41 protein-coding genes (1 of these 41 cut by a window edge) are annotated in these 44,664 nt (G+C 59.7%); 14 read left to right on the plus strand and 27 right to left on the minus strand.

Going from position 1 to position 44,664, the window contains the following annotated elements:
• Positions 1–500 carry the 5' portion of a YebC/PmpR family DNA-binding transcriptional regulator gene (locus ACP7E4_RS18985; protein WP_426116934.1) on the minus strand. Its footprint begins 205 nt before the window's first position, so 500 of the gene's 705 nt are visible here — the first part of the coding sequence; the start codon lies at positions 498–500; the stop codon falls past the left edge of the window.
• 345 nt (positions 501–845) lie between these two features.
• On the opposite strand from ACP7E4_RS18985, the gene ACP7E4_RS18990 reads away from it, so the two are divergent.
• A complete protein-coding gene (locus ACP7E4_RS18990) occupies positions 846–2,891 on the plus strand; it encodes a type VI secretion system Vgr family protein (RefSeq protein WP_426224898.1) in 2,046 nt (681 codons plus the stop codon).
• 17 nt (positions 2,892–2,908) lie between these two features.
• On the opposite strand, the gene ACP7E4_RS18995 is transcribed toward ACP7E4_RS18990, so the two are convergent.
• The 4 genes from ACP7E4_RS18995 to ACP7E4_RS19010 all read right to left on the minus strand — a co-directional run bounded on the left by ACP7E4_RS18995 (position 2,909) and on the right by ACP7E4_RS19010 (position 6,930).
• On the minus strand, positions 2,909–3,682 hold the full coding sequence (locus ACP7E4_RS18995) for an enoyl-CoA hydratase (protein WP_426116938.1): 774 nt from the start codon (positions 3,680–3,682) through the stop codon (positions 2,909–2,911).
• Positions 3,683–3,765: 83 nt separating this feature from the next.
• Positions 3,766–4,968, minus strand: coding sequence for an acetyl-CoA C-acyltransferase (locus ACP7E4_RS19000; protein WP_426116940.1), 1,203 nt, complete (start codon positions 4,966–4,968; stop codon positions 3,766–3,768).
• Between the two features lie 24 nt (positions 4,969–4,992).
• The gene (locus ACP7E4_RS19005) at positions 4,993–5,760 is read right to left on the minus strand and encodes a 3-hydroxyacyl-CoA dehydrogenase (RefSeq protein ID WP_426116942.1); all 768 of its coding nucleotides are present in this window, start codon (positions 5,758–5,760) and stop codon (positions 4,993–4,995) included.
• Positions 5,761–5,841: 81 nt separating this feature from the next.
• Positions 5,842–6,930, minus strand: a complete 1,089-nt coding sequence (locus tag ACP7E4_RS19010) for an AraC family transcriptional regulator ligand-binding domain-containing protein (protein ID WP_426116944.1) — start codon at positions 6,928–6,930, stop codon at positions 5,842–5,844.
• A gap of 128 nt (positions 6,931–7,058) precedes the next feature.
• Between ACP7E4_RS19010 and ACP7E4_RS19015 the strand changes: the two genes are divergently transcribed.
• Positions 7,059–7,538 (plus strand): LEA type 2 family protein, encoded by a 480-nt coding sequence (locus tag ACP7E4_RS19015; RefSeq protein WP_426116946.1) that lies wholly within the window; start codon positions 7,059–7,061, stop codon positions 7,536–7,538.
• A 27-nt stretch (positions 7,539–7,565) separates the two neighbouring features.
• Here ACP7E4_RS19015 and ACP7E4_RS19020 read toward each other — a convergent pair whose 3' ends face one another.
• Positions 7,566–7,820 carry a hypothetical protein gene (locus tag ACP7E4_RS19020; RefSeq protein ID WP_426116948.1) on the minus strand — a complete coding sequence of 85 codons (255 nt, stop codon included), beginning with the start codon at positions 7,818–7,820 and terminating at the stop codon, positions 7,566–7,568.
• A gap of 165 nt (positions 7,821–7,985) precedes the next feature.
• On the opposite strand from ACP7E4_RS19020, the gene ACP7E4_RS19025 reads away from it, so the two are divergent.
• The gene (locus ACP7E4_RS19025; RefSeq protein ID WP_426116950.1) at positions 7,986–8,306 is read left to right on the plus strand and encodes a DUF883 family protein; all 321 of its coding nucleotides are present in this window, start codon (positions 7,986–7,988) and stop codon (positions 8,304–8,306) included.
• A gap of 175 nt (positions 8,307–8,481) precedes the next feature.
• On the opposite strand, the gene ACP7E4_RS19030 is transcribed toward ACP7E4_RS19025, so the two are convergent.
• The 3 genes from ACP7E4_RS19030 to ACP7E4_RS19040 all read right to left on the minus strand — a co-directional run bounded on the left by ACP7E4_RS19030 (position 8,482) and on the right by ACP7E4_RS19040 (position 9,769).
• Entirely contained in the window at positions 8,482–8,979 is a 498-nt protein-coding gene (locus tag ACP7E4_RS19030) for a hypothetical protein (protein WP_426116952.1), read from the minus strand.
• Positions 8,980–9,089: 110 nt separating this feature from the next.
• Positions 9,090–9,443 (minus strand): hypothetical protein, encoded by a 354-nt coding sequence (locus ACP7E4_RS19035; protein WP_426116954.1) that lies wholly within the window; start codon positions 9,441–9,443, stop codon positions 9,090–9,092.
• Positions 9,444–9,529: 86 nt separating this feature from the next.
• Entirely contained in the window at positions 9,530–9,769 is a 240-nt protein-coding gene (locus ACP7E4_RS19040) for a hypothetical protein (protein WP_020289981.1), read from the minus strand.
• Positions 9,770–9,917: 148 nt separating this feature from the next.
• On the opposite strand from ACP7E4_RS19040, the gene ACP7E4_RS19045 reads away from it, so the two are divergent.
• Together ACP7E4_RS19045 and ACP7E4_RS19050 are read left to right on the plus strand one after the other, a co-directional pair.
• Complete coding sequence (locus ACP7E4_RS19045; RefSeq protein ID WP_426116956.1) at positions 9,918–10,985, plus strand: M4 family metallopeptidase; 1,068 nt, start codon at positions 9,918–9,920, stop codon at positions 10,983–10,985.
• Between the two features lie 43 nt (positions 10,986–11,028).
• A complete protein-coding gene (locus tag ACP7E4_RS19050) occupies positions 11,029–11,328 on the plus strand; it encodes a protealysin inhibitor emfourin (protein WP_426116958.1) in 300 nt (99 codons plus the stop codon).
• 162 nt (positions 11,329–11,490) lie between these two features.
• On the opposite strand, the gene pqqA is transcribed toward ACP7E4_RS19050, so the two are convergent.
• Complete coding sequence (pqqA, locus tag ACP7E4_RS19055; protein WP_010209364.1) at positions 11,491–11,562, minus strand: pyrroloquinoline quinone precursor peptide PqqA; 72 nt, start codon at positions 11,560–11,562, stop codon at positions 11,491–11,493.
• Between the two features lie 414 nt (positions 11,563–11,976).
• Between pqqA and ACP7E4_RS19060 the strand changes: the two genes are divergently transcribed.
• The gene (locus tag ACP7E4_RS19060) at positions 11,977–13,932 is read left to right on the plus strand and encodes a sigma-54-dependent Fis family transcriptional regulator (RefSeq protein WP_426116960.1); all 1,956 of its coding nucleotides are present in this window, start codon (positions 11,977–11,979) and stop codon (positions 13,930–13,932) included.
• 99 nt (positions 13,933–14,031) lie between these two features.
• On the opposite strand, the gene aldA is transcribed toward ACP7E4_RS19060, so the two are convergent.
• Both aldA and ACP7E4_RS19070 read right to left on the minus strand, forming a co-directional pair.
• Positions 14,032–15,474, minus strand: a complete 1,443-nt coding sequence (gene aldA, locus ACP7E4_RS19065; protein ID WP_426116962.1) for an aldehyde dehydrogenase — start codon at positions 15,472–15,474, stop codon at positions 14,032–14,034.
• Between the two features lie 145 nt (positions 15,475–15,619).
• Positions 15,620–17,782, minus strand: coding sequence for a PQQ-dependent dehydrogenase, methanol/ethanol family (locus ACP7E4_RS19070; protein WP_426116964.1), 2,163 nt, complete (start codon positions 17,780–17,782; stop codon positions 15,620–15,622).
• A gap of 381 nt (positions 17,783–18,163) precedes the next feature.
• Between ACP7E4_RS19070 and ACP7E4_RS19075 the strand changes: the two genes are divergently transcribed.
• The 6 genes from ACP7E4_RS19075 to ACP7E4_RS19100 all read left to right on the plus strand — a co-directional run bounded on the left by ACP7E4_RS19075 (position 18,164) and on the right by ACP7E4_RS19100 (position 23,492).
• On the plus strand, positions 18,164–18,784 hold the full coding sequence (locus tag ACP7E4_RS19075) for a paraquat-inducible protein A (RefSeq protein WP_341523825.1): 621 nt from the start codon (positions 18,164–18,166) through the stop codon (positions 18,782–18,784).
• On the plus strand, positions 18,781–19,395 hold the full coding sequence (locus ACP7E4_RS19080; protein ID WP_426116967.1) for a paraquat-inducible protein A: 615 nt from the start codon (positions 18,781–18,783) through the stop codon (positions 19,393–19,395). Before ACP7E4_RS19075 ends, ACP7E4_RS19080 begins: the two co-directional genes overlap by 4 nt.
• Positions 19,388–21,070: an intermembrane transport protein PqiB gene (locus ACP7E4_RS19085; protein ID WP_426116969.1), complete on the plus strand. Its 1,683-nt coding sequence runs from the start codon at positions 19,388–19,390 to the stop codon at positions 21,068–21,070. Before ACP7E4_RS19080 ends, ACP7E4_RS19085 begins: the two co-directional genes overlap by 8 nt.
• Positions 21,067–21,678, plus strand: coding sequence for a PqiC family protein (locus tag ACP7E4_RS19090; protein WP_426116971.1), 612 nt, complete (start codon positions 21,067–21,069; stop codon positions 21,676–21,678). Before ACP7E4_RS19085 ends, ACP7E4_RS19090 begins: the two co-directional genes overlap by 4 nt.
• A gap of 266 nt (positions 21,679–21,944) precedes the next feature.
• On the plus strand, positions 21,945–22,430 hold the full coding sequence (locus tag ACP7E4_RS19095; protein ID WP_426116973.1) for a helix-turn-helix domain-containing protein: 486 nt from the start codon (positions 21,945–21,947) through the stop codon (positions 22,428–22,430).
• 249 nt (positions 22,431–22,679) lie between these two features.
• The gene (locus ACP7E4_RS19100) at positions 22,680–23,492 is read left to right on the plus strand and encodes a class I SAM-dependent methyltransferase (protein ID WP_426116975.1); all 813 of its coding nucleotides are present in this window, start codon (positions 22,680–22,682) and stop codon (positions 23,490–23,492) included.
• A gap of 123 nt (positions 23,493–23,615) precedes the next feature.
• Here the strand turns inward: ACP7E4_RS19100 and ACP7E4_RS19105 are convergent, their stop codons facing one another.
• The 7 genes from ACP7E4_RS19105 to ACP7E4_RS19135 form a co-directional block, all read right to left on the minus strand.
• Entirely contained in the window at positions 23,616–24,878 is a 1,263-nt protein-coding gene (locus ACP7E4_RS19105; RefSeq protein WP_426116977.1) for a Zn-dependent hydrolase, read from the minus strand.
• A gap of 30 nt (positions 24,879–24,908) precedes the next feature.
• Positions 24,909–26,090 (minus strand): amidase, encoded by a 1,182-nt coding sequence (locus tag ACP7E4_RS19110; RefSeq protein WP_426116979.1) that lies wholly within the window; start codon positions 26,088–26,090, stop codon positions 24,909–24,911.
• Positions 26,087–27,094 (minus strand): ABC transporter ATP-binding protein, encoded by a 1,008-nt coding sequence (locus tag ACP7E4_RS19115; RefSeq protein ID WP_426116981.1) that lies wholly within the window; start codon positions 27,092–27,094, stop codon positions 26,087–26,089. The genes ACP7E4_RS19110 and ACP7E4_RS19115 overlap by 4 nt, the downstream gene beginning before the upstream one ends.
• Positions 27,091–28,134 (minus strand): ABC transporter ATP-binding protein, encoded by a 1,044-nt coding sequence (locus ACP7E4_RS19120; RefSeq protein WP_426116983.1) that lies wholly within the window; start codon positions 28,132–28,134, stop codon positions 27,091–27,093. Before ACP7E4_RS19120 ends, ACP7E4_RS19115 begins: the two co-directional genes overlap by 4 nt.
• Before the next feature lie 2 nt (positions 28,135–28,136).
• Positions 28,137–29,030, minus strand: coding sequence for an ABC transporter permease (locus tag ACP7E4_RS19125; RefSeq protein ID WP_426116985.1), 894 nt, complete (start codon positions 29,028–29,030; stop codon positions 28,137–28,139).
• Between the two features lie 2 nt (positions 29,031–29,032).
• A complete protein-coding gene (locus ACP7E4_RS19130; RefSeq protein WP_426116987.1) occupies positions 29,033–29,986 on the minus strand; it encodes an ABC transporter permease in 954 nt (317 codons plus the stop codon).
• 152 nt (positions 29,987–30,138) lie between these two features.
• Positions 30,139–31,812 carry an ABC transporter substrate-binding protein gene (locus ACP7E4_RS19135; RefSeq protein WP_426116989.1) on the minus strand — a complete coding sequence of 558 codons (1,674 nt, stop codon included), beginning with the start codon at positions 31,810–31,812 and terminating at the stop codon, positions 30,139–30,141.
• A 326-nt stretch (positions 31,813–32,138) separates the two neighbouring features.
• On the opposite strand from ACP7E4_RS19135, the gene ACP7E4_RS19140 reads away from it, so the two are divergent.
• A complete protein-coding gene (locus tag ACP7E4_RS19140) occupies positions 32,139–33,155 on the plus strand; it encodes a LacI family DNA-binding transcriptional regulator (protein ID WP_426116991.1) in 1,017 nt (338 codons plus the stop codon).
• A gap of 5 nt (positions 33,156–33,160) precedes the next feature.
• Here the strand turns inward: ACP7E4_RS19140 and ACP7E4_RS19145 are convergent, their stop codons facing one another.
• The 8 genes from ACP7E4_RS19145 to ACP7E4_RS19180 form a co-directional block, all read right to left on the minus strand.
• The gene (locus ACP7E4_RS19145; RefSeq protein ID WP_426116993.1) at positions 33,161–35,596 is read right to left on the minus strand and encodes a TonB-dependent siderophore receptor; all 2,436 of its coding nucleotides are present in this window, start codon (positions 35,594–35,596) and stop codon (positions 33,161–33,163) included.
• Between the two features lie 66 nt (positions 35,597–35,662).
• Positions 35,663–36,607, minus strand: coding sequence for a FecR domain-containing protein (locus ACP7E4_RS19150; RefSeq protein WP_426116995.1), 945 nt, complete (start codon positions 36,605–36,607; stop codon positions 35,663–35,665).
• The gene (locus ACP7E4_RS19155) at positions 36,604–37,119 is read right to left on the minus strand and encodes a sigma-70 family RNA polymerase sigma factor (protein WP_426116997.1); all 516 of its coding nucleotides are present in this window, start codon (positions 37,117–37,119) and stop codon (positions 36,604–36,606) included. The genes ACP7E4_RS19150 and ACP7E4_RS19155 overlap by 4 nt, the downstream gene beginning before the upstream one ends.
• A 508-nt stretch (positions 37,120–37,627) precedes the next feature.
• Positions 37,628–38,593 (minus strand): L-arabinose ABC transporter permease AraH, encoded by a 966-nt coding sequence (gene araH, locus ACP7E4_RS19160; RefSeq protein ID WP_426116999.1) that lies wholly within the window; start codon positions 38,591–38,593, stop codon positions 37,628–37,630.
• Between the two features lie 40 nt (positions 38,594–38,633).
• The gene (araG, locus tag ACP7E4_RS19165) at positions 38,634–40,160 is read right to left on the minus strand and encodes an L-arabinose ABC transporter ATP-binding protein AraG (RefSeq protein ID WP_426117001.1); all 1,527 of its coding nucleotides are present in this window, start codon (positions 40,158–40,160) and stop codon (positions 38,634–38,636) included.
• An 88-nt stretch (positions 40,161–40,248) separates the two neighbouring features.
• Positions 40,249–41,250, minus strand: coding sequence for a substrate-binding domain-containing protein (locus ACP7E4_RS19170; RefSeq protein WP_426117003.1), 1,002 nt, complete (start codon positions 41,248–41,250; stop codon positions 40,249–40,251).
• 151 nt (positions 41,251–41,401) lie between these two features.
• A complete protein-coding gene (locus ACP7E4_RS19175) occupies positions 41,402–42,280 on the minus strand; it encodes an SMP-30/gluconolactonase/LRE family protein (protein WP_426117005.1) in 879 nt (292 codons plus the stop codon).
• Positions 42,281–42,325: 45 nt separating this feature from the next.
• The gene (locus ACP7E4_RS19180; protein ID WP_426117007.1) at positions 42,326–43,042 is read right to left on the minus strand and encodes a FadR/GntR family transcriptional regulator; all 717 of its coding nucleotides are present in this window, start codon (positions 43,040–43,042) and stop codon (positions 42,326–42,328) included.
• A gap of 305 nt (positions 43,043–43,347) precedes the next feature.
• On the opposite strand from ACP7E4_RS19180, the gene ACP7E4_RS19185 reads away from it, so the two are divergent.
• Positions 43,348–44,496 carry an aldose epimerase family protein gene (locus tag ACP7E4_RS19185; RefSeq protein WP_426117009.1) on the plus strand — a complete coding sequence of 383 codons (1,149 nt, stop codon included), beginning with the start codon at positions 43,348–43,350 and terminating at the stop codon, positions 44,494–44,496.
• Positions 44,497–44,664 lie beyond the last annotated feature (168 nt).

Consider the following 44,664-nt stretch of genomic DNA (forward strand, 5'->3'; position numbering starts at 1 on the left):
AACAGCGTCGCGCCCTCTTCACCCGGCTCGCAATCCTGCGCGCCCGCTTCAATGGCGGCTTCATCAGCATCGGCATCCGGGGTGACAGGGACGGCTTCAATCATGCCTTGATAGTTGAAATCCCACGACACCGAACCCGCTGCGCCAAGCTGGCCCTTGCGGAACAACACGCGAATTTCCGAGACCGTGCGGTTGATGTTGTCGGTCAGGCACTCGACGATCACCGGGACGCGGTGCGGCGCGAAGCCTTCGTAGGTCAGGCGTTCGAACGTCACGTTTTCGCCCAACAGGCCCGCGCCTTTCTTGATTGCGCGCTCCAGGGTTTCCCGGGGCATCGAGGCTTTTTTCGCCTGCTCGACCACCAGACGCAGACGCGGGTTCATGTCCGGATCAGCGCCGGCGCGTGCAGCAATCATGATTTCCTTGGACAGCTTGCCAAAGATACGACCCTTGGCATTGGATGCTGCTTCTTTATGCTTGACCTTCCACTGTGCGCCCATGCTTGCTCTCTTGATCCGATTGCGCCCTGCCCATCAAGCCGCTGTCGCTACAAAACACCGACGATGGCTGGGGCAAAACGCTGAAAAATTGGCTAACCGAATGAAATGCGTCGTGACTGATGAACGACGCCCGGCGCATTTTATACGCGATGGCGCCAGATGAAACCCCTGCTGTCGCGTCATTGATCGCAGTCCAACCGCTGATGCCGCTGAAACACCTTGAAGCTAATCACCGATATTACCCTTTAGCTTGTAGTCCCTTTCCGAAAAAAGCCTAAGCGATGCCCATTGACCTTGGCATTTCGTACCCTCTGCACCCTGAATTTCAAGTTGGGAGCGCTGTGGATGTTCGAAGACAAGCAAATGCCGATAACGCTGAAACTCACTGGCAGCCTGATGGATCTGCGCGTCCTCGGGTTCACCGGCCACGACGCCCTGAACGAGCTTTATCGCTTTGACGTCGATCTGATCAGCAGCAACCCGCATCTGGATATCGACAGTCTTACCGGCAACGCCGCCTGGCTGGCCTTTGGTGTCGAGCATGCGGGAGTTCACGGCCTGGTCGACAGCGCCAGGCAACTCTATGCCGGAACCTGCCTGAGCCTGTATCGAATTACCCTGACGCCAAGCCTGCTGAAGCTGGAGCAAAGCCGTCAGCGCCGCGTATTCACCGATTTAAGCGTCCCGCAGTTGATCACTCAGTTGCTGGACAATCATGGCCTGGACCAGAATTGCTACCGCTTCGCGCAACCAGTCGGCATGTATCCGCCCCGCGACTGGTGCGTGCAGTACGACGAAACCGATTTGCATCTGCTGCAAAGGCTCTGCGAAGAGGAAGGCATTCATTTTCGGTTTGAGCACAGCCCGACCGGGCACCAGCTGATATTTGCCGATGACCCGGCCAGCTTTCCGGAGCGCCAGGGCGCGCTACGCTTGCAGCGCGATGAAAACCTACACTGCCAGCCGACCCTTGGTTACCTGAGCGAACGCCTGACCATTCACGCCGGGACTGGCGCCCATGACCCGCTATGGCGCCACTGCAAAACCAGCAGCGCCAGATCGACAACCACTGCGCAATCAGATGCGCCAAGTGCACATAACCAGCCTTTCGACACCGGAACCGACACGTCAAGACCCGGGGACGAGGAAGCCCACCATCGACAGATAAGCGCTCGGACGCTGGAGCGCCTGCGTTGCGAGCGACGTCATATCCAGGGTTGGAGCAGCTATTGCGCACTGACCAGTGGCCAGATCATTCAGGTTCTGGATCACCCCGTCACCTTGTTCAATGACCAATGGCTGCTGGTCAAGGTGCACCATTGGGGAAAACAGCCGGAGGTTCTGGAGGGCTGCGACCCGCATGACATGGCAGGAATTCTGGACGCGGCTGTTGGCGCAGCGGACGAGGAACAGGCGCCATGGATGGTTCAACTGTCGAGATTGCCAGAGCTTGAACCATTCGATCATGGCTATCGCACCGGCTTTGGCGTGCTGCCCTGGGCACTGACCTTTCGCCCCTCCTGCACCCACCATAAACCCGGCATACGTGGCGATCAGCAGGTGACGCTGATGGCTGATGCGGCCGGGTTCGTCAGAACCGGCAATACCTGGCAAGTCCCGGTACGTTACGACTGGCAGACTGCGCAGTCCTCATCAGATGAACACGCCTGCTGGCCACTGGCAGACCTCCCGGATCTGGCGGAGGTGTCGGTCAGCAAGCTGGTCGCTGGTGATCGACTGCTGGTGCGGCATTTCGACAACGATCCAGACAAACCGGTCATCTGTGGCGTCCAGCTACACAGCAATGCATCGCAAGTTGCCGAACGCCCGGAAACATCAATCCTGCTGAACGGGGTAAATCTCGAAAAAGCGCCGGTCAGTATTCATTTGAATGCGAGGGACAACCTCTTGTTCGAAGCGCGGGAAGACCTGCGTGTAAGCACTGCCAAGGCGACGTTCGAGTTGAGCAACGCAGGAATCACCATCACTGGCCCGCGCACGCTCACCCTGCAACCCTGTACTTCGCCCGGAGTGCCGCCCGCCGGACCGCCAGGCACGCTGCGCTGGGAGGACGACTTACGTTTGACCGAACATCCCGGCCTCAAAGGAGCGCCGCTGGCCAATCGAATCTGGTACATCGTGTTCATGTCGATCCCGGGCATGGCTCATTTGCCGCGACTTGAGCCTCAGCATTTTCTCTACGAGGGCAGAACCGACGAGCGAGGCTATCTCGGCCTGACCTGCGCCCAGATGCGCGAGCTTGCGGCCCGGTACTGCAGAAGCCCGACGCACCTTTGCCTGGTGCATCCCGACTGCTGCATCACGCTGCAAGACTACTTTGCGCAGAACTGGAGCGAGCAACGGCTACGCGCTTTCGTGGAACAGGACTGATCGTCAGCCTCTTCGCGCTAGCGTCCGTTGAAACGCGGCTCACGCTTCTCGATAAAGGCGGCCATGCCTTCCTTCTGATCTTCAGTAGCGAATGCCGCGTGGAACACACGACGCTCGAAACGGATGCCCTCGGCGAGGCTCACTTCGAAGGCCCGATTGACGCTTTCCTTGACCATCATCGCCATCGGCAAGGATTTTTCGGCGATTGAGCTCGCCACCTTGAGGGCCTCGTCCAATAACTGCTCGGCCGGTACGATGCGCGCCACAAGCCCGGCTCGCTCGGCCTCCTGGGCATCGATCAGGCGTCCGGTCAGGCACATTTCCATGGCCTTGGCCTTGCCGACCGCGCGAGTCAGGCGCTGGGTGCCGCCCATGCCTGGCAATACGCCCAGTTTGATTTCCGGCTGTCCGAAACGCGCGTTATCAGCGGCGAGAATGAAATCGCACATCAATGCCAGCTCGCAGCCGCCGCCCAAGGCAAAGCCTGCCACTGCGGCAATCATCGGCGTGCGCCGGTTCGCCACCCGGTCGCTGTGGGCGAACAAATCGTCGAGGTAGATTTGCGGATAAACCAGATCAGCCATTTCCTTGATATCTGCGCCCGCAGCAAACGCTTTGGCGGAGCCGGTCAGCACGATGCAACCGATGTTGCGGTCACTGTCGAGCGCATCCAGCGCATGGTTCAACTCATTGATCAGCTGCGCATTGAGGGCATTCAGCGCATGCGGCCGGTTCAAGGTAATCAAACCAACCCTATCTCGAATATTTATCAGAATAGTTTCATAAGTCATTGAAATATATCCACTTGCATTCAAATTAATTGGTTATACAAACAACTTTAAATTAGTTACGTAAGACACTGATTTTAAATACTTTATACGACTTCAATCGCCATGGCTGTCGCCTCACCGCCGCCGATGCAGATCGCCGCCACGCCGCGCTTCAAGCCTTTCTGTTTCAGGGCGTTGATCAGGGTGACCAGGATGCGCGCACCGGACGCGCCGATGGGGTGGCCCAGCGCACAAGCGCCGCCGTGTACGTTGACCTTCTCATGAGGCAACTCCAGCTGGCTCATGGCAACCAGCGTGACCACCGCGAAGGCTTCGTTGATCTCGAAAAGATCGACGTTGTCCAACGACCAGCCAGTACGGCTGAGCAATGCCTTGATGGCACCAATCGGCGCAGTGGTGAACAGCCCCGGTTCGTCGGCGAACGCCGCGTGGCCATGGATCACGGCCAACGGCTGCAAGCCACGACGCTGCGCTTCGGAGCGGCGCATCAGCAGCAACGCCGCTGCACCGTCGGAGATCGAACTGGAGTTGGCGGCCGTTACGCTGCCACCTGGGCGAAACGCCGGTTTAAGCGTCGGAATCTTGTCGGGACGAGCTTTGGGCGGCTGTTCGTCCTGGGTGATTTCCCGTTGTTCCTTGCCTGTCGTCACGTGCAGCGGGACGATTTCCGCCTTGAAATAGCCGTTGTCGGCAGCCGCATGGGCACGAGTCAGGGAAGCGATGGCAAAGGAGTCCTGGGCTTCACGGCTGATGCCATTGGCCTCGGCGCAGTCTTCGGCAAATGTACCCATCAGCCGACCGCGCTCATAAGCATCTTCCAGCCCATCGTAGAACATATGATCAAGCACCTGACCATGGCCCATGCGATAACCGCTACGGGCGCGATCCAGCAAATAAGGCGCGTTGGACATGCTCTCCATGCCGCCGGCAACGATGACCTCGGCGCTGCCGGCCAGCAGCATGTCGTGGCCGAGAATCGCGGCCTGCATGCCGGAGCCGCACATCTTGTTCAAGGTGGTGCACAGGGTCGAAGTCGGCAGGCCGGCGCCCAATGCGGCTTGTCGCGCCGGCGCCTGGCCGATCCCGGCTGACAGCACACAACCAAACAGCACTTGCTGGACATCGGCCGAGGCCAGCCCGGCGCGTTCGACAACCGCGCGAATGGCCACAGCACCCAGTTGCGGAGCCGTCATGCTTTGCAGATCACCCTGAAAGCCGCCCATTGGCGTGCGGACCGCGCTGACGATCACCACCGGATCATCACGAGTTGCGGGATTATTAGACATGATCAAGCTCCTGAGTCTGATTGCTCATTTGGCGGCCATGCGCAGGGCGCCATCCAGACGGATGACCTCGCCGTTGAGCATGGGATTTTCGATGATGTGCTGCACCAGCGCTGCGTATTCGTCCGGCTTGCCCAGCCGTGGCGGAAATGGCACGCCGGCAGCGAGGGAGTCGCGCACTTGCGCGGTCATGCCGGCCATCATCGGCGTTTCGAAAATGCCGGGGGCAATCGTCATGACCCGAATGCCGAAGCGCGCCAGTTCCCGGGCCGCCGGAAGCGTCATGCTGACGATTGCGCCCTTGGACGCCGCGTAGGCCGCCTGACCGATCTGGCCGTCATAGGCTGCCACCGATGCAGTATTGATGATCACGCCGCGCTCACCGCCTTCATTCGCCGTGCTTTCGGCTATGACTGCCGAAGCCAGACGCAGCAGATTGAAACTGCCGATCAGGTTGACGTCGATGACCCTTCGGAAGCTCTCCAGGTCATGCACGCCTTCCTTGCCGAGGATTTTTTGCGCACCGACAATTCCGGCGCAGTTGACCAGCCCGTGCAGCTCACCGAACGCCGCTACTGCTGCAGCCACGGCAGCCTGGACCGAATCTTCCCGACTGACATCAGTCACTACCGCATGGGCGCGCGCGCCGAGTTTTTCACGTTGCGCAGCCAGCGCCTCGGCATTGAGGTCCACCAGCATCACCCGCGCGCCCGCCTCGATCAGCATCTGTGCGGTTGCGGCGCCCAGCCCTGATGCGCCGCCACTGACGATGAAGGCCTTGTCTTGAATGTCCATGAAACCTCGCTATCTCGATTTTATTCTTGGAATAACCGAGATAGTCGCGCTGTCAGCAGGCGCAGGCAATGGTCAAAGCGTTCAGTCTGGATGACCGGTTTGGTCAATGCCGGCAATGGCTTCAGATCCCAGCATGACGCTGCGGTAGTGACCGGGATTGGACCCGGTCCATTTGCGAAAGGCCTTGTAGAACGAACTGGTGTCGGCAAACCCCAAGCGCGCGGCGATGGAGGCAAAGCTTAATGTTGCTTCGGCGAGCCAGTGCATGGCCAACTCTTTACGCACGCTGTCCTTGAGACCTTGATAGCTGTGGCCTTCGTCAGCGAGACGACGCCGCAGGGTCGATGCCGACATGCTCAAGTGTTTCGCCAGCGCTTCAGTGTCCGGCCATTGCTCGGCGGGCAGCTCGTGCAAGTCATGACGAATCCGCATAGCCAGACTTTGCGGGTTGCGGTACTTGACCAGAATATTGGCCGGCGCCCCGGCGAGGAACCGCTGCAGCTCGGCGGGCGAGCGCTTGATCGGCAAATCCAGGCAATCGGCGGCAAAGATCATTCGCGAACAAGGCCGCTCGAACCGCAGGTTCTCTCCGAACATCACCTTGTAGTCGTCGATGAAGGCAGGCGCCGCACAGCGCAATTCGATGGCGAGGATAGGGATACGCCGCCCGCTCAGCCAGCAGGCAACACCGTGCACGATCATCCAGTAGGTGAAGTAGCTGAATGCCCTGCCCTGCGCGGCGTCGCCTTCATCAAGGACGATTTCTGCCACGCTGTGCTGGCGGATCAAACGCGCGCCGAACCGCTCCAGCATCAGCGACAGAAAACTCAAGCCCGACTCAAGTCCGGCGGCGACGGTGGACTGGGTCATGGACGAACGACACAGAAATTCCAGGCTGCCCTGGCGCAGACGTCTTGCGTCCATGCCGAAAAACTCATCGTCACAAGCCTGCGCCAGTGCGCGCCATAACGCTGCATAGGCGGCGGCCGGGACTCGCGAACCGGCGCTGGCCAACAGGTCCGAAACGATACCGACAGTGTCCAGCAAGCGCGACCGAGCCTGGGCGTTCAGGCCGCATTCCAGCAATGCCTCGCGCACCAACTCAATGGCAATAGTGTCTTTTTCAACCCCGTCAGGCTGGGCTGTACGAGCAGTTTTGAGGTTATCCATCCAGGGATCGCCAGGCTACGATTTGCGCAGCATAAGGCCCACGCCCGAGGAAAACGAATCTCCAGGGTCAATTGCGGTCTGACGGGATAACGCAACGTCGCTTGTTTTTCACCCTTGGAGCCATCCGGATGCCCTTACGCCCCTTTCGTACCTTGCTGATCAGCCTTTTACTGCTGGGTGTCTCGGCATGCGCGCTGTTTCCCAATCGTGACCCGCTCAATATCAACGTGGTGGGTATCGAGCCCCTGCCTGGTCAAGGCCTTGAAGTGCGCATGGCGGTCAAGCTGCGCCTGCAGAACCCCAACGAGACGCCTATCGAGTACAACGGCGTCGCGCTGGACCTGGACGTCAACGGCAAGCTGCTGGCGTCGGGAGTCAGCGATCAACAGGGAACCATCGGGCGTTTTTCCGAAGCGGTGCTGGTGGTTCCGGTCAGTGTTTCCGCCTTCGCCGCGTTGCGCCAGGCGGTGGGCCTGACGCAAACCCAGAGCCTGGATAACCTGCCGTATACGCTGCGGGGCAAACTGGCTGGCGGCGTGTTTGGCACCATGCGTTTCAGCGACAGCGGCACGCTCAGCCTGCCGCATGCGGATGACGGCAGCTGGTAACCCGCGAGATAACGCAGAAGTTCGGACTTATTTGCTGGTGGCCACCAGACGATTCACTTCACTGCGAACCATGTTGGCGTATTCCGGCGGGCTCATGAGGTCCAGCTCCGAACGTACCCATTCAGACCATTTGCCCTTGCGCTTGGAGCGTTCGCCGAACAGACGAGCGGCGTCGCTTTTGGCCTTGCCCAGGTTGCTTTGCCACAAATCGAACAGACGCGATTTTTCATCTTCGAGTGCAGCGCGCTCAGGCAGAGGCCGGTTGGCCAGATTGAAACTCATAACGGTCACCTGTGACTAAAAACCGGCTGCATCTTACACCCGTCATGGATAAGTTCCGGGCAAATTCTACGAGCGAATTGCGATACGTCATACAAACCGCTGCAACTTTTCCGTAGGCTCGAGACTCCATTGCTCACTGTTGTCATCAATTGGAAGGAAATCATCATGGCTCGTAAAACTGCTGCCCAAAACACTGCAGAGCAAATCAAGGATCAGGCCTTCAGCGAACTTCAGGCGCTGATTGAAGAATCCGATAAATTGCTCAAGGACAGCGCAGCGCTGGTTGGCGAAGACGCAGAAACCCTGCGCGCGCAGCTGAGCCTGAAGCTCAAGCAAGCACTAGAGTCGGTGTCCAACGTGCGTGAACGCACCAAGCCAGTGGTTGAAGCGACCGAAACTTATATCGGTGGCCACCCATGGCAGACCGTCGCGATCTCCGCAGGTTTCGGCCTGGTGGTAGGTCTGTTGCTGGGTCGTCGCGACTGATCGACCGGAAACAGCTGCAATGTTCAGTTAAACCTGTGGGAGCGAATTTATTCGCGAAGGCATCATTCCTGGCACCGAGTTGTTTCAGGTAAACATCTGGTGCCCAGACTGGCCATTTCCCGGATAAATCCGGTCCCACGGGTATTCGCAAAACCCGCACATCACCAACAATCGATCAGGAATGCAGCGGCACCAGCGCCTGCAACTGCTTGGCGAAGTAATCTGCGGTGAACGGCTGAGCATCTGACTCTTTCACGCCTATCCGTTTTTTCTCAAGCCACTGACTACCCAGCGCAGGGTCCTGACAACTCAGTGTCACCACTTCCTGGGCATGCACGCTCAAGCCCGTAGCAGCGACCGACACCGAACCTTTGGCGCCCATGGCATCCGGAATGAACGCAACCTGACGTCCCGCGATGGTCAGCGTCATGCGCTGCGTCCGGAACGGGGAGTTTTCGTCGGGATAACCTTTGCTCTGCGCCAGATGTGGCTCGTATTCGACAGTGATTTGGCCGCTGTCGATCAAAGGTTTCAGCCACGCTTCGATCTGCTGGTACAGCGCCTCGATACTGGCCTCCCATTGTGCGAGACCGGTATGAAACTGCTGATGCTTTTGCTCTTCATTGCGTTGATTGGCGCTCAATAACTCGCCCAACCGTTGAATTTCGTCCATAAAAGCGTTTCCCGGATTCACGCGTCGATTGATTCGAGCGCGTAAACCGAGGGTGGCACAGCAAAGGTTGAGTGTCGCGGTTCATTTGTCGCAGAGCGGACGGGAACCGATCACTGGACGCGTTCGATCACCACCGGAGCGGCGAACCGGTGCGACTTGGTAATCTTGGCTTGCAACAGAGCCAGCTGTTCCTGCGCTTCCTGCTCGGTTTTGTAGGGGCCGAGCAGCATTTGTTGCTTACCGTCGATGGTCGCCAGAAACGGCGCGTAGCTGCGCTCAAGCAGCCAGGCACTGGTATCGCTCACGGCCTCCCGTGTGTTCATCTGGATGTTCCACTGCACGGAAGTGCCTGGGGCGGTTTGCTCGGTCTGAGCCGCCTGAACCTTGGGCGGCGTTGGCGGGGTTTTGCCGACATCACAGCCGCTCAGGGCCAGAGCTGCGATCATTATTGCCATCTTGCGCACGTCTGCTTGCTCCTCGTCTGAAGTGCCGGGAGTTTATCACCCTGTCACCGGCAGCGAGGCGTCAAAACGCCAGAATGGCCGTGGAGTCAACAGATGAGTGTATCAATAAGATTCTGTCCGACGACGACACCCGCATGGCGGGCCTCATCGACGGACTCGTAGCCCAGCCGACAGATAACGGTGGGCATGGCTGTCTGACACGCCATCGTGACCGTGACGTGGATAATGAATTCAGCGACTTCCTTGACGCCCAACGGGCAAACAACCAGAACTTCGATCACCTGCCCACGATAAACGTTAGAAAACGTCTTGTGAGGCATATCCATTCGAATTGCTCTTTTAATGATGCGAACTCGTTTGACATGCAGAATACTCGTTCGTTGTTTAAATCTCACCGAACCGGCCAACGGTCGGAACATCAGCGGACCTGACGTTGCCAAACTGGTTTATCCGATCCGGGCAAGGGGTTCGCGCATGTGCACTCGACATTCCATCCATTGCTTCATTCCGCCGTACATCCTGGAACACATGGCTCAGTCACCTCTGGAGCGTGTCAGAGCCCTGGCAATCACCAATCTGGCCAGCGGCGCAGCGTTCGTCGCGTTCCGTATGTCAGCGCAAGCGATGCCGACCCTGCTTGCGCAGAAATCCCCTGACGGCACGAAAAACCGGCTGATCTACGACGCCAAGGGCACCAATTCCCTGCCTGGCACCCTCGCCCGCGCCGAAAACCAGAAGGCAACCGGCGACGCCGCGGTTGACGAAGCCTACGATGGCTCCGGCGACGTCTACGATTTCTATGAGCAACTGTTTCAGCGCAACTCTCTGGACGACAACGGCATGACGCTGGTTTCCACCGCCCACGTTGCGGAGGTGGATTTCCAGGGCGAATTCGTGCCGATGAATAACGCCTTCTGGAACGGTCAGCAAATGGCCTATGGCGACGGCGACGGCATCGTTTTCAAACGCTTCACCGGCAGCCTCGAAGTCATCGGCCACGAGCTGACCCACGGAGTGCAATCGTTCACCAGCAACCTGACGTACCAAGGGCAATCAGGCGCGCTGAACGAGCATTTCGCCGATGTGTTCGGCATCCTGATCCGGCAGTGGAAAGAAGGTACGGCCGTCGAAGATGCAAGCTGGGTCGTCGGCAAGGAGTTACTGGTGCCTGCGCCCACTCGCCGAGGCATTCGCGACATGGAGTTCCCCGGCACGGCCTATGCCAACGATCCGGAACTGGGCGATGACCCGCAGCCAGCAACCATGGCCGGGCTGTACACCGGGCCGAAGGATAACGGCGGCGTGCACATCAACTCGGGGATTCCCAATCGGGCCTTTGTGTTAACGGCCAAGGCGCTGGGGGGCAATGCGTGGGAAGTGGCGGGCAGTATCTGGTACGAAACCATGCTGCAACTGCACAGCTCAAGCCAGTTTGACGATTGCGCGAGGATTACGGTGCAAGTCGCCGGCAACAAACGCTACGGAGCTGCCGCGAAAAAGGCGGTCAAGGCGGCGTGGAAGAAGGTCGGGATTACCGTGTGATCTGTCCTGCCCGATCCATCCGAACATGTATGGGAGCGCGATGATGAAAGTCTGTTTCGTCCAGTCTGGTGGCATTGTCGGAGCCATCAAAAGTTGCGAGGTGAACACCTCCAGCCTCGAACAACCCGAGGCCGATCAACTCCGGCAGCTGGTCCGGGACAGCGGCTTGAACCAGTCCTGTAGCTTCGTTTCGGATCAAGCCAGGGATCTGAAGCAGTACGAAATCACCATCGAAGACGAGACCACCCCCATTTGCATCATCTTCGACGACCAGAACGTCCCGGCTTCAGCCCGCACCTTGCTCAGTTTCCTGATGCAGCGGGCCAGACCGGGCGGGCTCTGAATCGCGGGACATCCCGGTGCAGATTCGCCTGTTTCGTCCCGTCGCCCGCTTGAGTTGTCTTCGCCGAGGAGTGTTGGGGGAAGCTGTAAGGCTTTGGGTCTTTAAATGAAAAAAGGCCTCGCCAGCACAAGTCTGACGAAGCCTTACGACGCAATTTGCCGATCAGCGGCTGGCAAAGTACATGGTGACTTCGAAGCCGATGCGCAGATCGGTGAATGCAGGTTTGGTCCACATAGACGAATCTCCAGAGTTGCGCCGGAATAGCCCGGCAAGCCAGTTATACACGTCGTGCGGCAGGCTGCAAGTTGGCTTTCAGAGGCTCTGGCCCGGCCTTCGCGACACCCGTTTCGCACTTCTCGCTACATCTGTTGCAGCCTTGGGTCACACGTTGCAGGGCCGTTTTTTTGCCAACCGCGCGTCAGGCGCGGAGCAGACGCTTTCTTCCTCCGGCCCGTGCGACGGTACAACTATTGCTCTGTTTTCAAGTCCATGACAAAGACAAAAATATTTTTTGTAACCAGCGGTATTTATTACAAAAGACTAGAGTCTGAATGACTGAAAAATCAGCCGCTGCCTGTTCTGCTCCAGAACGACAACAATAAACATGCGTTTCGCGCAACCTCTGGCGGAGCCGCATTCGGAGTCTTCATGTCCTTGCAACCGAGCCTGCCCCGTCCCGCCGACCTGAACGCGTTCATCGGTGATTATTTTCCGGATCGCAACCTGCCCGCCGACGGCTTGATCGTCCAGTCGTGGTATCGCAGCGTCATCGAGCATGGCTTGCAACCTGCGGGACGTGCAACCAAGGTCATGCTCAGCGCCGCGGAAATCCATCGGCATCAGGCCTTCAATCAGGATTACCTGTCCATCGCGGGCCAAGGCGTCAGCGGGCTGGCCGAACGGGTCGGCAAGGCTGGTTTCGCCGTGCTGCTCAGCGACGAACACGGGATTACCCTCGACTCGCGAGTCCCGCCGGGAGCCAGCGCCTACGCGGAATCCGGCCTGGTGATCGGCGCACGCTGGGATGAAGCGCTGGTGGGCACCAATGGGATCGGTACCGGCATCGCCGCGCGCACGCCATTGATCATTCACCGCGATGAGCACTTCCTGCGTGCCAACGACCGCTTGAGCTGCTCGGTGTCACCGATCTTCGATTCGCTGGGCAAGCTGCGTGGCTGTCTCAATGCTTCGTGCCTGAACAGCGGCGGCCCCAAGCAGGCGCAATACCTGACCCTGCAACTGGTCATCATGTACGCCCGGCTGATCGAGAACGCGTATTTCAGGCACAGTCATCGCAACACCTTGAGCCTGATGATCAAGCCCTGCGAAGCATTCAGCGATCTGGCCAATGAACAATTGCTGGCGCTTGACGAGCAAGGTCAGGTGATCGGAGCCAATCGCGCCGCGTTTGTCGAATACGAGTCCACTCACAGCGGGCCGCTGTTGGGCCGATCCCTCAAGGATCTGCTGCCGGTGCACAGCGTCGAAGAACTGCTGCGCCTGTGCAACGGCGGCGCCAACGGGGTGCGGCTCAATACCGGCAAGGGCCAGCTGGAGGTCGGGCTGCGCATGCCAGCCCAGGTGCGCGCCCCGGCCAAACGCGAAACCCCGGTCAGCACGCGCGTCGTGCAGCATCCGCCGACGCTGGAGCGCCTGAGTGGCGATGATCCAGGTTTGCAGCAAAGCGTCACCCGGCTGTACAAGCTGCTGGATAAAGACCTGCCGATTTTGATCAACGGTGAAACCGGCACTGGCAAGGAAGCCTTCGCCAGGGCGATCCACCACGCCAGCTCGCGCCGCTGCGGACCTTTCGTTGCACTGAACTGCGCCGCGATCCCGGAAACCCTCATCGAAAGCGAACTGTTCGGCTATCGCAGCGGCAGCTTTACCGGTGCCAGCAAGAAAGGCATGAAGGGCAAGCTGGAACTGGCCAATAGCGGCACGCTGTTTCTTGACGAGATCGGCGACATGCCCGCGCACCTGCAAACCCGTTTGCTGCGGGTTCTGGCCGAGCGCGAGATTTCACCGCTGGGTGCCGACACGCCGATTGCGCTGGATATTCAAGTTGTCTCGGCAACCCACCAGGATTTGTCGGCAATGATCGACAACAAAGTGTTCAGGGAAGACCTGTTTTATCGCCTCAGTGGCATGACCTTGCGCCTGCCGGCCCTGCGCGAGCGGCGTGACATCGACAGCCTGATTGACGGCGTGCTGACTGACCTCGCGGGCGGCGAAGCCTGCAGAATCGATGCGCAGGCGAGAAACCTGCTGCGCCAGTTCCCATGGCCCGGCAACATCCGCCAGCTTATCAACGTGTTGCGTTACGCCCTGGCATTGTCGGACGACGGAAATATCGACAGCACTTGCCTGCCAGTGGAAGTGTTGCAGCCACGCAGCCCTGAAGCCACGGCCAATCCAGCGCTGCCGCTGAGCCAGGGTCTGGCGGGTCAGGTCGCCGCTGATGAGGGCCAGCGCCTGATGGAAGCCTTCAAACGGCACCAATGGAACATCACAGCCGTCGCTGAAGAACTCGCCGTGGCCCGCTCGACGCTATACCGCAAGATGAAGAAACACGGGATTGTGCAGCCGAATCTGGTGATGTAACACCTGTGGGAGCGGGCTTGCTCGCGAAGAAGCCGGCAAACCCGCCACCGGTTCGGGGTCCAGAACACCGCCTTCGCGAGCAAGCTCGCTCCCACCAGATCAAATCTGCAAATAAACCACATGCGTATGAGTGAATTCATAAACGCCGTGCTTGCCGTCCGCACCGCCGATGCCGGATTTGCGCACTCCGGCGTGGAAGCCTTGCATCGCTTCAAAATTCTCCCGATTGATGTAGGTTTCGCCGAAGTCCAGCTCGTTGCAGGCGCGCATCGCCGAGCTGAGGTCTTTGGTGTAGATCGATGAGGTCAGGCCGAATTCGCAGTCATTGGCCAGGGCGATGCCTTCGTCCAGATCGTCGATGATCTGGATCGGCAGCACCGGTCCGAAGATCTCGTGGCGCATGATCTCCATCGCTTGTTGGCAACCGGCCAGCACCGTTGGCTGATAGTGGAAGCCCTGACCATTGCGATCAGCAACGGAACCGCCAGTGATGACCTGTGCACCATCGCCCACCGCTGTCCTGACCATTTGCGCAACCTTATCCAGCCCAGCCTGATTGATCAGCGGCCCCATGTCCAGATTGTCTTCTGCCAACGGATCACCATAGCGCGTCGCCGCCATCGCCGCGCTGACCTGATCGATAAACTGGTCGGCGACTTTGCGCTGGACGTAAACCCGCTCGGCGCAGTTGCAGACTTGCCCGGTGTTGATCACCCGGGATGCGGTAATTGCTTTCACCGCCAGGCCCAGGTCCGCGTCAGCCAGGACAATGGCTGGCGCCTTGCCGCCGAGTTCCAGATTGAGCTTGGTGATATTCCCGGCCGCAGCCGCCATAATCCGCGAGCCCGTGGCAACACTGCCGGTGAAATTGACCATGTCCACCCCGGCGTGGCTGCTCAGGGCGCTGCCAACCGTGGCGCCTTTGCCGGACACGATGTTTACCACGCCCTTGGGCAGATCTGTTTCAGCGAGCAAGCGGGCAAATTCAAAGCAGTTGATCGGCGTTTCTTCGCTGGGCTTGATGACGATGGTATTACCGGTTATCAGCGCCGGGGCCAGTTTGCGAGCGATGAGGAAGAACGGGAAGTTCCACGGCAAGATCCCGGCAATCACGCCCAACGGTTTGCGAAACACGAAAATGTTCTCGCCCGGACGGTCGCTGGTGAGGATTTCCCCTTCGAGGCGACGGCCCCATTCGGCCATGTAATCCAGATAGTCAGCGGTGAAATTGACTTCCACCAACGCCAGCCCGAGCACCTTGCCCTGCTCGGCCGTGATAATCCGCGCCAGGCGCTCGGCATTGTCGCGGACCTTGGTTGCAATGCGATGCAAATAGCCCGCGCGTTCATTGGCCGGCTTGCGCGCCCAGCCTTTCTGCGCAGCACGCGCAGCGGCGATGGCGCGCTCAACTTCCGACAGGCTGGTCTCGGGCACCGAACCCAGCAACTGGCCGTTAGCCGGGTTGAACACTTCGATGAGGTTATCGCCGTCGGCAAAAGCGCCGTCGATGTAGCTTTGGTAGATGGGCAGTGATTGAGACATGTGTGCATCCTCCGTTAAGCAAAAGCGGGATTTGTGGGAGCCGAGCTTGCTCGCGAAGGCAATGTCTGACCTTCGCAAATGCACCGGATGTACTTGCCTCTTCGCGAGCAAGCTCGCTCCCACGAAATATCATCAATTCAACGGCTTACTTCGCAACCGTCTTCGCCGACTTCATATCGTTGAGCAGGTCATGGGAGCGTTTGATGATGTATTGATGCACCAGCTCCACTTCGTCCGGCTTGAGTTCTTCAGCGAACGACGGCATGCCGTCCTGGACGCGACCGCCATAGACGATGCCGAGGAACATCTGATGGTTTTCCTTGCTCAGCATGCGCAAGTCCGGCAGCACGCCGCCGCTGATGGCATTGATGCCGTGGCAGGTATCGCAATGGCCGTTGAACAGCGCGCGGCCTTTGTCGACCTGTTCGGTCGTGCCGGTGAACGCCGGTGGATCAACCTTGCGGTCGGCGTATTTGTATTTCAGATCCGGCAGTTTCGCCGTGCCGCCCAGCTTGTAGGTCAGCACCTGAGCGTTGGGCTTGACCCCGGCGCGCAGGGACAAGGCCCCGGCAAAAGTGGAAAACGCCCCGCCCCAACCGGCCATGAACGTCACATATTGCTCGCCATCCACTTCATAGGTCACAGGGCCTGCCATTACGCCGGTATTGGCCGGCTGCTCCCACAAGGTTTTGCCTTTGTCGGCTGAGTAGGCGACCACTCGCCCGTCGGCGGTACCTTCAAACAACAGGTTGCCGGCGGTACTCAACGTGCCGCCGTTGAAGATCGTCGAGTACGGCACTTCCCAGCGTGCTTCCTGCTTGATCGGGTCCCACGCAATCAGCTTGCCGGTCCAGGTGTCGGCGAGTTTGCGCAGGCCTTCAGGATCTTCCGGCATCATTCCGGTGTTGACCTGCAGCTGATACATGCTCTTGAATTTCTTGCGCGGCGGCGCGCCATCCACGTCCTGATACAACGCCGACATGATGTGCGCCGGGATGTACACCAGACCGGTCTGCGGGTTGTAGGACATCGGCTGCCAGTCGTGAGCGCCCCAGAACGCTGGCTGGACCAGCAGGGCTTTTTTCTCCGGGTCACGCCAATAGACGGCGGCTTTTTCGTCGACGATGGGCCGGCCGGTCTTCATGTCCACGCCGGTGGCCCAGTTGATCGGCACGATGTTCTTGGCCGAAAGCAGCTCGCCGGTCTTGCGGTCGATGACATAGAAGAAGCCGTTTTTCGGTGACTGCATCAAGACCTGGCGCATCTTGCCGTCGATTTCCAGGTCCGCGAGCATGATGTGCGCGGTGGCCGTGAAGTCCCAGGCATCGCCGGGGGTGGTCTGGTAGTGCCAGACGTATTCGCCGGTGTCCGGATTGATCGCGACGATGGACGACAGGAACAGGTTATCGCCCTTGCCTTCGGAGCGCAGGCGCGGGTTCCACGACGAAGCGTTGCCGACGCCGAAATACAGCAGATTGAGTTTCGGGTCATAGGACATCGAGTCCCAGACCGTTCCGCCGCCGCCCTGCTCGACGAACTTGTCGCCGAACCAGGTCTTGGCGGCCATTGCCATGGCCTTGTTTTCCGGCGGCAGTTTCGGATCGCCCGGCACGGTGAAGAAGCGCCAGTCCTGTTTGCCGGTGTCGGCATCGTAGGCCGTGATGTAGCCGCGTACGCCATACTCGGCGCCGCCGTTGCCGATGATCACCTTGCCGTTGATGATGCGCGGCGCACCGGTAATAGTGATGCTGCGATTGGGATCGGTGCGGGTGTCCACGGACCATACGCGCTGGCCGCTCTTGGCGTCGATGGCTTCCAGGCGTCCGTCCAGCACGCCGACGAAGACTTTGCCGCCCCAGACTGCGACGCCACGGTTCACTGCATCGCAGCAGGCTTCACCGGCGCGGCTGCGGTCCGATTGTGGATCGTATTTCCATAACAATTTGCCGTTACGCGCATCCAGCGCATAGACCATGGAAAACGGCCCGGTGGTGTACATCACGCCATCCACCACGATAGGAGTGGCTTCAACACCCCGGTCAATGTCCAGTTTGTAGCTCCAGGCCAGACCGAGCTTGCCGACGTTGCCGTCGTTAATTTTGTTCAGCGGGCTGAAACGCTGTTCATCGTAGGTACGACCGTGGCTCATCCAGTTGCCGGGTTCCTGGTCGGCGGCGCTGATTCGCGCACCATCGACCTGCGCGGCCCCGGCAGCGAACGCGCCGTTGGCGCAGGAAAGCACCAGGGCGACTGCAGCAACGAGAGACGTGAGCGGTCCGGGACGAGGTTGTTGGCCAAATCGATTCATGAGGCTCTCCGTTCTTATTAGAACCGGGATCGATCGTCCCGGCTGGAGAGCAACAGAGCAAGGCCTGTGCCAGGCTTATAAATACCCTGTATTTCAATGACTTGATTGCAATACGAAGTTAATCTGTCGCGCTCGCGCCGCTACACCTGTAGCGCTTGAGACGACAATCAGCGCGGGCCTGCATCATTTGTTGCCCTGGGTAGTGAATAATGGCGTAGTGACATGTGAACGTCGGTCGCCAACCGGGGTCAATGCAATAACGCAAACCGACCGCCGCACCAGTCTTGATTTAATTCGGCTGAATCGGTGCCGACAAGGTATCTTCCAGCCCCGCGTTTGATTAATTTTCCACCCAGTCACTTTTACGCAGATGAGCCCACTTTGCCTGATACGAAACAGCCCTCGGACCTGATCATTTGCGAGCACTGCGACTCGCTATATGAGTCACATCCGCTTGCGCATGGCGAAACCGCTCTGTGCCTGCGCTGCGGCGCGGTACTGGGCCGTGGCCATCGCCTGACCATCGAACAATTACTGGCCCTCACCATCGGCGCGGCGGTGTTGTTTGCCTTTGCCAATTACTTTCCGGTGATCAGCATCAGCATGCAGGGCCTGAGCAATCAAGTGACCCTCTGGCAATCGGTCGAGGCGCTGGCTCAGGGTCGCATCACGCTGATTGCCCTGGTGGCCGGGCTGGCAATCATTTTCGCCCCGCTGCTGCAAATAAGTCTGCTGTTCTGGGTCCTGGTGCATGCGCACAAAGGGGTGATCGCTCCGGGTTTCAAGACTTGCATGCGCGCCCTGGAGCACTTGCGGCCATGGAGCATGCTGGAAGTGTGTCTGCTGGGCATTCTGGTGGCCATCGTCAAGCTGTCGGGAATGCTCGATGTGCATCCGGGGCTTGGCTTGTGGGCGATGGCAATGTTGATGGTGCTGATCATTCTGATCGCCGGCAAAGACATTCGTCGCCTGTGGAAAGAGCTGGGAGTCGAGCCGTCATGAACGGGATTCCTTATGCCAGCGAACACAATGTGTGCCTGTGTCATATCTGCGGTTATGTCTGCCCGGCCGATACCCGCATGTGTCCACGCTGTGACTCGGCGGTACACGCCCGCAAGCCCAACAGCCTGACCCGGACCTGGGCTTTTCTGATCGCCGGGCTGATTTTCTATATACCCGCCAACCTGCTGCCAGTGATGTACACCACGCTGTTCGGCAACAGCAGCCAGAACACCATCATGAGTGGTGTCATCGAATTTTTCGAAGGCGGCTCATGGGATATTGCCCTGCTGATTTTCATCGCCAGCGTCGTCGTGCCGTGCATCAAGTTCGTGGTGCTGGGCATGTTGCTCGTCACCTGTCAGCGCCGCAGTACCTGGGCCATGCAGGAACGGTCGCGGCTCTATCGTTTTATCGAGTTGATCGGCTACTGGTCGATGCTCGATGTATTGGTCGTCGCCCTGGTGGCGGCGCTTGTGCAGTTCCGAGAGCTCAGCACCATCGAGCCACGCATCGGTATTCTGTTTTTTGGTCTGGTTGTGGTGATGACGATGTTCGCCGCCATGAGTTTCGATCCCCGGCTTATCTGGGACGCAGAGGTTGAAGATGTCTGACAATGCCCTACCCCCTTCCCCCTCCGCGCCGCTTCGGCCTGAGGTCAAACGACGCCGGGTGCGTGTTTCGCTGGTCTGGCTGGTGCCTATCGTTGCCGGTCTGATCGGCTTGTCCATGGCGCTGCATGACTGGATGAACGTCGGCCCGAAAATCACCGTCAGCTTTCTCACCGCTGAAGGCCTGGAAGCCAAGAAAACCCAGGTCAAGTACAAGAACGTGGTGATTGGCATCGTCAGCGACATCGCCCTCAGCGATGACCGTACCCACATCCTGGCCACTATCGAACTCAACAGCAGTGCCAGCCCGTTCACCCGGGAAGACAGCCAGTATTGGGTAGTGCGTCCGCGAATCGGCGCCCACGGTGTTTCCGGCGTCGATACCCTGCTGTCCGGCGCGTTCATTGGCGCCGATGCAGGCAGTTCGGAAAACACCAAGGGCGACTTCCTCGGCCTGGAAACCCCGCCGCCGGTAACCTTCGGTGAAAAAGGCAAGCGCTTCAAGTTGCACACCGATGACCTGGGCTCCCTGGACATTGGCTCGCCGATCTATTACCGACGCATCCAGGTGGGCCAGGTGGTTTCCTATGACCTGTCAAAGGACGGCAAAGGCGTCGATATCGAGATTTTCATCAACACCCCCAATGACCAGTACGTCAGCACCGACACGCGTTTCTGGAATGCCAGCGGCGTCGACGTCACGCTAGGCGCAGCCGGGCTGAAGATTGCCACCCAGTCGCTGACCTCGATCGTCGCCGGTGGCATTGCCTTCCGTGAACCGAACTGGAGCCCGGACGCCAAACCGGCGGCGGAAAACGCCGAGTTCAGGATTTTTGACGATCAGGCGACTGCGCTGGCGCCACCCGATGGCGAGCCGCGCTACATCCGCATGCGCTTTGATCAGTCCCTGCGCGGCCTGGTGGTCAACGCGCCGGTGGATTTCCTCGGGGTGAACGTCGGTCGCGTGGTGTCCGTGGACCTGGATTACGATCCACAGACGCAAACCTTCCCGGGCATCGTCGGTGCGGTTATCTATCCCAAGCGACTGGGCGCCGCGCAAGCCAAACTCGAGAAAATGGGCGGCACCGGTGACGAGGACGAGCAATCGGCGCGCATCCTTGGCGGCTTCGTGTCCCGAGGATTGCGGGCCCAGGCGCGCACCGGCAACTTGCTGACCGGCCAGCTCTACATTGCAATGGACTTCGATCCCAAGGCTCCCAAAGTGGTGTTCGATCCAAAAGCCCGCCCGCTTGAAATTCCCACCGTACCGGGCAGCTTCGACAAGTTGCAGGAACAGCTGCAGGCCTTTGTCGACAAACTGGGCAAACTGCCTATCGACGAACTGGCGAACAATCTCAACGGCAGCTTGAGCGAACTGCAGAAAACCCTGAAGCAGGTCAACGGCACGGTCCTGCCGGAAATGCGCGGCACCCTGCAACAGGCGCAAAAAACCCTGCATACCGCCAACGACAGCCTGGGTGAAGATTCCCCGGCTCGCGTGCAACTCGGCCAGGCCATGGACGAAGTGCAGCGCACCGCCCGTTCGGTTCGCGTGTTGACCGATTTCCTCAGCCGTCATCCGGAAGCCTTGATACGTGGCCGCACCGGCGATGCCGCGCCAGGCTCGTACAAAGCCCCCGCCTCTTCCCGTGCAATCGATCTGGAGCCACAGCAATGACCCTGCGCCTGAAATTCCTCGCCTTGGCCGCGTTGCTGGGGACCACTGCCTGCACGTCCACCGTGACCCATTACTACACGCTGATTGCGCCAGCCACGACCACGGCACAGAAGCCGGTTGCGGTCGCGCCTTTCCAGTTCGAAATGCTGCCGGTGTTGATGCCGGTACAGGTGGATCAACCGCCGCTGGTGATTCGCCAGGGCGATGGCAGCCTGGCCATTCTTGATGCGGAACGCTGGGGGTCGCCACTGGGTGATGAGTTTCACGACGCACTGACCGGCCAACTGGAGCGGCGCTTTGGCAGCCGGGACATGGCAGGCTTACCGAAAGACAGCGGCCAGCCGGTGCTGTCGCTGCGTACCGACGTACGCCGCTTCGAGTCGGTGCCGGGCAGCTATGCAATGATCGACGTGGTGTGGAACCTGGGCTTGCGCAATGCCGGTACCAAAGCACAAAACCTGACCTGCAGCAGCGTGATTCGCGAACCTGCCGGTCTGGGTATGGAAAATCTGGTGCTCGCTCACCAACGTGCGGTTTCGCGTCTGGCCGACACAATCGCCAAAACCGCTGGAAACTGGGCGCAAAACCAGCAATCGCGCTGCCTCTGATAGGCTGATTCGGCCCCGTAGACAATCCGAATGACCTCGGTTGTATATTTCCTACACTCTCGTACCAACTAACGATCCACTTGAGTGGATTTTAGGCGTATCGTTCGACTCGGTTCAAACCGAGCCGAACGGCGAAGCGTACGCGACAATCAGCATCGCGGGTCTGAGCGCGACTTCGATACAATGCCTGTACGCTCAATGAACAAGGCTTTTTATCGCTTCACCGGGTCAACCTGGGGAGCTACCGTCTGGAAGGAAATATCCATATGCCTGGGATTGGTCAGCGGCTTAAACAAGAACGATTGAAACTCAAGCTGTCACAAAGTGCGCTCGGTGCAATCGGCGGCGTGGAAACCAATGCTCAAGGCAACTACGAAAACGGGGTACGCTCACCCAGGGCGGACTATCTGTCACGTATTGCTCAGGCGGGTATCGACGTTGCCTATGTGGTGACCGGTCTGAGACTGCCAGCCCTGACCGGCAACGACGGATTGCAATTGACGCCTGCCCATGAGGACGTAGCTGAAAAACTGCCTGTCGAAGATCCACTGGCGACCCTGGTGGAACGTCTGCAAGGCAGCTTGCACGACATCTCTGACCATCTTTACCAGATGACCCGCCTGGCTGACGCGAGGGTAGAACCTGGCAAGTCCGACACCTTGCAAACCCAGATCGATATTATCAAAGGCGATGCGGAAGCCATTGCACTAGCCACCATCCGCTTGATCTTCGTTACTTCCCGCTTGAACTGAGTAGGTCTGCACCGGGCTGCTCTAACGCCGACGCTGTTAGTTATAAGTTTAAAACCAACGGATCTATCCGCACGGCTGGCGACGCTTGCGTACAGCCGGGTACATGCAGCTATGTTCATAGCTTCCGGCAGCAAGCATTGCCATCGTCGCAGGTGTTGCAGACTTTTCAGATGTTGCACAGCTACCTGGTTTTCTCGGCATGGCATATCCATCTGCCAAACCTGCGTTGAGAAGACAGGGAGCGCGATCATGAGTGAACCACTCGATCTACAAGCATTGAAAAACCGCCAGATGACTACGTGGGCCAGCGGCGACTACGCCGTGATCGGTACCACGCTGCAACTGGTCGGCGAACTGCTGGCCGAAGCCTGCGACCTGCATTACGACGAACGCGTCCTCGACGTCGCGGCCGGCAATGGCAACGCCACCCTCGCCGCAGCGCGCCGTGGTTGCGTTGTGACCTCCACCGACTACGTCAGCGGCCTGCTCGAACGCGGCCGCGAGCGCAGCCGTGCCGAGCATTTCGACGTCAGCTTCCTGGAAGCCGACGCCGAAGCGCTACCCTTTGAAGACGGATCGTTTGATGCGGTCCTGTCAACCTTCGGCGTGATGTTCACCCCCGACCAGCCGCGAGCCGCCGCTGAACTGGCCCGGGTCTGTCGTTCGGGCGGACGCATCGGCCTGGCCAACTGGACACCGGAAGGCTTCATCGGGCAAATGTTCAAAACTCTTGGCAAACACCTGCCACCGCCAGCGGGTGTGAAACCGCCTTCGCTGTGGGGTGTGGAAGATCACTTGAAGGAACTGTTTGGCGATAAGGCAGCAGATATCAAGGTGACACGGCGAGAGTTCAACTTTCGTTACCGCTCGCCAGCGCATTTCATTGAAGTCTTCCGCACCTGGTATGGCCCGGTTCACAAAGCCTTTGCCGCACTCCCGCCCGAAGGTGCCGTGGCATTGGAGCGCGACCTCACCGAATTGCTGACGCGCCTGAACCGTGCCGGTGAGTCATCTTTGGTCGTGCCCAGCGAATACCTGGAGGTGGTGATTACCCGGCGGTGAAGCCAAGTCGGCGCCCGTTGGAGGCGAGGCCTGCCCGCGAAGGCATTGTTTCAGGTTCAGAAAAGTGATGGTCTGTACCGGCCTCTTCGCGGGCAAGCCTCCAACGGGGTTGCCCGCGCGCTCTTACATCGCAGCACTGGCCATCGCGCGAAGCAGCACCGCACAACCGGCAGCTAGATCCTCGGGTGTGGCGTTTTCGATTTCGTTATGGCTGATGCCGCCTTCGCACGGCACAAAAATCATCCCGGCGGGCCCCAGTTCGGCGATGAAAATTGCGTCATGTCCGGCACCACTGACGATATCCATGTGGCTCAAGCCTAACTGCTGCGCGCCGTCACGCACGGCATTGACGCAGAGGCTGGCGAAGTCCAGCGGCGGAAAGTCGGCCGTTGGCGTCAGCTCATAAGTCAGGCCATTGTCAGCGCAGGTCTTTTCGATGGCCTGTTGCAAGTCATCAACCATGGTCTGCAATCTGTCGCTGTGCAGATGCCGGAAATCGATGGTCATCTTCACCTCGCCGGGAATCACGTTGCGCGAGCCCGGATAAAGGTTCAGGCAGCCTACCGTCCCGCAGGCATGAGGCTGGCTGGCGTTGGCGATGCGGTTGACGGCGGTGACCACATGCGCCGCGCCGACCAGCGCGTCCTTGCGCAAGGACATGGGCGTCGGACCGGCGTGAGCCTCAACGCCACTCAAGGTCAGGTCGAACCATTTCTGGCCCAGACACCCCATGACCACGCCGATGGTCTTGCGCTGGTCTTCCAGAATCGGGCCCTGCTCGATGTGTGCTTCGAAGTACGCCCCCACGGGATGACCCAGCACGGCGCGGTTACCGGCATAACCGATACGTTGCAGTTCTTCACCGACCACCAGGCCCTGTTCGTCCTGCTTGGCCAGTGTCTCAGCCAGATCGAGCTTCCCGGCGAACACCCCGGAACCCATCATGCAGGGCGGGAAGCGCGAGCCTTCTTCATTGGTCCAGACCACGACCTCGACCGGCGCTCTGGTTTGCAGGCCAAGGTCGTTCAAGGTGCGGATGACTTCCAGTCCGGCCATGACGCCAAAACAGCCGTCAAACTTGCCACCGGTGGGTTGCGTGTCGATGTGGCTGCCGGTCATGACCGGTGCGCGCTGCGGATCGCTGCCAGGCCGGCGCGCGAAAATATTGCCGATTGCATCGACGGTCACCGTGCAGCCGGCCTCTTCGCACCACTTCACGAACAGATCACGGGCCTGACGATCCAGATCGGTCAGGGCCAGGCGACAAACACCGCCTTTGGCCGTCGCGCCCAATTGCGCGAGGTCCATCAGTGATTGCCAGAGACGCTGGCTGTTGATCAAGGGCGCGCTGGTGGTGAATGGATCAGGACTGATTTGGGTGTTCATGGGTGTTCTCCGTTTGAGGCCACGTGCGCTTCAGGAATTTTCTTGCCCGGCAATCCGCACTGCCAGTTTGACCAGGCTCAAATCGCTGCCGCGTGGTCCCATCAGCGAGATGCCCAGCGGCACCCCATCCTTGTTTACTAACGGCATGCTCAACTGCGGTGTGCGGCACAGCACGGAAATGGCCAGCAGGTGATGAGAAATCTGCCGGGTCTGCTCGATTTCTTCGTCTTTGGCGCTAAGCAGCGGCGCGATATCCGGCACCGTCGGCAGGACCAGAACGCGATCACCCAACAGCGTTTTCCAGCTTGCCGCAAAGCGCTCACGCAACGCGCAGGCGTCGTTGTATTGAGCATCGGTCACGGCTTTCGACCAGGCGAAACGCGCCGCGACATCGGGGCCAAGACACAGGCCGTTTTGCTCGATGAAATCGCCCTGCGCCAGCCATGCTTCGCGGCCTTGAATGTAGCGAAATGCCCAATAGGCATCAGTCAGCGAAGGCAGCTCGCCTTGCAGTTTTTGAAGCGGCCCGCAAGCGGCTTCGATCTGCGCCAAAGCCGGTGCCAGCGCAGCAAGGGACGCGTCCGGCAACATGGCGAACAACGCGTCGCTGATCACCCACTGCGGCTGCTCCGGCAACGGTGCTGAATCCTCGCCCAGCAGGCACTCGCCAACCAGACCGAATACCTTGGCGTCGCGGGTGAAATAACCGGCGGTGTCCATGCTTTCGCACAACGCCTGGGTATTTTCCAGCGAGACGTGGCCATGACTCGGCCGCAAGCCGAACAACCCGCAATAACTGGCGGGGGTGCGCACCGAACCGCCGGTGTCGCTGCCCATGGCGAAGTCACACAAGCCGTTGGAAACCGCCGAAGCCGACCCCGATGACGAACCGCCGGGAATGCGGTCGTGGGCCGCGCCGTTGCGCGGCGTGCCGTAATGCGCGTTCTTGCCGCTCATGGAGAACGCCATCTCGTTGGTGTGCGCCTTGCCGATCAACTCGGCTCCCGCATCCAGCAAGCGTTGAATGGTCGGTGCGGTCGCGGTTTTGATCCCGGACATTGCCAATACATGCGGGTTGCCGCCGCCCGTTGGGTAACCGGCGACGTCGAACAGGTCCTTGGCGACGAAGGTCAATCCGGCCAATGGGCCGCTGGACGCATGGGGCACTTCGACGGCCGGGTATGGCATCAAGGCAAACGCAGAATCAGTCATGACAGGGACTCGCAAAGAGGTTGAACGGGGACCTGACTCCAGTGATGGCAACTCACTGAGTGGTCGGGAATGACGTCTTCGATGGCCGGCACGACGCTGCGGCACAGGTCGCTGGCGCGCGGGCAACGGGGCGCGAATGCACAGCCGGCCGGCAGGTTGGCCAGGTCCGGCGGCGCACCGGGAATACTGATCAACCGCTCGCCCTTGCGCAGGCCGTCCTTGGGCCGCGTGCCCAGCAACACTTGCGTATACGGGTGCTGCGGGTTGTCCAGCAGTTCGGCTAAAGGCGCTTGCTCAACGATGCGACCGCCGTACATCACCGCGACCCGATCAGCGACTTCCACGGCCGCGCCAATGTCGTGGGTGACGAAAATGATCGACAGACCGAGCGCCTGCTGCAGCTCGCGCAGCAGGATCAGAATCTGGATCTGGACCGTGGCGTCCAGCGCGGTGGTGGGTTCATCGGCGAGCAGAATCTGTGGCTGACAGGCCAGCGCCAGGGCAATCATTGCCCGTTGGCGCATGCCGCCGGACATCTCGTGGGGATAGGCATCCAGCCGTTGCTCCGGGCTGGGAATGCGCACACTGCGCAAGGCTTCCAACGCCGCCGCACGGGCGTCAGCCCTGGACATCGGTCTATGCCGACGCAACGCTTCGACGATCTGCTGGCCAATGGTGTAGACCGGGTCCAGGGCCAGCAGCGGCTCCTGGAAAATCATTGCCGCCACCGGCCCGCGCAGCGCCTGCAACTGGCTGCGGGACAAAGCCATGAGGTTTTGCCCGGCAATCTCGATCTGGCCTTCGATGCTGGTGGAACGCTCGGAATGCAGGCGCATCAAGGCGCGCAAGGTCACGCTTTTGCCGGAGCCGGATTCACCGATCAGCGCCAATACTTCGCCTCGCGCTACAGACAGGCTGACGCCGTTGACCGCTGACAAGGTCTGCCCGCCGCGCTTGAAACGTACCTTGAGGTCGCGCACGGCAACCATGGGTTGTTCGTTCATGCCAGGGCTCCTGTGTAGATCAACTCCGCCGATGGACTTTGGCTGTGCCCCGCCCCCGGCTGGACCATCAGGCATGCGGCGTAATGCTCGCTGCCGGTCAGGGTGAGCTGCGGCGCGGTTTGCCCGCAGATGGTTTCGGCATGGGGGCAGCGCGTATGGAAACGACAGCCGGAGGGCGGATCGATAGGGCTCGGCGGGTCACCGGACAACGGCGAAACCAGCGTGCGTCTGGCCGGGTCCATGGATGGCATGGAGGTCAGCAGCGCCTGGGTGTAAGGATGCTGCGCCTCGGAAAACAGCGACTCGGCGGGCCCGACTTCGACGATCTCCCCCAGGTACATGACCATGATCCGGTCGGACAAATAGCGCACCACGTGCAAATCATGGCTGATGAACACGTACGTCAGTTGCAGGCTGTCCTTGAGGTCGAGCAACAGATTCAACACCTGGGCCTCCACGGATTTGTCCAGCGCCGACACCGCTTCGTCGAGAATCACCAGGCGCGGGTCCACCGCCAGGGCGCGGGCAATGTTCACCCGCTGACGCTGCCCGCCGGACAGCTCGTGGGCGTAGCGCCCGGCGAAACGCGTCGGCTCCAGGCCCACGCGGCCCAGCAGATCCCGCGCTCGTTGCAAGGATTCGCGCTGGCTGACGCCATGCACCGAAGGCCCGAATGCGACGGACTGCTCCATGGTCAGGCGCGGATTCAGTGATGAATAGCTGTCCTGAAACACCATTTGCACCTGGCGCCGATAATCACGCAGCGGCAATTGATGCCCGCCCACGCTCATGGCATCGAACACCAGCTCGCCGCTGTCGTGTTCGATCAGCTGCATCAACAGCCGCGCCGTAGTGGATTTGCCGCAGCCCGATTCGCCGACCACACCGAGGGTCTCGCCCTTGTGCACCACGAAATCGATACCGTCGACGGCGCGGACCACGCTGCGTTTGCCCAACCCGCCTTTGACCGGGAAGTGTTTGACCAGTTTTTCCACTTTCAGCAGTGGCTGCGCTGGACCGCCAATATCGCGCTTGGTCATAGTCAGCTCCGAATCGCCATGGCCGCCCGCAAGCGGTCGGCGAGCACGTTGAAAGAGATCGAGGTGATGAAGATCATCGCGCCCGGCAGCGCCGATACCAGCGGCTGGGTGTAGATCGCGGTGCGCAGGGTGTTGAGCATCAGACCCCACTCCGGCTCGGGCGGGGTAACGCCCAACCCGAGGAATGACAGGCCCGAGGCGAGAATCATCGATACCGAAATCAAACCGGTGGTGAAGACAAAGATCGGCCCCAGCACGTTGCCCAGCACCTGGGTGCGAATGATGGTGAACGACCCGGCGCCCGAAGCCCGCGCCGCTTCGATGTAGTCGCGGTTGCGCACTTGAGTGGTCACGCTCTCGGCAATCCGCGCCACTTGCGGCACGAACACCAGGGTCAGCGAGATCAGTGCGTTGTTCACTCCGGCGCCCAACGCCCCGGAAAACGCGATGGCCAGCAGCACCGACGGGAACGCATAAAACACGTCTACGGTGCGCATGATCAGGCTGTTCAGCCAGCCGCCAAAATAACCGGCGATTACGCCAATCGCCCCGCCAATGAAGAACGCGAAAATCACCGGCGTAATGCCCATGAACAACGACAGGCGCGCGCCCAGCATCAAGCGCGACAGCAAGTCGCGACCCAGCTCGTCGGTGCCCAGCGGGAAGCCTTCGGTGCCGATGGGCTTGAGACGTTTGAACATGGAGGTGGTAAACGGATCGCCCGGCACGATCCACGGGCCGAACACCGCGAGGATCAGCAACACGAGGATGACGGCTGCCACCCCCAGGGCGACCGGGTCACGACGCACCCGACCGAACACTTCACTCCAGTAACCCGGCGAGCTTTCAACCGGGGTGATGACCGGCGCGGCCGGTCGCAAAATCGACAGGTTCATGCTCAGCCCCTTTTGATACGTGGATCAAGCAGCGTCTGCAGAATATCCACCAACAGATTCAGCGTGACGAAGAACAAGGCCAGCACCCAGATAGTGCCCTGCAGCAAAGGCAGGTCACGCTGGAAAATCGCCGAATTGAGCAGCAAGCCGGTGCCGGGCCAGGCGAACACGGTTTCCACCAGAATCGAGCCACCCATCAGGTAGCCGATCTGCAAGCCCATCACCGCCATGGCGGTCGGCGCGGCGTTTTTGACCACGTGCAGGAACAACCCCCACTCGCCCAAGCCCTTGGCGCGCAGGCCGATGATGAACTCCTGGGACAGGGTTTCCGCCACCTGAGCCCGCACCGTGCGGGCGATGATCCCGGTAGGAATCACCGACAAGGTAATGGCCGGCAGAATCATGAATTGAAAATGCGCCCAGTCCCACGCCCAGGCCGACTGGCCCATGGGTCCGCCACCGGTAGCCGGCAGCCAGCCCAATTGCGAGGAAAAGACGATAACCATCAGCATGCCCAGCCAGTAATGCGGCACGCTGACGCCAATGGCCGAAATCGCCGAAGCGATCTTGTCCAGCCAGCTGTCCTGGAAGTAACCGCCGACGAAGCCGAACAGGCTGCCGAGGACGAAACCGAAAAAGGTCGCCAGCACCGCCAGCCGCAATGAATAACTCACCGCGTTGAGCACTTCGCTGGTCACCGAACGGCCGCTGGCGATGGACATGCCAAGGTCGCCATGCACCGCATGCCAGACCCAAAGGCCAAATTGCACCGGCAACGGTTTGTCGAAGCCATACGCCTGAACCAGTTGTTCGCGAAGGGCTTCGGAGGCATCCGGGGGCATCACCGACACCAGCGGATCGCCGGGGGCCATGTGCACGAGCATGAAACACACCAGTGCTACGCCCAATAAAATCGGGGTCGCCAGCAGTACGCGGCGCAAGATATAGGCAAGCATAGGTTTCCTCGCTTGGATCAATCACGGAAACGGGGCCCGTTGGAGAGAGGCTTGCCCGCGAAGGCGTTATCCCGGGTCAGGAGACAGGCCGCATGTATCGGCCTCTTCGCGGGCAAGCCCTCGCGCCAACAGGTTGTGGCTCAGCAGGCTTCTCAGTCCTGCTTGGAGACCAGCGACAAGTCGATGAACCAGCTTTGCGGCTGTACCACGCCGGTGACTTTCGGCGAAATGGCCCGTGGACCCACGTCGTGGGCAACAAACAGGAACGGCACTTCATCGACAATCGCCGCATGCAGCTTGCCGGAAGCTTCGTCCAGCGCCTTCGGATCGAAGGAGTTACGCACCGTGGTAATCAACTTCTCGACCTGTGGCGAAGCGAAGAATCCCCAGTTGTTGGAAACCGGCGGGAAAGCCTTTTCACTGGAGAAACGCACCATGCCGAAATACGGGTCCATGACCGCCGCACTGACGTTGATCGCGTTGGCGCCCTGAGCTGCCGGGTCCTTGGCACCCAGACGCCAGCCGCTGAACAGCGTGTTCCATTCGGTGACGGCAATGTCCACGTCGAAATAGCAGCCCTTGAGGCTTTGCTGGATGTACTCGTTCATCGGCAACGGCTGCATCTGCCCGGAGCCGGACGCCGAAGTCAGGACCTTGACCTTGACCGGGTGATCCTTGCTGAAGCCAGCATCGGCCATGAGTTTCTGCGCAGCGGCCTGGTCATACTTGATCTTGAAATCCGGGTTGCCATACCACGGCGAATCTTTCTCATAGATGCCCGTCGCTTCCTGCATGAAACCGCCCAGGTAGGCTTTCAGTTCGCTGCGATCCAGACACAGGTTCGCGGCCTGACGCACGCGCTTGTCGAGCCACGGCGAACCCGGTGCGAACGAGAACTGCCATGGCCACAAATGCGGCTGGCCGTTGGCGTAGATCTTGAATTTCTTGCTCTTGATTTGCTCGATGGCGTCTGGCGCAGGGGCTTCGATCCAGTCCACCTGACCGGACAACAGCGCCGCAGTACGCGCGTTGGCTTCCGGCAATGGAATCAGCACCACATGGTCGACTTTGGGAATGCGCTTGGGGTCCCAATAACCCGGATTTTTGTCCAGCACCAGTTCCTGGCGCGGCACCATGCGATCCATCTTGAACGGACCGGTGCCCACGGAGTGGCTGGCGAATGCCGTCCAGGCCAGTTTCGAGCGTTCCGCCGGATCGGTAGTGGCCGCCGGAACTGCGGCAAAATCCTTCTGCCAGGCCGTCGGCGAGGCCATGAACAGGTTAGTCAGGTTATACGGCAGCACCGCATCGGGTTCGCTGGTGGTCAATTCGACGGTCAGGTCATCGATTTTTTGCGCGCTGCGCAGCGTCGGCATACGCGAGACGGTCATGCCGATTTGCCCCGGCGCATATTGCGGCGCCTGCTTGTCGAGGACCTTGTTGACGTTCCACACCACGGAGTCGGCATTGAACGCCGAGCCATCATGAAACTTGACGCCGGGACGCAGCTTGAAAATCCACTTGGTGTGATCGTCCGGTTTGACTGCCCATTCAGTGGCCAGCCCCGGAATCAACGTGCTCGGCTTCTCGGCTTGCGACAGATCCCACTCCACCAGGGAATCAAACATAGTGATCCCGGTGAAACGGTTGCCCTCATACCCTTGATCTGGCTGACCGTGAGTCAGCGGAATGTCCGCAGCAGTCATGGCGATACGCAACGTGCTTTCGGCCATGGCGGCCAGGGGCGACAAAGCGCCAACAGCGATCGAGCAGGCCAGGGCCAGCCGGGTAAGACTTCGTGCGTGGGTTTCTGAAGCATGCGTCATGGCGAGTTTCCCATCAGTCAGGTAAGGAGAGCTGACAGGCTCAACGCAATGCTCATACCAACTTTTTAGTTACCCGCTTCACAGCTCCTTCTGAAATTATAAAATTGCTTATTTTTCAATAATTTATGGTGATAGATAAACGCTGTGAAATTTTTACCCAAACGTTTGGGTAGTGTTGCGCAACGGATCGTGCAATCTTTTGGTACGCAACGCTCCATCGTGGCGCAACGGCTCGGTTTAAGGCTAAAGCATCGGCTGAGTCTGTGCAGCGACCCGCCGTGATGCGAGCATGGCGCCCTGCTCATCTGCACTTTCAGGCGTACCTAATGAACAGACGTCCAGCCACGCTTCGCGGTATTGCCCAGCAGCTCAACATTCATGTTTCAACGGTTTCCCGCGTCTTGAATGGCACGCTGGATCACGCGGATCGAGCGGCGTCCAAAGAAACCATCGAGCGTATTCGTGCGCTGGCGGCCAGCCTGGATTACCAGCCCAACACCCATGCCCGGACCCTGAAAACCCGTAATAGCCGCGAGATTGGCGTGCTGGTGCCGAGGCTGTCCGACATTGTGCTGGCAACGGTCTACGAAGGCATCGACGAAGCCGCCAGCGCCAGGGGCTATACGTCATTTGTCGCCAATACTCTGGATCTCCCCGAGCGCCAGCGTGAACGGGCCGAGCGAGCACTGGCGCGCAATGTCGCCGGGCTGATCATCAGTGATGTGCATTGCACGAATGAAGCGGGGTTTCTTGAGGAGCTGCAAGAGCGGCAAGTGCCGTTCGTGCTGGTCAGCCGACGACGCGGGCAACATTGCTCCATCACCTCTGACGACGAAATGGGAGGCAGGCTGGTCGCCGAACATTTATTCGCCCAGGGTCACACTCGGGTGGCGGTGATTGCTGGCGAACCGCACAGCAGCAACGCGCGGGAGCGCACCGCCAGCTTTGTCGAGTATTACCGGGGACAAGGTATCGAAATCGAAGCCGAACGGATTATTCCCGGCCATTTCGACACCCAGACCGGTTTCAACACCGGCGAAATCCTGCTGGCTCATCCGCAGCCGCCAACGGCGATTTTCGCCGTCAACGACTTCCTGGCTATCGGCCTGTTCGGTGCCCTGCGCAATCGCGGGCTGGTGGTCGGCCGCGATATTGCCGTGGTTGGCTACAACGACACGCCGCTGGCCGCGCATCTGCAACTGACCAGCATCAGCACCAGCATGCATGCCCAAGGCGTACATGCTGTGGAAACCCTGCTCAAGCGCATTGCCGGCGAGCCGGTACAATCCCACCGTTTTCCGGCGCTGCTGAAGGTGCGTGCCAGCAGTCTTTGCTCATCCTGAAGTGACTAGAAACCGACGGTTGCCGACACCAGCCAGGTACGCGGCGTTGACAAGGTCAAGCCGGCCGCAGCATCCGACGACGTGGCGGCAGAGGCCCAGTAAGTCTTGTCGAGCACGTTCTCTACAGCCGCCCGTAAGGTGATCGGATTGCTGCCCAGTTTGAAAGCGTAACGCCCGCCCAGATCGTAGCGCTGCCAGGCGTCGATTTTCTGCTCGTTGGCTTGATCCAGGTATTGCGAGCCGGTGTGGATGGCCCGCGCGGTCAAGGTCAAACCCGGCAATCGGTTGATGTCGTATTCCAGCCCCATGTTGGCGTTGAGGATCGGCGAACCGGTGCCGCGCTTGCCGTCGTACTGGCCCAAAGCGGTTTTGGTCTGCTCGCTGTCCAGCACCATCACCCCACCCAGCAAGCGCAGATCGCTGGCCAGTTCGCCAAACAGGTTCAGCTCGACGCCCTGATTGCGCAGTTCGCCATCAGGCTTGAAGTTACCGCCTGCGTCGGTGATATAGCTCGGTTGTTCGATACGGAACACACTCAACGTGGTGGCGAAGCCGCCCATGTCGAGCTTGACGCCGACTTCGGTCTGTTTCGACTTGTACGGGGCAAATACTTCGTCACGGTTGGTCGCCGTGGTCGGCGCGGTTTCGCCCTGGCTCAGACCTTCTATGTAGTTGGCGTACAGGGAAATATTGTCCGTGGCCTTGATCACCAGGCCCGCCGCCGGTGAGGTGGCTTGCTCGTCATATTGCTGGCCGAGCACGCCATTGGCATAGGCGTCCACTTCGACCCGTTGCAGCCGCGCACCGAGGGTCAACAGCACTCGATCATCAAAGAAGCTCAAGGTATCGGCCAGCGCTGCACTGGAGAACACATCTTCAGTGTGGGTCGAGGTGTCAAAGCGGTTCGGCACGCCGGGATACGGCTGCAACACCGAATTGTAGAGGTTGCTGACGCGGGTCAGGTAACGCTCGCCGCTGTTGTCGAATTCCATGTCAAAGCGGTTCAGGCTCAGGTTGACCGTATGCCCGACCGGCCCGGTGTTGAACCAGCTGCGGGCGCCGACGGTAAAGGTCTTGACCTCTTCGTCACGCTGGAACGATCGGGGCGTCATGTTGAAATTGCCGTTGCTATTGGTGACCTGTACCGCGTGACGCAGGAAGTCGTACTCGCCACTGCGCGCGCCGGCTGCGGCATAAACCATCAATGAATCGCTGACGTCATACTCGCCACGCACCGCGCCGAAGGTGTCCTTGGAGTCGGCATAGGTCCAGGGCTGGGCGAAGTTGTGATGGATGTCCTCGGCCTTGGGCATCTTTATCCCGGCGGCGACTTCCACCCGTTCGATGGGCGCATCGCCGTGGCGCTCGGAACGGCCGAAGTCCAGCGACAAACGCACCCGCTCCTTCTTGAAATCCAGACCGATCACCGCTGCTTCGCGCTCCACCGATTGATGGTCCCACTCGGTGTCGCCGGACTGACGTACGCCATTGAAGCGCACGCCGTATTCCTGCTCATCGCCAAAGCGTCGACCAATGTCCATGCTGCCGCCGAACTGGCCCGCCGACGCATAGCTGCCGGTAAATTCCGTGAGTGGATCCTTGCCGGCGCGCTTGGGTTCGATATTGATCCCGCCACCCACGCTGCCACGGGGCGCAATGCCGCCGAGCAGTGCGCCGGGGCCTTTGAGGATATCAATGCGTTCGACCATCTCCATGTCGATGGAATACGTCGGCAGCACGCCGTACAGACCGCCGAACGACACGTCGCTGTTGTACAGGCTCAAACCGCGAATGGAGAACTGCTCGAAACGACCACCGGCCGGATTGGTGGTACGCACCGAAGGATCGTTGGCCACCACGTCGCCCAAGGTGCGAGCCTGCTGGTTTTTTACCGTGGTGCTGGTGTAGGACGTCAGGTTGAATGGCGTTTCCATGAAGTCATGATCGCCGAGCATGCCTTGATTGCCGCGCCGCGTGACTTGCCCGCCGGAATACACATCGCCCTGCTGATCAAAGCGGCTGCCGTCGATGGAGGTTTGCGGCAACACCATCGAGCCATTTTCACTGGTCGGTGCCGCAATCAACGTGTACGACTGATCGGCGACCGGCTGCAATTGCAGGCCAGTGCCTTGCAGCAAGCGGGCAAAGCCTTCCTGGGGCGCATAGTCGCCCGTGAGCCCGGCCGTGTTGCGACCGGCGACCAAGGCCGGATCAACCGAAAGACTGACGCCAGCCTGCGCAGCAAAGCGGGTCAATGCCGTGCTCAGGTTTCCGGCGGGGATCTGATAATTGTGTCTGGCGCCCTCTTCGGCCCATGCCGGCGCGACCAGCACCGAACCCGCACCCAGCCCGACCAGAACGCTGGCGTGGCAACTCATTTGAAGCAAAGGACGCATGCCCAGATGGGTCAGGCGCAGACGTCGAAGAAAAACTGCGGGCATCGGAACACTCTCTTATTTCGTTCACTTGAGAGCAATGACAGGCGAGGTCAAAAAAAGGGACACGGCTCAGGAAGAAATTTTTCGCGGCGCCAGCGTGACCCAATAGCGGGTGCGCGTCTGCACCTGCAAGGGCAGGCTGGCGGCCAGTAGAAACAGGATCTTGTCGGTATCGTCGAGGCGGAAGGTACCGGTGACTTTCAAGGCATCCAGCGCCGGTTCCCAGCGCAGGACGCCAGGCCGATACCGACTCAGTTCGGCAAGGAACAGCCCCAGAGGCTGGTTTTCGACGCTGAGCACACCTTCGCGCCAGCCCGGCTGTCGGGTGTCGAAGCTGTGCAGCGGCGCCACGGTGGATGAGTTCATGGTGGTTTGCTGGCCGCCGTGTAAGCGCACGCTCAAGCCGTTTGGCGGGAAAAGATCGACGCTGCCGCGCCAGACTGAAATCCGACAACCCTGCCCGTCCAGCCGCACGCATAGCTCGGCGTCATTGGCCAGAATGCGCCCTGCCGGAGTTTCGATGGCGATGGCGGCCGTGTTCGCCGCCATGTTCAAGGCCAGCTCACCTTCGATCAGGGCCAGGCTGCGTGTCGGCGCATCGATATTCACCGCGCTGGCGGTATCCAGTTGCAACAGACTGCCATCGGGCAGACGCAACTCCTTGCGCTCGCCGGCCACCGTGCGCAAATCAGCGCGCCATGCCGCCACCGGGGCATGCTGGCTGAGTAGCCAGCCGGCAGGCAGTAACGCGGCGACGATCAAGCTTCGCTTGAGGACGGTGCGACGGCTCAGCGCCGGACGATCGAGGCTGGCCAGTGCCAGTTCGCCGGGCAGCGCGGAAAATCTGCCGCGCAGACCCTGGGCTTTTTGCCAGGTCTGTTCGTGACTGGGGCATTGCTCGCGCCAGCGTTGCAGTTGCGCACGGTCTTCGTCACTGGCGCTGCCGGATTCCAGCAGCACCAGCCAGTACGCCGCATCTTCAGCCACGCGGCGTGACGGCGCGAGACTGCTCACAGCTCGGCCATCAAGCAATGGGTATACGCCTGAGCCATGTAACGTTTCACTGTGCGCTCGGAAACGTCCAGCCGTTGCGCAATCTGCGCATAGCCCAAGCCTTCCAGCTGCGCCCATAAAAATGCCCGGCGCACCGCCAAAGGCAACGCGTCGAGCAATTCATCCAGTGCTTGCAGGGTTTCCAGCAGAATCCAGCGTTGTTCGGGGGACGGGATGACGCTCTCGGGCAAAGTCGCCAAGGCCTGCAGATAAGCCTGTTCAAGGCTGCGACGCTGATAGTGATTGACCAGCAAACGCTTGCCGACCGTCAGCAAATACGCGCGAGGTTCACGCAGTTGGGTCAGCGGCTCGCTGGGTTGGCTGGCCAGAACCCGGACAAAGGTATCCTGGCTAAGGTCGGCCGCATCCCACGCATTACCCAGCCGCGCGCGCAGCCAGTTTTCCAGCCAGCTGCGGTGCTCACGGTAGAAATTTTCCAGAGTGGCCTCTGACGGCCCTGCTGTTTGCCTCATGCTGAACGGCCCACTGCGCATGTCGCTAATTAAAATGAGAATCATTCTAATTAGTTACAGGGTGCGAGCCAAGTTATTTAAGCCTCGCTCCAGCAGGCTCAGCGCTCAATTCAACTTGTGCAGGCTGTGTGGGAGCGAATTTATTCGCGAAGGCGTTGTGTCAGCCGATGAAAATGCAGTTGGCCTGACCCCTTCCCGGATGAATCCGGTCCCACAATGGAGCGCGGTATGTCTGCCTTACCGCGTCGCCTGATTCGCGGGCAAGCCTCGCTCCAACGGATCTACGCAACGTTCGCGATAGGACATAAAGCCGATGCATTTGCGTCTACTGGAATGCCGTCTTCCCGGATAAATCCGGTCCCACAAAACCAGCGCGATCTAGTGGGACCGGCTTTAGCCGGGAAGGCGTCGGTTCAGACAATACATCTGCGGCGCCTGGCGGTTGCCCTCAGACATAGAATCTCCAACAGATCGTCGAAAGACTTGTCAGTGCAATACGCCTGTTTTTTTACCGACGCTTCATCCTGTCAATGATCACCGCCAGCAGCAGGATCGAGCCGCGAATCACGTATTGGTAGAAGGTGTCGATGTTCTTCAGGTTCATGGCGTTTTCGATGATCGCCAGAATCAACACCCCGGCGATTACATGGCGAATCATGCCGATGCCGCCGCTCAGGGACACCCCGCCCAGCACGCAGGCCGAGATCACGGTCAGCTCAAAGCCCTGACCGATCATCGGTTGCCCCGAGGTCATCCGCGAAGCCAGCACCACACCGGCCAATGCGCCGATCAGGCCATGCACGGCGAAGATGATGATCTTGGTGCGATCCACATGCACGCCCGCCAGCAACGCCGCTTCCTGGTTACCACCAATGGCCAGGGTGTTGCGTCCGTACGTCGTGTAGTTGAGCAACCAGCCAAAGAAAGCGAAGCAGGCAATGGTAATCAGGATTGGCACCGGGACGCCGTACAGCTGGCCGTTGCCGAACACGAAGAAGTCTTCGTTCATCACCCCGACGGCCTTGCCGTTGGAGAAGATATAGGCCAGGCCGCGGACGATCTGCATGGTCGCCAGCGTTGCAATCAGCGCGTTGATGCGCAGCTTGGCAATGACGATGCCGTTGATCAGTCCTACGACGAGGCCCATGGCCAAGGCTGCCGAAATTCCGAGGAACAGGCTGTCGGTGTCGCGCATGACGATCCCGGCGATGACCCCGGAGCAGGCCAGTACCGAGCCCACGGACAAATCGAAGTGCCCGGAAGCCAGGCAGAACAGCATGGTGCAGGCGGCGATGCCCACCGTGGAAATCGCCAGGCCCAGGCCACGCATGTTCAGCGGCGACATGAAGTTGTCGATCAGCAGCGCGCAGAGCACGAAAATGCCCACGGCGGCCATCAACATTGCCCAGTCGTCGATGAACCGACGCAAATTGAGACCCTGGCGTGGAGCCGTCAGGCTGGTTTCGGTAGACATACGCACCTCTTTTTTATTTTTCACGGTGTTTTGGCCAGGTTCAGACGCGGGTTCGCGGCAGTGCCAGTTGCAGCAGTCGTGCTTCATTGGCCTCGTCGCGGGCAAGCTCGCCAGTGATGGCGCCCTCGCTCATGACCAGGATTCGGTCGGCAATGCCCATGACTTCCATCAGATCGCTGGACACCACAATGACGGCAATGCCGTCGGCGGCGAGGTTATGAATGATCTGATAAATCTCGGATTTCGCGCCGATGTCTATCCCGCGTGTTGGCTCATCCAGCAGCAGCACTTTCATGGGCATGGACAGCCAACGCCCGAGGATCGCCTTCTGTTGATTGCCGCCGGAGAGGAACAGCATTTGCTGATCGGCCGAAGGCGTCTTGACGTTCATCGACTTGATCTGCGCCTTGGCGTTATCGCGCTCCCAGCGACCCTGAATCAGGCAGCCCAGGCTGACGTGACGGGGTCGCGCGCCGATATTGATATTTTCCTGCACGCTGGAGAGCGGCACGATGCCCTCTTTCTTGCGATCCTCGGGGCACAGCAGAATCCCGGCGGCAATGGCATCACGCGGGGACTTGAGCTCCAGCGCCTTGCCCTCGATCTGCAAGACGCCCGCCTTGCAGCGGGTCAGTCCCGAAAGCATGCGGAACAGTTCAGTACGGCCAGCGCCCACCAGGCCGAAGAAGCCCAGCACTTCGCCCTTCTCCACTGCGAAACTGACCGGTTCCTGCAGCCCCGGCCCCATCAGGCCCGTCACCCGCAGGCTTGGCCCCTGATGCTGACGCGGGCGATAGTTGTAGATGTCCTGAATATCGCGACCCACCATGCAGGTCACAAGCCGGTCGTGATCCAGATCGGCCATGTCCTCGAAGGTGCGCACGAAGCGACCATCCTTGAACACCGTCACCGCATCGCAGACCCGGAAGATTTCTTCCATGCGGTGCGACACGTAGAGAATCACCCGGCCTTCGTCGCGCAACTTGACGATGATCGCCATCAGTCGGTCGATTTCCCGCGCCGACAGACTGCTGGTGGGTTCATCGAAGGCAATGACATGGGCGTTACGGGACATGGCCTTGGCGATTTCCACCAACTGGCGCTGGCCGAGAGACAAATCGCCCAGGCGAGTGTTCGGGTCGATTTCGTCGGCCAGGCCTTTGAGCAGTTCCCGGGCGCGACGTACCATGGCCCGCCGATTGACCATGCCCCAGCGGTTGGGCATGTGGCCGAGCAACAGGTTTTCGGCGACGGACATTTCCGGAACCAGTTGCAGTTCCTGGTGAATTACCGCGACACCGGCGGCAATGCTGTCGGCCGTGGACTTGAAGACCTGCTCCTGCCCGCCAATGAACAAGCTGCCGCTGTTGGGCTGGTATGAGCCGCCAAGGATCTTCAACAGCGTGGACTTGCCCGCGCCGTTTTCGCCCATCAAGGCATGGACGCTGCCCGGACGCGCTTCAAAGTTGATGTCCGACAGCGCACGTACACCGGGAAAAGTCTTGCCGATCCCGTTGAAACGCAGACTGCCGCCGGAGAGATGCTGTTCAGTGGCCAGTTGTTGCATGAAAACCTCCTCCTCGCTCCATCGGTCGATGGAGCGAGGACTTGCAGATGTCGGCTCGAAATTTCGGGCCAGCGACGTGGTACGCCCGTTATTTCCAGAGGCCGATTTTGGTCAGCACTTCCTGAAAGTTGGCACGGGTGATCAATGTCACGTCTTCCATCGCGGTGTATTTAGGTGGTTCCTTACCATCCTTGACCCACTCATACATCTGTAGCGCGGTGTTGTAGCCTTCCTTGTCCGGGCTCGGCAGCATCGAACCGAAGAAGCCACTTTCCTTTTTCTTCAATTCGTCGATGGCGTCGGTACCGTTGATACCAATCCCGATGAGATTGGTCGGTTTGAATGCAGAACTTGCTGCGCGCACACCGCCCAGGACCGTGTTGTCGTTCATGCCGCCAACGATCAGGTTTTTAGCCGTGGAAGGAAGTTTAGGCAGTGCCGAGCCGGTGGAATCCATGCTGCCGGGCACGTCGAGGGTTTTCTGCGGCGCATAGATGATGTGATCCAGCGGCAGACCGGCTTTGGTTAGTGCATCGACGGAGCCGTCAGTGCGTTTTTTGCCGGTATCCAGCTCGTTATAGGTGTTGATGATCGCGTAGGTTTCTTTCCAGTCCCAATTGCGGTTCTTCGCTTCCTTAGCCATTTCGGCGCCCTGTTGCTGGCCCACTTCGAAAGCAGCCATGCCCAGATACGGCACATCTTCCATGAACTTGCCTTTGGCATCGACGAAGCGATCATCCACGGCCATGACTTTCATGCCATTGGCCTTGGCCTTGGCGACAATGGCTGGGCCCAGGGAAACATCCGGCGGGCAGATGACGAAGCCTTTGGCACCGTTGGCGGCAAGGCTGTCGATAGCGGAAAGGGTTTTTTCACCGTCTGGCACGGCGATTTTTATGACCTCGAAACCATGATCCTTGCCGGCTTTCTCGGCAAAGGCCCATTCGGTCTGAAACCAGGGTTCTTCAGCTTGCTTGACCAGGAAGCCGATCTTGATTTTATCGGCAGCGGAGGAAATGCCGCTCATGCCCAGAACGGCAGTGGCGACGGCAACACAGCACAGGGAGCGAATCCCGTGGCGACTCAACATAGCTAACTCCTTATTTTTATTGAATAGCTACAGCGTCCAGCGGTGGGTTGTTGGGACACCGCAAGGACGTCAAAACAACAGAAAACAGTCATATCATATTATGAATGCCGACTATGTAACCTAGTGTCACGGCACCCTGGCGACAGCGAATTCATCCTGCAAAACGGTGACAAGCCAGGCCCCGCACACCCACATCTGCCATCAATAACGCGCCGTCGAACTGACCGCTGGCATCGGCGGGCGCAGCGCTGGTGACATACAACGTGGAAAGATCCGCGCCGCCGAATACGCAGCTGGTGGGATGACTGACCGGCAACTCCACCAGCCGGTCGACACTGCCGTCCGGGGCGAAGCGGATCAGACAATGACCGTCCCAGCGGGCGTTCCAGATAAAGCCTTCGGCGTCCATGGCTGAACCGTCCGGCGTGCCACGAGCATGCTCGGCCGCCCAGACATCACGCGAACCCAGGCGGCCATCAGCGCGAATCGGATAACGATAGATCACACCGTCCAGGCTGTCGGCGCTGTACACCTCGTCGCCGGCGGCGCTCCACAACAGCGTGTTGACGATGCCTTGCCCGGCGAGCAACGGCGTGACGCTTGCGTCGTGATCGATGCGGAACAGACCGCCCGAACGGCGCTTCAACGGCAAGTCGCCGCCCTCTTCATCAAGATTGTTCTGCATGCTGCCCAGCCATAGACGGCCCTGGGCATCGCAGCGCGCTTCATTGGCGCGATTGCCGCTGACCGGATCGGCCACACACAACAGGCGCAGGTCCGGCTCATCGGCGGGGGAATCAAGATCCAGGCGGTACACGCCGCTGGCCAGGGTCACCAGGGCATCGCCAGCATGCGTGGGGATGAATGCCGATACCGCTTCGGGCATCCGCCATTTACGAAAGTGGCCATCAGCCAGGCGGCAGGCGAGCCGCGCGGCGATATCCACCCAATACAACGCCAGCGTTTCACGGTCCCAGAACGGCCCTTCGGCCAGCATGAAACGGTGCTCGGTTACGGGCTGCCAGTGCATAAAATCACCCTTGTTATTATTTTTTTTGGTTAATCGGTACTGCGTTTACTCTGCCGATTGCGCGGTGGCCTGACTGGAGAAAAACCCGGCAATCACCACTGCCGCCTGCTCGATCAGGGTCATGCACGCCCATACACCGCGCGCGGCATCCCGTGTTGCAATCGCGTCGGCGAGGTCCTTGTGCAGCGGCAGCGTCTTGCCCAACTCACCCGGCACTGCCGAGGTCACTTCGAACGACACCGCCAGCAATGCGCCCAGCGCCGGCAACATCTGCTCGATGAACTGGTTGTGACTGGCCGCCAGCACCGCCTCATGAAAGCGCCGATCAGCCAGGTTGTAATCGCCCTTGTCCGCAACGGATATCGCCAGGGCCTCGTAGGCCGTCTGGATCTCCGCAATCTGCTCCGGAGTCGCCCTGTCACAAGCCCAGCGCACCGCCATCGGTTCGATGGTGCGGCGCAGGTCGAGCAGATCCATCACAAACCCTTGCGACAAACCCTTGCGTGCCAGCCAACCCACAACCTGCGGATCGAACAGATTCCAGCTGCGCATCGGCATGACGCGTGTCCCGACCTTGGGTCCGACTTCCAGCAACCCTTTGGCGACCAGCGTTTTGATCGCCTCACGAATCACCGTGCGGCTGACGCCCAACTCTTCGGCCAACAGCGCTTCAACCTTCAGCACCTGTCCGGGCGACACATTGCCCGCCGCGATCCAGGTTCCCAACCGATCCACCGTCGACGCGTGGAAATTACTGCTCATGATGCGTACGCCTCGCTATGCGGTTTTTCCGCAGATCGAGGCTAATCATCACATGATTGAGCGTCAAGTCAGCTCAACAGCCCTGCAATCGACTTTTCCAGGTGCTGATGAGAACCAATAATCTCGTCCAGCTACTAAATAGTATTACGATTAAATTTTCAAGCACGCTTTTTTCGTCTATAAATCCATTTATCGCGAAAATCACGGATGAATAGTCTTACCAATCAAATGAGGTTCACGTACTCCCCCACTGCAGACCGAACCATCGGCACTGCGCAAAACAACAAAAAAAGGTAGAACAACCCATGAAACCCTCTTCTCTGCTCAGCAGCTTTGGACTGTCTCTGATGATCGCAACCCTGACGGCCAACGCGGCCGGGCTTTCCAGTGAACACAGCGCCTTCGGTGCCACCAGCGATGGCACTGCCGTCGAGAAGTACACCTTGCGCAACAGCAAGGGAATTCAAGCCACCGTCATTACGTATGGCGCGACGCTGCAGTCGCTGCTGGTGCCGGACAAGAACGGTAAGGTCGACGATGTGGTGTTGGGCTTCGACGATGTGCAGGGTTATCAGAACAACGGCACGGTGTATTTCGGCGCGACCATCGGTCGTTTTGGTAACCGCCTTGCGGGCGGCCAGTTCAGCCTCGACGGCAAGACCTATCAAGTTCCGCAGAACGACAAGACCAACGCCTTGCACGGCGGCCCTCAGGGATTTGACAAGCGGGTCTGGAAAGCCGAACCGAGCAACGGCAATGGCTGGGTGGGTGTGAAACTGACTTATCTGTCCGCCGATGGGGAAATGGGCTTTCCCGGCGCACTCAACACCGAAGTCACCTACAGCCTGAACGAGAAAAACGAGCTGCGTATCCAGTACCGCGCCACTACCGATAAACCTACAGTGTTGAACCTGACCAACCACAGTTACTTCAACCTGGCCGGCGCTGGCAACGGCGATGTGCTCAAGCAGGTCGCGACGTTGCACGCCTCGCATTACACGCCGGTGAATGAAAAGTTGATCCCCACGGGTGAGTTGCCCGCTGTCAGCGGTACGCCCATGGACTTCCTCAAGCCCACGGCAATCGGCAAGAACATCAAGGCCGACCATCAGCAGTTGAAATACGCCGAAGCCAAGCAAGGCGGCTTCGATTTCAACTGGGTGCTGGACACCAAAGGCGACGTGAGCAAACTCGCCGCCGAGGTCAGCGATCCGCAATCCGGGCGTCGCCTGCAATTGTTCACCAGCGAGCCCGGCGTGCAGCTGTACACCGGCAACTTCCTCGACGGCAGCATCCATGGCAAGGCTGGCAAGGTCTATCCACACTGGGGCGCGTTCACCCTGGAAACCCAGCACTACCCGGATGCACCGAACCAGCCGAAATTCCCGAGCACGCGGCTTGATCCGGGCAAAACCTATACGCAGACCACGGTGTTCAAGTTCGTAGGGAAATAACGTGTTGGAGGCTTGCCCGCGAAAGCGATTTTGCTGACGAATCCCAACGCCTTCGCGGGCAAGCCTCGCTTGTATGTTTAGACTTGAAGGGGTGGGTGGGACTAAAAGCCTAGCTTCTGACTCATACCAGTACAGACCGTTGGAGACTTCGTCCCACCCCTTCACCAA

This window comes from Pseudomonas sp. DSP3-2-3, from assembly GCF_049898225.1.
In the GTDB taxonomy this organism is placed as follows: Bacteria; Pseudomonadota; Gammaproteobacteria; order Pseudomonadales; family Pseudomonadaceae; genus Aquipseudomonas.

Bases quoted from the DNA above. Each gene is read 5' to 3' on its own strand.
- ACP7E4_RS19175 (WP_426117005.1), bottom strand. From the start codon at position 42,280: ATGCACTGGCAGCCCGTAACCGAGCACCGTTTCATGCTGGCCGAAGGG.
- ACP7E4_RS19155 (WP_426116997.1), bottom strand. From the start codon at position 37,119: ATGAGGCAAACAGCAGGGCCGTCAGAGGCCACTCTGGAAAATTTCTAC.
- ACP7E4_RS19140 (WP_426116991.1), top strand. From the start codon at position 32,139: ATGAACAGACGTCCAGCCACGCTTCGCGGTATTGCCCAGCAGCTCAAC.
- ACP7E4_RS19045 (WP_426116956.1), top strand. From the start codon at position 9,918: ATGTGCACTCGACATTCCATCCATTGCTTCATTCCGCCGTACATCCTG.
- ACP7E4_RS19020 (WP_426116948.1), bottom strand. From the start codon at position 7,820: ATGAGTTTCAATCTGGCCAACCGGCCTCTGCCTGAGCGCGCTGCACTC.
- ACP7E4_RS19185 (WP_426117009.1), top strand. From the start codon at position 43,348: ATGAAACCCTCTTCTCTGCTCAGCAGCTTTGGACTGTCTCTGATGATC.
- ACP7E4_RS19005 (WP_426116942.1), bottom strand. From the start codon at position 5,760: ATGGACATTCAAGACAAGGCCTTCATCGTCAGTGGCGGCGCATCAGGG.
- ACP7E4_RS19085 (WP_426116969.1), top strand. From the start codon at position 19,388: ATGTCTGACAATGCCCTACCCCCTTCCCCCTCCGCGCCGCTTCGGCCT.
- ACP7E4_RS19115 (WP_426116981.1), bottom strand. From the start codon at position 27,094: ATGAACGAACAACCCATGGTTGCCGTGCGCGACCTCAAGGTACGTTTC.
- ACP7E4_RS19070 (WP_426116964.1), bottom strand. From the start codon at position 17,782: ATGAATCGATTTGGCCAACAACCTCGTCCCGGACCGCTCACGTCTCTC.
- ACP7E4_RS19030 (WP_426116952.1), bottom strand. From the start codon at position 8,979: ATGGACGAAATTCAACGGTTGGGCGAGTTATTGAGCGCCAATCAACGC.
- ACP7E4_RS19080 (WP_426116967.1), top strand. From the start codon at position 18,781: ATGAACGGGATTCCTTATGCCAGCGAACACAATGTGTGCCTGTGTCAT.
- ACP7E4_RS19125 (WP_426116985.1), bottom strand. From the start codon at position 29,030: ATGAACCTGTCGATTTTGCGACCGGCCGCGCCGGTCATCACCCCGGTT.
- ACP7E4_RS19120 (WP_426116983.1), bottom strand. From the start codon at position 28,134: ATGACCAAGCGCGATATTGGCGGTCCAGCGCAGCCACTGCTGAAAGTG.
- ACP7E4_RS19130 (WP_426116987.1), bottom strand. From the start codon at position 29,986: ATGCTTGCCTATATCTTGCGCCGCGTACTGCTGGCGACCCCGATTTTA.
- ACP7E4_RS19060 (WP_426116960.1), top strand. From the start codon at position 11,977: ATGTCCTTGCAACCGAGCCTGCCCCGTCCCGCCGACCTGAACGCGTTC.
- ACP7E4_RS19025 (WP_426116950.1), top strand. From the start codon at position 7,986: ATGGCTCGTAAAACTGCTGCCCAAAACACTGCAGAGCAAATCAAGGAT.
- ACP7E4_RS19000 (WP_426116940.1), bottom strand. From the start codon at position 4,968: ATGTCTAATAATCCCGCAACTCGTGATGATCCGGTGGTGATCGTCAGC.
- ACP7E4_RS19050 (WP_426116958.1), top strand. From the start codon at position 11,029: ATGAAAGTCTGTTTCGTCCAGTCTGGTGGCATTGTCGGAGCCATCAAA.
- ACP7E4_RS19040 (WP_020289981.1), bottom strand. From the start codon at position 9,769: ATGGATATGCCTCACAAGACGTTTTCTAACGTTTATCGTGGGCAGGTG.
- ACP7E4_RS19110 (WP_426116979.1), bottom strand. From the start codon at position 26,090: ATGACTGATTCTGCGTTTGCCTTGATGCCATACCCGGCCGTCGAAGTG.
- ACP7E4_RS19010 (WP_426116944.1), bottom strand. From the start codon at position 6,930: ATGGATAACCTCAAAACTGCTCGTACAGCCCAGCCTGACGGGGTTGAA.
- araH (WP_426116999.1), bottom strand. From the start codon at position 38,593: ATGTCTACCGAAACCAGCCTGACGGCTCCACGCCAGGGTCTCAATTTG.
- ACP7E4_RS18995 (WP_426116938.1), bottom strand. From the start codon at position 3,682: ATGACTTATGAAACTATTCTGATAAATATTCGAGATAGGGTTGGTTTG.
- aldA (WP_426116962.1), bottom strand. From the start codon at position 15,474: ATGTCTCAATCACTGCCCATCTACCAAAGCTACATCGACGGCGCTTTT.
- ACP7E4_RS19095 (WP_426116973.1), top strand. From the start codon at position 21,945: ATGCCTGGGATTGGTCAGCGGCTTAAACAAGAACGATTGAAACTCAAG.
- ACP7E4_RS18990 (WP_426224898.1), top strand. From the start codon at position 846: ATGTTCGAAGACAAGCAAATGCCGATAACGCTGAAACTCACTGGCAGC.
- ACP7E4_RS19100 (WP_426116975.1), top strand. From the start codon at position 22,680: ATGAGTGAACCACTCGATCTACAAGCATTGAAAAACCGCCAGATGACT.
- araG (WP_426117001.1), bottom strand. From the start codon at position 40,160: ATGCAACAACTGGCCACTGAACAGCATCTCTCCGGCGGCAGTCTGCGT.
- ACP7E4_RS19135 (WP_426116989.1), bottom strand. From the start codon at position 31,812: ATGACGCATGCTTCAGAAACCCACGCACGAAGTCTTACCCGGCTGGCC.
- ACP7E4_RS19145 (WP_426116993.1), bottom strand. From the start codon at position 35,596: ATGCCCGCAGTTTTTCTTCGACGTCTGCGCCTGACCCATCTGGGCATG.
- ACP7E4_RS19090 (WP_426116971.1), top strand. From the start codon at position 21,067: ATGACCCTGCGCCTGAAATTCCTCGCCTTGGCCGCGTTGCTGGGGACC.
- ACP7E4_RS19105 (WP_426116977.1), bottom strand. From the start codon at position 24,878: ATGAACACCCAAATCAGTCCTGATCCATTCACCACCAGCGCGCCCTTG.
- ACP7E4_RS19170 (WP_426117003.1), bottom strand. From the start codon at position 41,250: ATGTTGAGTCGCCACGGGATTCGCTCCCTGTGCTGTGTTGCCGTCGCC.
- ACP7E4_RS19015 (WP_426116946.1), top strand. From the start codon at position 7,059: ATGCCCTTACGCCCCTTTCGTACCTTGCTGATCAGCCTTTTACTGCTG.
- ACP7E4_RS19180 (WP_426117007.1), bottom strand. From the start codon at position 43,042: ATGAGCAGTAATTTCCACGCGTCGACGGTGGATCGGTTGGGAACCTGG.